40 protein-coding genes, 1 tRNA gene and 1 other annotated feature (2 of these 42 cut by a window edge) are annotated in these 57,671 nt (G+C 52.3%); of the genes, 15 read left to right on the plus strand and 26 right to left on the minus strand.

What is annotated here, in order from left to right; all coding sequences use genetic code 11:
• Positions 1–187, plus strand: partial view of a DUF6518 family protein gene (locus DXB92_RS01070; RefSeq protein ID WP_021680850.1) — the 3' portion only. 407 nt of this gene lie to the left of the window's left edge; only the last 187 of its 594 coding nucleotides appear in the window; its start codon lies off the left edge, out of view; its stop codon occupies positions 185–187.
• 135 nt (positions 188–322) lie between these two features.
• Here DXB92_RS01070 and DXB92_RS01075 read toward each other — a convergent pair whose 3' ends face one another.
• Positions 323–1,651 carry an aspartate kinase gene (locus DXB92_RS01075; RefSeq protein ID WP_117731869.1) on the minus strand — a complete coding sequence of 443 codons (1,329 nt, stop codon included), beginning with the start codon at positions 1,649–1,651 and terminating at the stop codon, positions 323–325.
• Between the two features lie 511 nt (positions 1,652–2,162).
• Here DXB92_RS01075 and DXB92_RS01080 point away from each other — a divergent pair.
• The 6 genes from DXB92_RS01080 to ftsH (DXB92_RS01110) all read left to right on the plus strand — a co-directional run bounded on the left by DXB92_RS01080 (position 2,163) and on the right by ftsH (DXB92_RS01110) (position 13,078).
• Positions 2,163–2,612 carry a PQ-loop repeat-containing protein gene (locus tag DXB92_RS01080; RefSeq protein WP_117731871.1) on the plus strand — a complete coding sequence of 150 codons (450 nt, stop codon included), beginning with the start codon at positions 2,163–2,165 and terminating at the stop codon, positions 2,610–2,612.
• A 527-nt stretch (positions 2,613–3,139) separates the two neighbouring features.
• Positions 3,140–6,556, plus strand: coding sequence for an RICIN domain-containing protein (locus DXB92_RS01090; protein ID WP_181976837.1), 3,417 nt, complete (start codon positions 3,140–3,142; stop codon positions 6,554–6,556).
• 138 nt (positions 6,557–6,694) lie between these two features.
• Positions 6,695–8,530, plus strand: coding sequence for an asparagine synthase (glutamine-hydrolyzing) (gene asnB / locus DXB92_RS01095; RefSeq protein WP_117731875.1), 1,836 nt, complete (start codon positions 6,695–6,697; stop codon positions 8,528–8,530).
• Between the two features lie 209 nt (positions 8,531–8,739).
• Positions 8,740–9,234 (plus strand): S-ribosylhomocysteine lyase, encoded by a 495-nt coding sequence (locus DXB92_RS01100; RefSeq protein ID WP_021681105.1) that lies wholly within the window; start codon positions 8,740–8,742, stop codon positions 9,232–9,234.
• 16 nt (positions 9,235–9,250) lie between these two features.
• Positions 9,251–11,050 (plus strand): hypothetical protein, encoded by a 1,800-nt coding sequence (locus tag DXB92_RS01105; RefSeq protein WP_117731876.1) that lies wholly within the window; start codon positions 9,251–9,253, stop codon positions 11,048–11,050.
• Positions 11,051–11,242: 192 nt separating this feature from the next.
• Positions 11,243–13,078 (plus strand): ATP-dependent zinc metalloprotease FtsH, encoded by a 1,836-nt coding sequence (gene ftsH / locus DXB92_RS01110; protein WP_117731878.1) that lies wholly within the window; start codon positions 11,243–11,245, stop codon positions 13,076–13,078.
• A gap of 78 nt (positions 13,079–13,156) precedes the next feature.
• Here the strand turns inward: ftsH (DXB92_RS01110) and DXB92_RS01115 are convergent, their stop codons facing one another.
• From DXB92_RS01115 to DXB92_RS13300, 8 genes are all read right to left on the minus strand, one after another.
• Entirely contained in the window at positions 13,157–14,581 is a 1,425-nt protein-coding gene (locus DXB92_RS01115) for a dockerin type I repeat-containing protein (protein ID WP_117731880.1), read from the minus strand.
• Between the two features lie 154 nt (positions 14,582–14,735).
• Positions 14,736–16,679, minus strand: coding sequence for an ATP-dependent zinc metalloprotease FtsH (gene ftsH, locus DXB92_RS01120; RefSeq protein ID WP_187118433.1), 1,944 nt, complete (start codon positions 16,677–16,679; stop codon positions 14,736–14,738).
• Between the two features lie 66 nt (positions 16,680–16,745).
• Positions 16,746–18,128, minus strand: coding sequence for a tRNA lysidine(34) synthetase TilS (gene tilS / locus DXB92_RS01125; RefSeq protein ID WP_187118434.1), 1,383 nt, complete (start codon positions 18,126–18,128; stop codon positions 16,746–16,748).
• The gene (gene dnaB / locus DXB92_RS01130) at positions 18,118–19,467 is read right to left on the minus strand and encodes a replicative DNA helicase (protein WP_021681112.1); all 1,350 of its coding nucleotides are present in this window, start codon (positions 19,465–19,467) and stop codon (positions 18,118–18,120) included. Before dnaB ends, tilS begins: the two co-directional genes overlap by 11 nt.
• 244 nt (positions 19,468–19,711) lie before the next feature.
• Entirely contained in the window at positions 19,712–20,158 is a 447-nt protein-coding gene (gene rplI / locus DXB92_RS01140) for a 50S ribosomal protein L9 (RefSeq protein ID WP_021681113.1), read from the minus strand.
• A gap of 220 nt (positions 20,159–20,378) precedes the next feature.
• A complete protein-coding gene (locus DXB92_RS01145; protein ID WP_117731886.1) occupies positions 20,379–22,343 on the minus strand; it encodes a DHH family phosphoesterase in 1,965 nt (654 codons plus the stop codon).
• 67 nt (positions 22,344–22,410) lie between these two features.
• The gene (locus tag DXB92_RS01150; RefSeq protein ID WP_084194326.1) at positions 22,411–24,258 is read right to left on the minus strand and encodes a ribonuclease J; all 1,848 of its coding nucleotides are present in this window, start codon (positions 24,256–24,258) and stop codon (positions 22,411–22,413) included.
• 804 nt (positions 24,259–25,062) lie between these two features.
• A complete protein-coding gene (locus DXB92_RS13300; RefSeq protein ID WP_147329997.1) occupies positions 25,063–25,368 on the minus strand; it encodes a hypothetical protein in 306 nt (101 codons plus the stop codon).
• A gap of 353 nt (positions 25,369–25,721) precedes the next feature.
• On the opposite strand from DXB92_RS13300, the gene DXB92_RS01160 reads away from it, so the two are divergent.
• Together DXB92_RS01160 and DXB92_RS01165 are read left to right on the plus strand one after the other, a co-directional pair.
• Complete coding sequence (locus tag DXB92_RS01160) at positions 25,722–27,008, plus strand: O-acetylhomoserine aminocarboxypropyltransferase/cysteine synthase family protein (RefSeq protein ID WP_117731890.1); 1,287 nt, start codon at positions 25,722–25,724, stop codon at positions 27,006–27,008.
• 231 nt (positions 27,009–27,239) lie between these two features.
• Positions 27,240–27,629: a hypothetical protein gene (locus tag DXB92_RS01165; RefSeq protein WP_117731892.1), complete on the plus strand. Its 390-nt coding sequence runs from the start codon at positions 27,240–27,242 to the stop codon at positions 27,627–27,629.
• A 109-nt stretch (positions 27,630–27,738) separates the two neighbouring features.
• Here DXB92_RS01165 and DXB92_RS01170 read toward each other — a convergent pair whose 3' ends face one another.
• Both DXB92_RS01170 and tyrS read right to left on the minus strand, forming a co-directional pair.
• Entirely contained in the window at positions 27,739–28,680 is a 942-nt protein-coding gene (locus DXB92_RS01170) for a leucine-rich repeat protein (protein ID WP_117731894.1), read from the minus strand.
• A gap of 294 nt (positions 28,681–28,974) precedes the next feature.
• Positions 28,975–30,195, minus strand: coding sequence for a tyrosine--tRNA ligase (gene tyrS, locus DXB92_RS01175; RefSeq protein ID WP_117731896.1), 1,221 nt, complete (start codon positions 30,193–30,195; stop codon positions 28,975–28,977).
• Between the two features lie 54 nt (positions 30,196–30,249).
• Positions 30,250–30,475, minus strand: a binding site (T-box leader).
• 256 nt (positions 30,476–30,731) lie between these two features.
• Here tyrS and DXB92_RS01180 point away from each other — a divergent pair.
• A tRNA-Ala gene (locus DXB92_RS01180) sits at positions 30,732–30,807 on the plus strand.
• Positions 30,808–30,897: 90 nt separating this feature from the next.
• Positions 30,898–31,413, plus strand: a complete 516-nt coding sequence (locus DXB92_RS01185) for a hypothetical protein (protein WP_117731898.1) — start codon at positions 30,898–30,900, stop codon at positions 31,411–31,413.
• Between the two features lie 88 nt (positions 31,414–31,501).
• On the opposite strand, the gene DXB92_RS01190 is transcribed toward DXB92_RS01185, so the two are convergent.
• The 6 genes from DXB92_RS01190 to DXB92_RS01215 all read right to left on the minus strand — a co-directional run bounded on the left by DXB92_RS01190 (position 31,502) and on the right by DXB92_RS01215 (position 41,035).
• Positions 31,502–34,657 carry a YfhO family protein gene (locus DXB92_RS01190; RefSeq protein WP_117731901.1) on the minus strand — a complete coding sequence of 1,052 codons (3,156 nt, stop codon included), beginning with the start codon at positions 34,655–34,657 and terminating at the stop codon, positions 31,502–31,504.
• A 306-nt stretch (positions 34,658–34,963) separates the two neighbouring features.
• Entirely contained in the window at positions 34,964–36,787 is a 1,824-nt protein-coding gene (locus DXB92_RS01195; protein ID WP_242986578.1) for an ABC transporter ATP-binding protein, read from the minus strand.
• The gene (locus DXB92_RS01200; protein ID WP_021683145.1) at positions 36,777–39,107 is read right to left on the minus strand and encodes an ABC transporter ATP-binding protein; all 2,331 of its coding nucleotides are present in this window, start codon (positions 39,105–39,107) and stop codon (positions 36,777–36,779) included. Before DXB92_RS01200 ends, DXB92_RS01195 begins: the two co-directional genes overlap by 11 nt.
• Positions 39,100–39,561 carry a MarR family transcriptional regulator gene (locus tag DXB92_RS01205; RefSeq protein WP_117731903.1) on the minus strand — a complete coding sequence of 154 codons (462 nt, stop codon included), beginning with the start codon at positions 39,559–39,561 and terminating at the stop codon, positions 39,100–39,102. The genes DXB92_RS01200 and DXB92_RS01205 overlap by 8 nt, the downstream gene beginning before the upstream one ends.
• Before the next feature lie 379 nt (positions 39,562–39,940).
• Complete coding sequence (locus DXB92_RS01210; RefSeq protein ID WP_021683142.1) at positions 39,941–40,531, minus strand: putative ABC transporter permease; 591 nt, start codon at positions 40,529–40,531, stop codon at positions 39,941–39,943.
• A gap of 3 nt (positions 40,532–40,534) precedes the next feature.
• Entirely contained in the window at positions 40,535–41,035 is a 501-nt protein-coding gene (locus DXB92_RS01215) for an HD domain-containing protein (protein ID WP_117731905.1), read from the minus strand.
• A gap of 343 nt (positions 41,036–41,378) precedes the next feature.
• On the opposite strand from DXB92_RS01215, the gene DXB92_RS14310 reads away from it, so the two are divergent.
• Positions 41,379–42,572: a glucosaminidase domain-containing protein gene (locus tag DXB92_RS14310; protein ID WP_117731907.1), complete on the plus strand. Its 1,194-nt coding sequence runs from the start codon at positions 41,379–41,381 to the stop codon at positions 42,570–42,572.
• A 70-nt stretch (positions 42,573–42,642) separates the two neighbouring features.
• Here the strand turns inward: DXB92_RS14310 and DXB92_RS01225 are convergent, their stop codons facing one another.
• From DXB92_RS01225 to DXB92_RS01235, 3 genes are all read right to left on the minus strand, one after another.
• Positions 42,643–44,430 carry a leucine-rich repeat protein gene (locus DXB92_RS01225; RefSeq protein WP_181976840.1) on the minus strand — a complete coding sequence of 596 codons (1,788 nt, stop codon included), beginning with the start codon at positions 44,428–44,430 and terminating at the stop codon, positions 42,643–42,645.
• Positions 44,431–44,793: 363 nt separating this feature from the next.
• A complete protein-coding gene (locus DXB92_RS01230; protein ID WP_117731911.1) occupies positions 44,794–46,296 on the minus strand; it encodes a PH domain-containing protein in 1,503 nt (500 codons plus the stop codon).
• On the minus strand, positions 46,293–46,880 hold the full coding sequence (locus DXB92_RS01235) for a hypothetical protein (RefSeq protein ID WP_117731913.1): 588 nt from the start codon (positions 46,878–46,880) through the stop codon (positions 46,293–46,295). Before DXB92_RS01235 ends, DXB92_RS01230 begins: the two co-directional genes overlap by 4 nt.
• A 433-nt stretch (positions 46,881–47,313) precedes the next feature.
• Between DXB92_RS01235 and DXB92_RS01240 the strand changes: the two genes are divergently transcribed.
• Positions 47,314–48,621, plus strand: a complete 1,308-nt coding sequence (locus tag DXB92_RS01240; RefSeq protein ID WP_181976841.1) for an amino acid carrier protein — start codon at positions 47,314–47,316, stop codon at positions 48,619–48,621.
• A gap of 268 nt (positions 48,622–48,889) precedes the next feature.
• On the opposite strand, the gene DXB92_RS01245 is transcribed toward DXB92_RS01240, so the two are convergent.
• From DXB92_RS01245 to DXB92_RS01270, 6 genes are all read right to left on the minus strand, one after another.
• Positions 48,890–50,014, minus strand: coding sequence for a dockerin type I repeat-containing protein (locus DXB92_RS01245; protein ID WP_147329999.1), 1,125 nt, complete (start codon positions 50,012–50,014; stop codon positions 48,890–48,892).
• Positions 50,015–50,288: 274 nt separating this feature from the next.
• Positions 50,289–51,584 (minus strand): phosphopyruvate hydratase, encoded by a 1,296-nt coding sequence (gene eno / locus DXB92_RS01250; RefSeq protein WP_117731917.1) that lies wholly within the window; start codon positions 51,582–51,584, stop codon positions 50,289–50,291.
• A 432-nt stretch (positions 51,585–52,016) separates the two neighbouring features.
• Entirely contained in the window at positions 52,017–52,694 is a 678-nt protein-coding gene (gene tsaA, locus DXB92_RS01255; protein ID WP_117731919.1) for a tRNA (N6-threonylcarbamoyladenosine(37)-N6)-methyltransferase TrmO, read from the minus strand.
• A 41-nt stretch (positions 52,695–52,735) separates the two neighbouring features.
• The gene (locus DXB92_RS01260) at positions 52,736–53,404 is read right to left on the minus strand and encodes an ABC-2 transporter permease (protein ID WP_117731921.1); all 669 of its coding nucleotides are present in this window, start codon (positions 53,402–53,404) and stop codon (positions 52,736–52,738) included.
• Positions 53,401–54,264: an ABC transporter ATP-binding protein gene (locus DXB92_RS01265; RefSeq protein WP_117731923.1), complete on the minus strand. Its 864-nt coding sequence runs from the start codon at positions 54,262–54,264 to the stop codon at positions 53,401–53,403. Before DXB92_RS01265 ends, DXB92_RS01260 begins: the two co-directional genes overlap by 4 nt.
• A 2-nt stretch (positions 54,265–54,266) precedes the next feature.
• The gene (locus tag DXB92_RS01270; RefSeq protein WP_117731925.1) at positions 54,267–54,644 is read right to left on the minus strand and encodes a GntR family transcriptional regulator; all 378 of its coding nucleotides are present in this window, start codon (positions 54,642–54,644) and stop codon (positions 54,267–54,269) included.
• Positions 54,645–54,911: 267 nt separating this feature from the next.
• Between DXB92_RS01270 and DXB92_RS01275 the strand changes: the two genes are divergently transcribed.
• Together DXB92_RS01275 and DXB92_RS01280 are read left to right on the plus strand one after the other, a co-directional pair.
• A complete protein-coding gene (locus DXB92_RS01275; protein WP_117731927.1) occupies positions 54,912–57,308 on the plus strand; it encodes a N,N'-diacetylchitobiose phosphorylase in 2,397 nt (798 codons plus the stop codon).
• Between the two features lie 346 nt (positions 57,309–57,654).
• Positions 57,655–57,671, plus strand: the beginning of a protein-coding gene (locus DXB92_RS01280) for a hypothetical protein (RefSeq protein WP_117731929.1). The gene runs 514 nt beyond the window's last position; only the first 17 of its 531 coding nucleotides appear in the window; its start codon is at positions 57,655–57,657; its stop codon lies beyond the right edge, outside the window.

The raw sequence follows: 57,671 nt of genomic DNA on the forward strand, positions 1-57,671 counted from the left end.
ACGAATCTCTATGCTTTCCCGCACCGGACGTGCTACTGCGGAATTCGTTGTGCCCTTTGTCATTCGCAGTCTGGGCGGCGAACTGCTGATCCTGTTGACGTTTCTGCTGTTGATTTTCGCTATGCGTCCTCATGTGCTGCCCCGCTGGACAGACGAAAACGACCTGTACGACCGCATCTGGGAATGACAGATATTCCCATGAAAAACAAAAAACGTACCTCCGGCACAGTCTGCCGAGGGTACGGTTTTTTTATTGTTAAGGCAATACCGCACAAAGAGCGTCTGGCGACTTTGTGCGGTATTGCCTTAATCTGTTTTGCCTTTACGCAACGGAATTGACGAACATATCATAGATGCAGCGAATCGCCTGCTCGAAATCGGTTTCCTTTACGGCAACGATTACGTTCAGCTCGCTGGAGCCCTGATCGATCATGCGAACGTTGATGTGTGCGTGTGCCAGTGCGGCAAAGATTCTCGCAGCCACACCGCGGGTACGGCACATGCCGCGACCCACTACGGCAATCAGAGCGATGCCGTCTTCGGTTTCGATGCTGTCCGGCTGTACTGCCTTGATGATCTCAGTGCGGATTTCTTCTTCCAGACCGTTCAGGTGAGCCGAATCCACAATAACGGTCATGGAGTCGATGCTGGACGGCATATGTTCCAGCGGAATCTGGTGTTCCGACAGAACATTCAGCACGTCGCGGCAGAAGCCGATCTGGCTGTTCATCAGGTCCTTGTGGATATTGATCGAAGTGAAGTCCTTCTTGCCGGCGATACCGGTAATGGTATACGCAGACAGTTCCTCATCGGTGCTGTCCGGAACGATCATTGTGCCCGGTTCTTCCGGAGCGTTGGTGTTGCGGATATTGATTGGAATGCCTGCGGAACGTACCGGAAAGATCGCTGCTTCATGCAGTACCGATGCACCCATATAGGACAGCTCCCGCAGTTCAGTATAGGTGATCGTGCGAATCACTGCCGGATCGTCCACAATGCGGGGGTCTGCCACCAAGAAACCGGAAACGTCTGTCCAGTTCTCGTACAGCGAAGCCTTTACCGCACCGGCTACGATAGAACCGGTCACGTCGCTGCCGCCGCGGGAGAACGTCTTGACATAGCCGTCTGCTCCGCAGCCATAGAAGCCCGGAACTACAGCATGTTCCAGTGTGCTGAGGCGTTCCCGCAGAACGGATTCAGTCTTTTCATCGTTCAGGCTGCCGTCCGGCTGAAAAAAGATCACCTCTGCGGCATCTACAAAGGGGAAGCCCAGATATGCAGCAATGACTTTCCCGTTCAGGTATTCGCCGCGGCTTGCGGCATAGTCCTTGCCGGCACGCTTCTTGAAGTTTGCTGCGATTTCCTCGAACTCATCGTCCAGAGAAAAGGTCATGCCCAGACCGGTGATAATATCGTTATACCGTTCCCGAATTGCCTGCAGGGCATCGGAGAAATCCAGTCCCTGTTCTGCCAGATCATAGCAGGTGTACAGCATATCGGTCACCTTGATGTCCTTGGAGAACCGCTTGCCGGGGGCAGACGGTACCACATACCGCCGCTGCGGATCTGCCTTGATGATTGCTGCTGCCTTCTGAATCTGCTTTGCGTCCGCCAGACTGCTGCCGCCGAACTTTACTACTTTCGTTGCCATATGTTTCACTCTGAAAGAAAACCCGAAGATCTCCTTTCAACTCCTTATCTGCATTTATTTGCGGTCAATCTCAAAAACCGCCGGATTGCACTGCATTCGCCTTATACTTCGCCTTATACAGTGTCACTATATTAGTATATTGGTTTTTCGACAAAAAATCAATAGGGAAATGCGACAAATTTTCCTTGTTTTATTTTGTGTTTTTGGTAAATACGCTTGTATTTATAGGGCGGACAGATTTTTCTTCCTGTGGTATCGTTCACATAACGGCAATTTCCATAAATACGACGTACACAACTTGTGCAGATTGTATATTTCATTCTATGAAAACTGGGGATAATCCGAATCCATAGGTTTTGCATTATTGATTCAGCCCAAATAAATATTGGACGTACCAATTCCACTTGTGGTATACTAAGTGAGGCGAATGACAATACCATTCGTCCGCACAACGACACGATTCTACAAACATCAAGGGCAATACCGCACAAGAAAAATGGAGGACAACATCATGGGTGGAATTCTGGAAACGGCAATGCTGATCTGCTTCGGCTGTTCATGGCCGATCAATCTGGTGAAAAATTACAAGTGCCGCAGTGCCAAAGGCATGAGCCTGCCCTTTATTCTCCTGCTGATCGTCGGCTATGTGGCAGGCATCTGTGCCAAGTTCATCATCGGTGTCAACGTACACAACGCCTATGTGTTAGTCGTATACCTGCTGAATCTGGCAATGGTGACAGCGAACCTGTTCGTCTATTTCCGGAACCGCGGACTGGACCGCAAGGCAGAACTCTGCGTGGAACTGGACGCGGACGATCCGGCAATGGAACTGGTAGCAGCTTCTGTTGCAGACAAGGTACAGCAGCGTTCTAAGAGCCGCGGTGCTGTCCTCCGCCCCAAGGCTGCCGGCAATGCCGGATTTATCGACTATATCCAGTGGGGCAAGACCTTTGAAGAATGACAATCCTCTCCCCTGAACGGCAGTGCTGCCTACCTCTTTCCGGCAGTGCTGTTCACAAGGCATGGATTCTGCAAAACGTGTGTGCTTATCTTCAGGCATCCTTGCAGAAACATGCTCTACATATAATCCCACAGAACAAGGACTGGGCTGTATTTTTTACAGCATGGTCCTTGTTCTGTTTTCCATGGAATCTGTTGTATTCTTTGTACATAAAATTGTATCATTTGTGCATTGACATCGTTATTTCGAACAGCTATAATAAAGGTATGCTGTAAAGGAAGCACTGAATAAAGCTTGTGCGTAAGATGCGTCGTCAGATTTTTCGGCAGATTGCCTAGAAATTCCGCAGGCATACTTGATGTATGGCAAGGGATTTCTGGGCAATATGACGGAAAATCTGCACGCAGATTGCGTGCAAAGCCGTCAGGCGGGCTTTATGCAGTGTTTCCTAAATCCTTTACAGCAGAGAATGTATAAAAAGACCTGCCGAACAGTCGGCAGGCAAATATCACACGAGGTGAATGTTTATGAAGAAACACAAACTCACAGCATGGCTCGCAGCTGCCGCAGCGGGGCTGTCCATGCTGGGCGGCACACTCCCGCAGGCAGCCGTGACTGCATCTGCCGCCGGCAACTGCCAGATGGAATATCTGGACCGCGGCATTTCCGCCATCAACACCGGTTCCGGCATGCTGGTCAGCTGGCGGTTTCTCGCCAACGATTCGGACAGTGCCGTGTTCCAGCTGTACCGGAACAACACGCTGATCTACACCAGCAACGCCGGAGAATCCACCTGTTATCTGGACGGCAGCGGCAAGAGCACCGACCAGTATCGGGTGGACACTGTGGAAAACGGCAAAGTGGTTTCCACTTCCAACTGTACCATGATCTCCAATCAGAATTACTTTCAGATCAATCTGGATCCGCCCACCGGCAGCGGCTGCACCTACTCCCCCAATGACTGCTCCGTCGGCGATGTGGACGGGGACGGCATGTACGAGATTTTCATGAAATGGGATCCGTCCAACTCCAAGGACAATTCCCAGAAAGGCAAGACGGGAAACGTCTTTATTGACTGCTACCGGCTGGACGGTACACGGCTGTGGCGGATTGACCTAGGCAAGAACATTCGTGCCGGTGCTCACTACACGCAGTTTTTCGTGGCAGACTTCGACTGTGACGGCAAGGCAGAAATGACCTGCAAAACTGCTGACGGCACTGTGGACGGCAAGGGAAAAGTCATCGGCGACGCCTCCAAGGATTACCGCAACTCCAACGGCTATGTGCTCTCCGGTCCGGAGTACTACACCCTGTTCGACGGCAGCACCGGTGCAGCACTGGACACCGTGAACTATGAACCGTCCCGCGGCACAGTTTCCAAGTGGGGCGACAGCTACGGCAACCGTGTCGACCGCTTCTGGGGCACTGTGGCATATCTGGACGGCAGCAAGCCCAGTGTTGTCACCGGACGAGGCTATTACACCCGCATGACAGCCACGGCGTATGACGTGGTCAACAAAAAACTGGTGAAACGCTGGGCGTTTGACACCGGAAACGACAAGAGCATTGCCGGCTACGGCGACGGCAACCACAACAGCATGGCTGCCGATGTGGACGGCGACGGCAAGCAGGAGATCATCACCGGCTCCACCTGTATCGACGACAACGGCAAGGTGCTGTGGTGTCTGAACAAGGGACACGGCGATGCCATGCATCTGGGCGATCTTCTCCCCGACCGCAAGGGGCTGGAACTGTGGATCTGCCACGAAGACAAACCCTACGGCGTTTCGCTGGTAGACGCTTCCAACGGCAAAATCCTCTTCCACAAGGACGGTTCCGGCGACACCGGACGCTGCTGTGCAGACAATGTCTGGACAGGCAACAAGGGAGCAGAATTCTGGGGACTGGGGAACGATGTCTTTGACGGCAGCGGCAACACCCTCAGCTGCCGCAGACCGGCAGTCAACTTTTTGTCCTACTGGGACGGCGATCTGGAACGGGAGATTCTGGACGGCTACACTGACTCCCCTGCCACCATTTCCAAAATGGGAGCAAACGGCAAGCTGACCACCCTGCTCACCACAGACGGCTATTACACCTGCAACACCACCAAGGGAACGCCCTGCCTGTCCGCCGACATCTTCGGCGACTGGCGGGAAGAACTGATCGTCCGCGGAGCAGACAGCAAATCCATTCGCATTTACTGCACGCCCTACGACACGGACTACCGCATCACAACTCTGATGCATGATCCCCAGTATCGGGTACAGGTTTCGGCACAGCAGACTGCCTATAACCAGCCACCCCATGCCAGCTTCTACCTCGGCTCCGACCAGCCCCTGCCGGCACGTCCCAGCGTCACTGTACTGGGACAGACTATGCCAACGCCCACACCTACGCCAAACCCTGAACCGGTAACGCCCACTGCGGCAGTTCTGCCGGAAGGCTCTGTGTTCATGCTGAAAAATGTAAACAGCGGGCTGTATCTGGAAGTTGCCAACGGCAGTGCAGAAGCCGGTGCCAATCTCCAGCAGTGGGGTGCGGACAGTGCCGCCGCCCACAACACATGGCGGGCGATTTCCGCCGGTGACGGTTACTATTATCTGTACAGTCAGGTAGGCGATCAGATCACCTACCTCATGGACATCTCCGGCGGCAAGGCAGACAACGGCACCAACGCTGCCCTTTGGACCAAGAGCAGCCGCGAACAGGCACAACAGTTCCTGTTTGCTCTGAACGAGGACGGCTCCTACACCATTTACACCAAGGCCTCTAATCTGAAAAGCTGTATAGAGGTAGAAAATGCCAGCAAATCCAGCGGAGCAAATGTCCAGCAGTACGAGAGCAACGGCAACGCCTGCCAGCACTGGATTCTGGAAGAAACCGCCGCTGCCGGTGTGAAGCTGGACACCAGTCAGGTATACCAGTTCCAGAACGCCAACAGTGCACTGTATCTGGAAGTCAAAGATGCCAGTGCAGAAGCCGGTGCCAACGTGCAGCAGTGGAGTGCCAACGACAACGACTGCCAGAACTGGACACTGAAAGAATTTGGTGACGGCTACTATTATATCCTGTCCCGACTGGGCGACGGAAAGACCTATTATCTGGACGTTGCCGAGGGCAAGGGCGACGACGGCACCAACATTCAGATCTTCACCAACACCAAAACTTCCGCACAGTTGTTCAAGTTTATCCCCAATCCCGACGGCACCTATTATATTGTGACACGTGCTTCCAAGGATAAGGGAGCCTTAGGCGTTGCTGCCGCCTCCAAGGAACAGGGAGCAAACGTGCTCCAGTGGACCAAAAACGGCAGCATGGATCAGATGTGGAATATTACCGCTATCGGAGCCATTCCCACACCGGTGACCACTACGGAACCGCCGGTGGTGACTACCGAAGCACCCACGGAAACTACTACCGCTGCTCCGGTGCTGACTACCGAAGCACCCATAGAAACCTCTACCGCTGCTCCGGTGCTGACTACCGAAGCACCCATAGAAACCACTACCGCTGCTCCGGTGCTGACTACCGAAGCACCCGCAGAAACCACTACCGCGGCTCCGGTGCTGACTACCGAAGCACCCACAGAAACCACTACCGCTGCTCCGGTGCCGACTACCGAAGCACCCACAGAAACTACTACTGCGGCTCCGGCGACCACAGTCACAACGGCAGCCACAAAGACAACTACCAAGGCAACCACCACGAAAAAGACTTCAGAAGTACCGAGTTCCACGGTTCTGTACGGTGACACCAATCTGGACGGCAGAGTGGACATCACTGATGCAGTACTGCTGAACAAGGCAGTCGCCAATGCAGTCACACTGTCCAGTGCTGCCCGCCAGAACAGCGACTGCATGCAGGACGGCGAACTTACAAGCGATGATGCTGTAGTACTGATGCAGTTCTTAGTCCATATTGTCACTAACCTGCCGCAGTAAATAACAAGTTTCTAAAAAGTTGAAATCAACCCGTTTCCGGATTTTTCCGGAGGCGGGTTGTCTTTTTTGCAAGATTTTCCGCATTCCCGCATAGAGTATAGAGGTACGCAGAAAGTGATCGAAACGGAGGTTTTTTCTATGTGCGGAATTACCGGCATGGTACATCTGGAACAAGACCTGCGGCAGCAGGAACTGCTGCTGCGGAAAATGCAGCGAACACTGCAACGCCGCGGCCCCGACCAAGAGGGCATTTTTCTCTCGCCCCAGTGTGCTATGGCACACACGCGGCTGGCGGTCATTGACGTGGAAAAGGGCAGGCAGCCTATGGAAGTCACTGCCGGCGGAGAAACCTATACCATTGTCTACAATGGCGAGCTGTACAACACCGCCGAACTGCGGACACAGCTGGAACAGGAGGGCACAGTATTTCAGACACACTGCGACACGGAAGTGCTTCTGCAATCCTATGTGCACTGGGGCCCCCGCTGTGTGGAACAGTGCAACGGCATTTTTGCCTTTGCCGTCTGGGAACACGGTGCCCGCCGACTGTTTCTGGCACGGGACCGCATCGGCGTAAAGCCGCTGTTTTACGCGGAGATCCCCAACGGCTTCGTCTTTGGCTCCGAGATCAAGGCACTGCTCCAGCACCCCGATGTGCCCCACGAGATCGACAAGACCGGCATTGCAGAACTGCTGCTTATGGGGCCGGGGCGGACTGCCGGCGGCGGCGTGTTCCGCACCATACGGGAGGTGAAGCCGGCACACTGCGGCTACTACATGCAGGGACAGCTGCATCTCCACCCCTACTGGGAACTGCACGCCGCAGAACATACGGAGAACTTTGCCGACACCGCCGCCCATGTGCGGGAACTGGTGACGGATGCCGTCCGGCGGCAGATGATCTCCGATGTGCCCATTGGAACATTCCTGTCCGGCGGACTGGATTCCAGCCTGCTCTCCTCGCTGGCAAATCAGGTCATGCAGGAACAGGGCAGGGAACTCCACACCTTTTCCGTGGACTATCAGGACAACGACCGCTACTTTCAGAAAAGCCACTTCCAGCCCACCAGCGATCCCACCTATATCCGTGCTATGGAACGCTATCTGGGCTGCCGGCACCACTGGACGGTGCTGGACACACCGGCTCTGGCGGAGGCACTCTATGCCGCCGTAGATGCCCGCGACCTCCCCGGCATGGTAGACGTGGACAGTTCCCTGCTGCTGTTCTGTCGGGAGATCCGGCAGGAAGTCACAGTGGCTCTGTCCGGTGAATGTGCCGACGAATTGTTCGGCGGATACCCGTGGTATCGGGACGCAGACATTCGCCGCATCAATGGGTTCCCGTGGGCACAGAGCACTGCCTACCGGACACAGTTTCTCCTGCCGGAAATTGCGGCGGAGATCGATGCACAGGCATACGTGCAGAGTGCCTATGCCCGCACGGTGGCTGCCGCGGAAAAGCTGCCGGACGATTCCCCGCTGGAATCCCGCATGCGGGAAATGATGAAGCTGAATCTGGATTGGTTCATGCAGACGCTGTTAGACCGGAAAGACCGCATGAGCATGTACAACGCTCTGGAAGTCCGTGTGCCGTTCTGCGATTACCGCATTGCGGAGTATCTCTACAATGTTCCGTGGGAGTACAAGGACTGGAACGGCTACGAAAAGGGACTGCTGCGGACGGCAATGCAGGACGTTCTGCCGCCGGAAGTGCTCTGGCGGAAAAAGAGCCCCTATCCCAAGACCCACAACCCCAGCTATTTGCAGGCGGTTTCAGAAATGCTCCGGCATGTGGTGGCAGATCCGCTTTCGCCGGTGCTGCAAATCGTGCGGAAGGAAATGCTGAAACGACTGCTGGAAAACGAGGAATCCGTGCAGTGGTACGGACAGCTGATGACACGTCCGCAAATTATGGCGTACTTCGTCCAGATGAACTACTGGCTGGAAAAATATCAGGTAAAAGTGGTACTGTAAGACAGCACCCGTCGGCATGCCGGCGGGTGTTTTTTCGTGGCTTTCACTTGACAATCCCCGGCATTGTTTGCTATAATGAAACCAATGCGAAAAAATTTCGCAAGGCAACACCGCACAAAGCTTGTGCGTAAGCTGCATCGTCAGATTGCGTGCAAAGCCATCAGGCGGGCTTTGTGCGGGGTTGCCGTAATTTTTTGGAGGCATGAACAATGAAACAAATCACCAGTTTTACGATCAATCACGACTATTTGAAGCCCGGTATGTACATTTCCCGCGTGGACGGCGATGTCATCACCTATGATCTGCGAATGAAGCTCCCCAACAATCCGGCAGGCGACTATCTGGAGGACAACGCCCTGCACACATTTGAGCACCTGTTCGCCACCTATGTCCGGAACACCCCGCTGTCTGACGGCGTGGTCTATGTGGGACCCATGGGCTGCCGCACCGGCTTCTATTTCCTCACCCGCAATACCGTTTCCGGTGCCGATGCCATTCGGCTGGTGCAGGAAACTTTACAATATGTACTGGACTTCACCGGCGAGATCCCCGGCGGCAAGCGGCAGGAATGCGGCAACTATCTGGCTCACGATCTGGAGGGTGCCAAGGCAATGGCTCGGGAGTATCAGCCCATTCTGACAAACTGGACTCCGCAGCAGCTGAATTATCCCGCAGAGGTGCTTACAGGAACAGCTTCCGTCTGAAAAGAAGGGGCTATCTATGACCATATCAAAATATCTGCAAAAAAACGCAGCAGAACAGGATACCGCATCAAATACAACCCTGTCGCCGAACGAGCCGACAGAATCCAACAGTTCTTCCTTATCTGAGCCAAAACCGTCTGTGGTCACTGCTGAACAAACGCCAGAGAACAAGCCCCAAAAACCTTTGGGGAAACTGCTCTGGGAAAGCTTCTGCATCATACTTCCGCCAGTGCTGCTACTGACTGCGGTAGGCGTGGTGGCATACTATATTCTCTGTCCGTCAAAAGGCGAATTTCATGCAGACTGCACTGATACGCTCTACTGGGCAAAAGCGACTTATGACAGCGGAAAACTGATCAACCCAGACTTTTCCTATGCTTGTCTGCTGCCATTTGGCGGCAGCCTGTTGATGTTGTTGTTCCTGCCGCTTTTCGGTTTTTCCATGACAACCAATATGATGGGAATGCTGGTCTTTTTCTTTCTGTTCACAACATCATTGTGTTGGATGCTTCGGCAAATGCACTGGGATTCCCGATGGAACTGCATCACAGCGGCGGCATTCCTCATGCTTCTCAGTGCCAGCAAAAAACTGCGGGAAATCTTCTGGGGGCATACCATTTATTATAGTTTAGGAATCTTATTCCTGTTCTTCGGACTGGCACTGCTGTTCCGGCTGCAAAATCTGTCGGCAATACGTCAGACGCGAGAGGTCCGCATGCATACGATCCTGACCTTTATCGCACTGTTCCTGTTTTTCATACTTTGCTGCACCGACCAGATCACGGCGATCACGATCTTTGCACTGCCTATTCTGGCTGGTCTGTTTCTGGAACGGGTGCTGGATCGAAAAACACCACTGCTGCACCGAAAGAATACTCGTGTACTGCTGCTGTTGCTTTCTCTGGGAATCGCAATCATTGCCGGCATGAAATTGGGAAATCTCTGGGCAAACGGCGTTGCAGGTGCATATGCAGATAATTATTCCAACTGGACTGCTCAGGAAACTTGGACAGAGCACTTTCAAAAACTGCCCTTGGCATGGATGACACTGCTGGGACTGGAGGACATTCCCGACAAAAAACTAATGTCCGGAGAAAGTATCATGAACCTGATCCGTATCATCACCGCACTGATTCTGGCAGTGCTGCCTGTTGCAGCGACCTGCTGTTACGCCAAGTATCGGGGACAGTCCGGCAGACAGATGCGTATTTTACTCTGGGCACACTGGACAGTCACCGGATTGATTCTCGTGGGCTATCTCTGCGGTGCACTTTCTGCGGCAAACTGGCGGCTCAGTCCGATCGTCTGCACGACTTTCATTGTATCTATGGCATTCCTACGCTGGGCAATTACCAAACAGAAAACTATGCAGCGGGTGGCGGGCGTTCTCTGCGTGCCGCTGGCATGTTTCTGCCTGTTAAGTGCCTGCAATGTCCTGTTGCTGCCCACCAATGCGGAGGAAGTCAACGTACAGTACCAGCTGACCAATATGCTGGAGAAACAAGGACTGACCTATGGATATGCCACCTTCTGGCATGCCAATGCAATCACAGTGATCTCCGGCGAAAAACTAAAAGTACGAAATGTCAGCGTAAATGAGAATGGCGTACAAAAGGCGACCTATCAGACTGATTCTAGGTGGTATGAAGATCAGCCGGAACAGAAAAACTATTTCCTGCTGCTGAACAACGCCGAATATCAGAAACTTGACGAAAGAAAAGATCCGCTGCTGAATCAGGCAGAACGTTCATTTGTCCTGACAGACAGCAACGGCACAACATATCAGGTACTGGTGTTTGCAAAAAATATTTTCTAAGGCAATACTGAATAAAGCTTGTTCCACAGCATTCCCCAATTCTCATGAAATTATCACAAAGTGTGCCCGCATTTTACAAAAAGATGTGGTATGCTATTGTCATCATGAAAAGACAGCCGGAATCTGTTTCCCAAGATTTCGGCAGATTCCCCGCCGTGTCTTTCAGCATACGGCACAGAGAGGAGTATGTATATGGAAGAATCCAAAAAGCCCAAAAAATCATGGATCTCATACTGGCTGATCGCGTTATGTGTGTTCATGTTGCTTCAGGCGTTTGTGTTCCCGAACCTGTTCAAGGGACGCGTCAAGGAAGTCGGCTACGACACATTCATCAGCATGACAGAGAACAAGGAAATCGGCTCTGTCAAGATCGAAAGCAGTCAGATCACATTTACTGACAAGGACGAAAAGCAGGTATACCAGACCGGCACCCTGAACGATCCGGAACTCATCGACCGGCTGTACGCCTCCGGTGCAAAGTTTGAATCGGAGATCGACAGCGGCACCAGTCCTCTGCTGTACATCCTGATCACCTGCGTGCTGCCCATTGCCCTGATGCTGCTGGTGTTCCACTTCTTCAACAAGAAAATGGCACAGCGTATGGGCGGAGGCGACAGCTCCATGATGTTCGGCATGGGCAAGAGCAATGCCAAGGTCTACGTCAAGTCCACCACCGGTATCAAGTTCAAGGACGTTGCCGGCGAGGAAGAAGCCAAGGAACTGCTGGCGGAGATCGTGGACTATCTCCACAAGCCGGAGCGTTACAAGGAGATCGGTGCTTCCATGCCCAAGGGTGCCCTGTTGGTGGGACCTCCCGGAACTGGTAAAACACTGCTGGCGAAAGCCGTTGCCGGCGAAGCCAACGTCCCGTTCTTCTCCATTTCCGGTTCGGAATTCGTGGAAATGTTCGTGGGCATGGGTGCCGCAAAGGTGCGTGACCTGTTCAAGCAGGCAAACGAAAAGGCTCCCTGTATCGTCTTTATCGATGAGATCGATACCATTGGTAAAAAGCGTGACGGCGGACAGTACGGCGGCAACGACGAACGGGAACAGACACTGAACCAGTTGCTGACCGAAATGGACGGCTTCGACGGTTCCAAGGGCGTTGTCATTCTGGCGGCGACCAACCGTCCGGAATCCCTTGATCCTGCCCTGCTCCGTCCGGGACGGTTCGACCGCCGGATTCCGGTGGAACTGCCGGATCTACAGGGACGTATCGACATTCTGAAGGTCCACGCCCAGAAAATCAAGCTGGCAGGAAACGTGGATTTCTCCGCCATTGCCCGCACAGCTGCCGGTGCTTCCGGTGCAGAGTTGGCGAACATCATCAACGAGGCTGCACTCCGTGCTGTTCGTCTGGGACGCTCCTGTGCCACACAGGAAGATCTCATGGAGAGCGTGGAAGTCGTCATTGCCGGCTATCAGAAGAAAAACCGCGTGCTGTCCAATAAGGAAAAGCTAACGGTTTCCTATCACGAAGTGGGACACGCTCTGGTGGCTGCCCTCCAGTCCCAGTCTGCTCCGGTGCAGAAGATCACCATTATCCCCCGCACTTCCGGTGCACTGGGATACACCATGCAGGTGGACGAGGGCGAACATTACCTCATGACCAAAACCGAAATGGAAAACAAGATCGCAACGCTTACCGGCGGACGTGCCGCAGAGAAACTGATCTTCCACGAGATCACCACCGGTGCTTCCAACGATATTGAACAGGCAACCAAGCTGGCACGCTCTATGGTGAGCCGGTTCGGTATGAGCAGCGAGTTTGGCATGGTGGCAATGGAAACCGTCCAGAGCCAGTACCTCGGCGGTGATGCCAGCCTGACCTGCTCCATGGAAACCCAGACCAAGATCGACAAGAAAGTCACAGAGATCATTCAGACACAGTACGACAAGGCAATGCAGCTGTTACAGACAAACCAGCCGAAGCTGCACGAGATCGCGAAGTATCTGTATGAACACGAAACGATCACCGGCGAAGAATTCATGCAGATTCTCAACCGCCCGATGATCGAACAGCAGTAACTGAAAATTTCCGAAAAGCAAACGCCCTGCAACAATTGAACTGTTACAGGGCGTTTTTGTTGCCTTTATTTGTTGCCTTTAAGAAAGGTCTGGCTCCGGCAATGTGCTGATCAGATGTACCAGAAACCGCATCAGAGAAACGGCATCATTGTTGCCTACTTCTCCGTCGCAGTCACAGTCGGCATTTTTCTTTGCTGCATCTGTCAGCGAAACAACACCGGCACAAGTCTTATTCAACAGAACCGCATCGATAATATCTACCCTGCCGTCCAGATTGACATCACCCAGCACGGCCTTTTCCGAAGTTCCTGTATCCGCTGGTACCTCAAATGTGACAGAACCGATCCTATCGCCGTACACAAGCACGATCGTCACAGTACCTGTCCCGACGATCTTCACAAGCCCTGATCCGGGGTTCACTATATCGTTATTGATTCTTACAGTGGCAACATTTTCATTGGTGGAGTACCAGATCACATCATCGGATAACACAGTACTGAACAGTGGGAATTCTTCTCCGACGTGCAACAGGCTTTTGTCAGGCGGTGTAATGAAGATTTTGGAAACTGCTGTCGTGGTTGTGGTGGTCGTTACCTCTGTGAATGACATCGCAGTTGTGATAGTGGCGGCAGTCGTTTTCTCTGTGTTGCTCTGTGTTGTTGTATGCGTAGAAGCAGACGGGGAAGTGCATGTAGTGGTGGTAGTAGTCGTTTCCGCAGTTGTTGTATTTGTAAAATCAGACGGGTAAATGCCGTCACTGCATTTTACCTTGGTTGTACTCAGATAATCCGGACAGAACGATTTCCACTGGGCACAAGTGCCGCTATAGGTAATATCATTTCCGTAAAACCGCCCGTCTGTACAACGCACTGGTGTGTCAGTATATACTTTGCACTGGGAAAGATACTGCTCACAAGTGCCGTCATATTCGATCTCCACAAAATCGCTGGAGCAGCGAATATCCCCAATGGCAGAAAGCGTGTTTGGAACGACTACACATGCACTCCAAAAATTCTCCACCATTCCGCTTGGATCGGAAATTTTACTACAGGACACATGCATTTTTCCGATTTCAGTAACTGGAATATCCTCGATCGTTTCCGGAATTTCTACAAAAACTGTATTGTTTTTCGTATGAGAAGAACCCACAAGAGAAATGCTGTCTGTATGATTTTCAGAAGTGGTCATATGATACATTACCGAGGTTTCAATTTCAACCCCTGTAATCCGAATATGACTGTTGGAAACAGTATCTCCTACAGTGTCATCCCAATAGGTTTCTGTCACAATCACGTAATCAATGGTGGAGTCCCAATACCACCACACAGGATCAGATAGTCGAGAATCTCCTTCCTTATAATGCTTTGTTTCCGAAACAGTTTCCCCACTTGCTGCAAAAACGTGTTCCTGTGGGAGCAAAACAGCTTGCGGCAGCGTTCCGCTTCCTGCCAGACACAGCACACCGGCGACTGCTGCCGCCGCCATTTTTCGCAAAAAGCCCATATACATCCTTCTTTCCAATGATTTTACCGTTGAGCATCAACAGTAGCTGTTACTATTATACCATGTGATTCACAAAAAGTCAATCCCATTCAAAAAAAGCTGTCACACACGGCACTTCGTATGTGACAGCTTTTCCTTTTATGATGACAATTGTTTACATTTCAGTTGGTGCAGAAGAATCTCCATTTTCCGTGGGCTTTTCTTCTGTCGGTTCTGCTTCTGTTGCAGAGGTTTCCGGTTCTGCCGGTGTTTCCTCAAACTGGGAGGAATCCATTTTGCCCTGCATCAATGTTTCGAAGTCGTCCTTCTCGATCTTCTCGTGGATCATCAGATACTTCGCCAGCAGTTCCAGCTGATCCATGTGCATTTGCAGGATCGCTGTTGCCTTGTCGTATGCCTTTTCCACGATGTTCCGTACTTCGTCATCGATCTCACCGGCAACGCGGTCGGAGTAATCGCGGGACGAGCCCAGATCTCTGCCGAGGAAAACCTCGTTCTGGTCATTGCCATAGACGATCGGTCCCAGCTTTTCGCTGAAGCCGTAACGAGTCACCATGCTCCGTGCGGTAGAAGTGGCACGTTCCAGGTCGTTGGAGGCACCGGTGGAGATGTCGTCCAGCACCAGCTGTTCTGCCACACGTCCGCCCAGCAGCGTGATGATGTTTTCTTCCATTTCCTTTTTGGAAACGAAGCTTTTGTCCTGCTCCGGCAGGGACATGGTATAGCCGCCAGCCATACCTCTGGGGATAATGGACACCTGATGCACCTTATCCTGATGATCGCAGTAATAGGTGCAGACTGCATGCCCTGCCTCGTGGAATGCGGTCAGCCGCTTTTCCTTGGGCGTTACCTTATGGGACTTCTTTTCCGGTCCGGCGATCACCTTAATGGTCGCCTCCTGAATTTCGTCCATGGTGATTGCCTTTTTATTTTTCCGTGCAGCAAGCAGGCAGGCTTCATTCACCAGATTTTCCAGATCAGCACCGGTAAATCCCACGGTAGACTTGGCAATGGTAGTCAGGTCTACGTCCGGTCCGATGCTCTTGCTCTTGGTGTGTACTTTCAGGATCTGTTCCCGACCCTTAACGTCCGGATAGCCGACCACGATCTGACGGTCAAACCGTCCCGGACGCAGCAGAGCCGGATCCAGAATATCCCGCCGGTTGGTGGCAGCAATGACAATGACGTTGTCCTTGCCGGTAAAGCCGTCCATTTCCACCAGCAGCTGGTTCAGTGTCTGTTCCCGTTCATCGTGTCCGCCGCCGATGCCGGTGCCGCGGTGGCGGCCGACTGCGTCAATTTCATCGATAAAGATGATAGACGGAGCGTTTTTCTTCGCCTGATCGAACAGGTCACGGACACGGGACGCACCGACACCCACAAACATTTCCACGAAATCCGAACCGGAAATGGAGAAGAACGGGCAGCCGGCTTCTCCTGCAACAGCTCTCGCCAGCAGAGTCTTACCGGTTCCGGGAGGTCCCATGAGCAGTACGCCCTTGGGGATACGGGCACCCAGTTCCGCATACTTCCGCGGATTTTTCAGGAAGTCTACGATTTCTTCCAGTTCATGCTTTTCCTCATCGGCACCTGCCACATCGGCAAAGGTTGCCTTGCGGGTGTTCGCCTGATTCTTGATGTTTGCCTTGCCGAAGGTGGTGTACTTGCCGCCGCCGTTTGCCTGCCGCATCATGAACACGAACAGGAAGATCATCAGCCCCAGCAGCACCAGTGTGGGAATCAGTGTCAGCAGCCACGAAGTATCCCGAATCTTATAATAGTCCACCTGCAGCGGAGCATCGGGGTGTTTCTGGTTATAGCTGGTGCGATAGTCCTTCGTATCATCACGGAATACCGATACATTGGGCACATCATAGGTCAGCTTATCCCCGTCGTCCAGCGTCAGCTTCAGTTCGCCGGAGCCCAGATCCAAGGTGTACGCAGTGACTTCATAATTATCGAAGTACTTCATAATGTCGGAATATTTGGTTTCTTTGCCGCCGGTTTTCAGCCCGTTCAGCAGGAAAACCAGTGCCACGATCAATACCACGACAACGAGCAGATACGCTCCGATCCCACGGCCTTTCTTTGGTGTCAAATTACATTCACTCCATTCTGTTGAAAAGAAAACCGGCAGGCAGCATTGCTGCCAGTTCTCTCTATATCATTGCGAGGGAACTGCTGCATCAAGTTTACACCATTTCCCGAGAATTTCCAGCACCAGCAGCCGTCTGGTTTCTCCGTCCGGACAAACTCTTGCGGCACAGCCCACGCCCTCGGCGAAAATCACCCCGTCTGCATCTGCCAGCACATGAGCCGTGCGACGGCGTTCCGGCGGAAGATTCGCCTGTATCAGTTTTTTCAGAGCAGAGGTAAACCCTCTGCCGGAAAGCTGCATGCGGTCGCCGGACTGTCTGGGACGCAGGAAGATTTCACCTTTTATTTTATCATAATCCAGACACGCATTTGCAAATTTTTTATGAATATTTGCAACATTTTCCGCAGGCGACACTGTTTCCAGTCGGGCATGCAACACAAAACCTGAAAAAAGCCGGTTTTCCCCCATTTGCAGAGGGATCGCTTCCGGCAAAGGCTCCGGCAGCTGCACCGTTTCTATGGTCAGTGTGCCCGACTTTCCCACAGCATAAACAGCACCAGACAAATTCCACCTGCCGCCCTGCCGTGCCAGTGCCGCCAGACGTTCCAGCAGCGGGGCTTCACAGGAGATCCCCGCCTCCTCCAGTAGCATGGCAATACACCGGAACTGCAACGCCTCGTGAAGCGTTTCCAAGCCGGAAAGGGTATTCTTTCCAGTATGGCATTTGGCATAAGCTGCCTGTGCCTGCTGGTGCAGGAAATCGTCCTCCCGCCGCAGGCTCCGCAGGGTATAGGAAACCGTGCGTTCTACAGAAGGGTTCAGCTGTTCCAGTGCCGGAATCACCTGATGCCGGATCCGGTTGCGGGTGTAGGCATCGGTGAGGTTGGTGCTGTCGGTGACATAGGTCTGCCCCAGTGATTCCAGATACTGTTCCACCTGCCGCCGTGTCACCCGCAGCAGCGGACGGAGAAACCGCCCGTTTTTCGGCGGAATTGCCGTCAGTCCATGCAGGCTTGCTCCCCGCACCAGCCGGTGCACTGCCGTTTCCAGATTGTCCGAGGCGGTGTGTGCCGTGGCGATCCAGTCCGCCTGCACCTGTGCAAAAGCAGCATACCGGCATTCCCTTGCCGCCAGTTCCTCGGAGCAGTGCTCCTTTACTGCCCTTGCTGCCGGATTCACATCATAGACCGCCAGCCGCACGCCCAGCCCTGCACAAAGCTGCTGACAGAATGCTCTGTCCCGTTCGCTTTCGGCTCCGCGGAGGTGGTGATTGACATGCACCGCCGTAATTGTAATACCCAGCACCGGACGCAGTTCCAGCAGGCAGCGGAGCAGACACACGCTGTCCGCCCCGCCGGAAAGGGCACAGCAGACAGTCTGTTCTGGTTCCAGACAGTGCAGTTCCCGCAGTTGCTCCAGTACTGCACGGGAAACAGCATCAGCCCTCATCACGCATTTCCGCATTGGAGAAGCGAGTGAACTGACCGTCCCACATCAGCTTAACGGTGCCGGTTTCGCCGTGACGGTTCTTTGCCACGATGCACTCGGAAATGTTCGGCGTGGGGCTGTCCTTATTATAGTAAGCATCCCGATAGAGAAACATTACAATGTCCGCGTCCTGCTCGATAGAACCGGATTCACGGAGGTCAGACAGCATCGGCCGCTTGTCGTTACGTCCTTCCGGACCACGGGACAGCTGGGACAGAACAATAATGGGAATATCCAATTCTTTCGCCATGATTTTCAGCTGACGCGTCAGTTCCGAAACCACCAGTACACGGTTGTCGGTTTTCAGGGTAGAACCCATCAGCTGGAGGTAGTCAATGACCACCAGTCCCAGATTCTTCATACGCCGCAGCTTCGCCTTGATCTGCTGCACGTTGATGCTGGCAGTATCGTCAATGTACATGGGCAGTCCGCTAAGAACGCCGGCACTGGTGGCAAGCCGCACCCAGTCCTCGTTGGTGAGAAAGCCGTTGCGAAGCTTCTGGGAATCTACCAGTGCTTCCGAAGAAAGCATACGGGTGGCAAGCTGCTCCTTGGACATTTCCAGCGAAAAGATCGCCACTTCCTTGCCGCTGTGCCGTGCCACGTTGGTGGCAATGTTCAGGGCGAAAGAAGTTTTACCCATACCGGGGCGGGCAGCGATCAGCAGCAGATCCGACTTGTTCAGACCGGAAGTCACCGTATCCAGATAGGAAAATCCTGTTCTGGCACCTACATATTTTTCTTTGTCCGGCCCTGCAATTTTGCCCACATGGTCATAGGCTTCACAAATAGCATCGCCGATCTTGGTCAGCCCCTGCACATCCTTGCCCTGCCGAATGTCATAAATCCGCTGTTCTGCCGCGTCCATGAGCATCTGGGCACTGCCCTCGCCGGACTGAATGTCCTGCAAAATGCCCCGTGCCGCATATGCCAGACAACGGATATAATATTTTTCCGTGACAATGGCACAGTAGCTCTCGATATTCGAGGTAGACGGCACACTGTTGATTAACGCCGCCAGATAGTTTCTGCCCTCTGCGGCGGTTTCGAACACCTTGCGTTGCACTGCCACATTGAGCACCGTCACCACGTCTGCTCTTTCACCGGAAGTGAACATTTGCAGAATGATCTGGAACAGTTCCTGATGCTGGGGATTGAAAAAGCATTCCGGACGAACGGTTTCCAATACTACCGGCAGTACATTCGGGTCTTGCAGAATGGCACCCAGCACGGTCTGTTCTGCTTCCAGACTAAAGGGCAGTTCTGCGGCTTCGTTGGAAGAATACACTGTATCTGCCATGAAAATCCCTCCTTGGAAAAATAATGCGGGACGAAAACCGTACCCGCATTGCTCTGTTGCTGATGATTCTGGGCAATACCGCACAAAGATTGTGCGACAGATGCGTCGTCAAATTTTTCGTCAGATGAAACAAAAAGCGAAGTGAATACTGGATGTATTCACGAGCATTTTTGTGAAATATGACGGAAAATCTGCACGCAGATTGCGTGCAAAGCCGTCAGGCGGGCTTTGTGCGGTGTTGCCTTTATTCCTCGACAACTTCTACAGTCACCTTGACAGAAATGCCGGTGTACAGGCGAATATCTGCCTCATAGCTGCCGAAATTTTTGATGTCTGATTTCAGACCGATCTTCTTCTTGTCGATTTTGCAGCCGAACTGCTTTTCAATGCACTCCGCGATCTGTGCCGCAGTAACTGCCCCGAACAGTCTGCCGCCGTTGCCAGCCTTTGCTCCGGCGTGAACGGTCTGTCCTTTCAGCTTGTCAGCAATTGCCTGTGCATTCTGCTTTTCCACGTCGATCTTGTGAGCTGCGGAGGACTGCTTTCCGGAAAGTTCCGACAGGTTCTGCGGTGTTGCTTCTACTGCCAGCCCCTTTTTCAGCAGCATGTTGCGGGCATAGCCGTCAGAAACGTTTTTCACTTCGCCCTTTTTTCCAGAGCCTTTTACGTCCTGCATAAAAATTACTTTCATGGTTCTCTCTCCTTTTCTTTACTTTAAGGAAATGCTTATCCGATTATGGAAACACGGAATAAAGCTTGTGCGTAAGATGCGTTGTCAGATTTTTCGGCAGATTGTACAGAAATTCCGCAGGCATACTGTATGTATGGCAAGGGATTTCTGGGCAATATGACGGAAAATCTGCACGCAGATTGCGTGCAAAGCCGTCAGGCGGGCTTTATGCAGTGTTTCCTTAAGTTTCATTTTCCTGTGCTTCCAGAATCAGCAGCAGCTGTTCCTTTGCCTCCTGAATGGTACAGCCCTTCAGCTGCGTTGCCGCCATTGTCTGGTGACCGCCGCCGCCCAGCTGCTCCATGATGACCTGTACATTGACATTACCCATAGAGCGTGCGGAGATTCCCACGCCGGTTTCTTCCAGATACAGCACAAAGGAAGCTTCCACGCCCTGAATGCTCAACAGTTCATCTGCCGCCTGTGCCGCCAGCACACGGGCATTTTTGTCCTGTAGCTTCACGGCAGAAATAGCGTTGTTCCGGTACAATTCCGCATGTGCCACGATCTGGGCACGCATGGAGTACATGGAAATCGTATTGGAGAACAGGGACTTGACCTGTACCGTATCCGCCCCGATCTTCCGCAGATACGCCGCCGCTTCAAAGGTTCGCACACCGGTACGCATGACAAAATTCTTGGTATCCAGCATGATTCCCGCCAGCAGGGCATCGGCATATGCCGAGGAAACCTCGGTATCCAGCCGGAAATACTGTATGATCTCCGTCACCATTTCCGAAGCGGACGACGCATAGGGTTCGTGGTGGAAAATCACCGCATTTTCAATGAAATTCACATTTTTCCGGTGGTGGTCGATGACAATGACATATCGTGCCGCATGGTACAGATCCACGCTTTCCAGAATGTCCTTGTTGTGGGTATCCACGACGATCAGCAGACTGTTGTCCGTCACCTGTGCCAGTGCGTCCACCGGTTCCATAAACTTCGGACCGTCCGGACACTGCTGCATACGGTCGATCAGCTGGGTGGCAAGACAGCTTTGCTGGTTCACCACCACATACGCCGGCTTCTGCATCAGCCGCACGGCTCCCGCCAGACCGCAGGCAGAACCTACGGAATCCAGATCGCCGAAGCGGTGTCCCATAAGGAACACCTGATCGGAATTTTCGATCAGTTCCTGCATGGCAAGGGCAATGGAGCGAATCTTGGTTTTGGACTTCTTCTCGATGCCCTTGGAGGCACCGCCGAAAAAGCAGAACCCGTTTTCCGTTTTCACTGCCGCCTGATCGCCGCCCCGTCCCAGTGCCATATCCAGCGACTGGCGGGCAAACTTCTCGCTCTCCGCCAATGTAGAACCGCCGTCACCCACGCCAATGGAAAAGGTGATGTGCATGCGGTCGTTGACACGAATCTGCCGTGCCTCGTCCAGCACATGGAACCGGTTGTTCATGATCTCGTGCAGATAGCGGGATTCCATTACCGCATAGAACAGATCGTTTTCCACCTTGCGGATAATGCCCTCGGTCCCCTGCATAAAGTTTTCCAGCACCCGTTCCACCTCGGCGGAAACCTGTGCCTTTTCGCTTTCTCTGGCGTATTGCAGCAGATCGTCATAGCTGTCGATCACCAGCAGCATTACGCAGGGACGGGAGTTGGTCTGCTCGTGCTGCAACCGCAGAATATCTGTGATTTCCAGAAACTGCACCGCAATGATTTCCTGCTGGTTCTGGGCACTGGAAACGGCATGCACCCGATAACTCAGCCCGTTGTGCTCCATTAACAGGTCACGGTTTTGATCCAGAGCCGCCAGATTCAGATGAATCACGTCCTGCACAGAACGCCCCAGCACAGAGCGTCCCGACACGAAGCGGTTCTGGAAGATCGCATTGCTCCAGAGGATCTTTCCGTCCCGTTCCGCCAGAATCATCGGCACAGTCATGCTCTGGAGGGCAGCCATGCCGGCACCCTCGATCTCGCCGCGAACAGCGGTATTCTGTATCCGTTCTGCACGCCGCAGCCAGATCCACTGGACACAGAGCAGAATCCCCAACAGCAAGATCACCAGAAATTGTATGGTCAAAAACCGCTGGGGCACTCGCTGGAGCACCATACAAAACAGCGGTACAAGGACGCTGATAAACCACAAGATCCATGTGGCGATCATCACCCCATATTTTCGTTTCATGCTGCATTCTCCTTTGCAGACAGCTGCTTTTCAGCAACAGCTATCTTCAAGAGCCTGTAACAGGCATTTATACCTCCATGATGATCGGCAGGATCATCGGGCTGCGTTTGGTCTTGGCATAGATGAAGTCGGACAGAACATCACGCAGCTTGGTTTTCAGCGTTCCCCATTCCTTGAGGTCCCGTGCGTTGCAGTTGTCCAGCACAGTCGTCATGACATTGCGTGCCTCGTCCATGAGTTCTTCCGACTCCCGCACATAGACAAAACCGCGGGAGATAATGTCCGGTCCTGCCACTACGGCATTGGCTGCCCGTTCGATGCCGATCACTACAATGATCAGACCGTCCTGTGACAGATGCTTTCTGTCCCGCAGCACGATAGAACCGACATCGCCGACACCCAGACCGTCTACCATAACCCGACCGGCAGGCACCTGTGAAACGATACGCATGGAGTTGCCGTCGGTTTCGATGACATCACCGATCTTGGAAATGATGATATGATCGCTGGGCATGCCCATAGACTTTGCAATTTCCGCATGCTTGACCAGATGCTTATATTCACCGTGCACCGGAATGAAGAACTTCGGCTTCGTCAGAGCCTGGATCAGCTTCAGCTCCTCCTGACACGCGTGACCGGAAACATGCACTTCATACATGGATTCGTAGATGACTTCCGCACCGGATTTCATCAGTTCATTGACTACCCGTGTAACATATTTTTCGTTGCCCGGGATCGGCTTCGCGGAGATGATGATAAAGTCATTCGGCGTGATCGTCACCTTTTTATGGCTGTTCATTGCCATACGTGTCAGAGCCGACAGCGGTTCGCCCTGACTGCCGGTAGTCACCAGTACGATCTGGTCGTCCGGATAACGGTTCATTTCATCAATATCGATCATAATGCCCTTGGGCACTTTCAGATAGCCCAGTTCCGTCGCCTTTTCGATGACATGCACCATGCTGCGGCCGAACACCGCTACTTTTCGATTGTAATTCTTTGCCTGATCGATGATCTGCTGTACACGGTGCACATTGGAGGAGAATGTAGCAATAATGATTCGCTTTCCCTCCGCCCGCTTGAACAGCTTTTCAAAGCTGCCGCCAACGGTGCGTTCCGAGCATGTAAAGCCGGTACGCTCTGCATTGGTGGAGTCTGCCATCAGTGCCAGTACGCCGCGGCTGCCCAGTTCGCCGAATCGTGCAAGGTCGATGATCTCATCGTCGATCGGCGAGAAGTCCACCTTAAAGTCACCGGTGTGGACAATGATGCCGGCCGGTGTATGGATCGCCATGCCGACCGCACCGGGGATAGAGTGGTTCACCTTGATGAATTCCACTGCCATGCAGCCCATTCTCACGGTGGTGCGGGGTTCCACTTCGATCAGCTTCGCCTGCTTGAGCAGCCCGTGTTCTTCCAGCTTGCCCTCGATCAGTCCCAGTGTCATGCGGGTGCCATAAATCGGCACATTGATCTTTTTCAGCAGATATGCCAGACCGCCGATATGGTCCTCGTGACCATGAGTAATGACAATGCCGCGAATCTTGTCCTTGTTGCCCTCCACATAGGTGAAATCCGGAATGACAATATCCACACCGGGCATATCCATATCCGGAAATGCCAGACCACAGTCCAGAATGAACATGTCATTGCAGCACTCAAACACGGTCATGTTCTTTCCGATCTCGTTCAGACCACCCAGCGGAATGATACGTACCGGTGTCCGCTTCTGGCGGTTCTGCCGTGTCGGCTGTGCATTGTTGTTGTTTCTGGGGCGTGGATTGTTGTTGTGACGGCGATTGCCGCCGGAGGGACGCTCGCCGGCACCCTGCTGCCGTGGTCTTGCCCCATAGCTTCTCTTGCGGGGCTGGGGATTGTTTCGTACTTCTCTTACCTGTTCTTTTTCGTTTGCCAAATAAATATCCTCACTTTCTCACGTGGGGACAGCACAAATGTTCTCTTTTCCGAAATCACTGTCAGTCTGCCTGCCGAATCGGCACTCGCACAGACTGCCGCCTGTTCAGCAGGCACATTGCCGCCGCATGACGGCAGAATTCTCCTCCGCCTGTTCTGCAAACCGCCTTTTCAGAAAAAACGGGCTGCATGGAAAAAGGACACCCTGGGCAATACCGCACAAAGATTGTGCGACAGATGCGTCGTCAAATTTTTCGTCAGATGAAACAAAAAGCGGAGTGAATACTGGATGTATTCACGAGCATTTTTGTGAAATATGACGGGAAATTTGCAAGCAGATGGCGTGCAAAGTCGCCAGACGCTCTTTGTGCGGTATCGCCCCTGATTCACGTTGGTGCAAGGGCAGCACAGTACAAGGGCAACGCTGCCCCAGGTTTCACACCATGCCTGCCCAAACTGCTTTTTCACAAGTTCGGAGGAACATTTTCCAAAACAAAAAAAGGATTGCTTTCCTGCGATCTCTGCGGAGAACTTCGGATTCTCCGCCGCGTACATTTTCTGGCTGTCCCCGAAAAGCCACCTTTTTCGCCGTGTGGTTTTTCTGGGTTTCTCAAGAGTTGGAAAAACTTTAAATAGATACAGCCTGCCGGCAATTCACGTCCGTCGGACAGGCAGCAGGGCATGTTGTAAAATGGTTCCAGCTTTCCCGCACCTTGGGTGCACTGGTCAAAAACCGCCCCGAGTATTTCATGCAGAATCTCTGTGGTTGCCCAGACATTCTGATTTGTCGGGAATCTGCCGTTGGTCAGATTCCTTCTTCACGCACAACAATACATAATTTCATTATACGATTTTTACAAGAGAATGTCAATGGGATTTTTGGAAAATTTGCATTTTTGCCAATTCTGCAGAAGGCTTTCGACGGAATTTCAGTAAATCCGGCACCTTTCCTATGTGATGTTGCCATAGGGCAATACCGCACAAAGAGCGTCTGGCGACTTTGCACGCCATCTGCTTGCAAATTTCCCTTGAGAGTCTGTTTCGTATCTTCCTGCACGCATCTTGCGTGCATATTTTCCGAGATATTTCGGGAAAATACTCGAAAATCCACAAAGGATTTTCTCCGTTTTTCCCTTCATCTCTCAAAAAATCTGACAACGAAATCTGCATACGTCAGATACGAAACAGACTCTCATATTTCACAAAAATGCTCGTGAATACATCAAGTATTCACTCCGCTTTTTGTTTCATCTGACGAAAAATTTGACGACGCATCTGTCGCACAATCTTTGTGCGGTATTGCCATAGATTTTTTCTATGGGTTTAGATTTGAAAATTCCGTCTATGCAAAACGAATAAAATGTGCTATAATAGTATCATCTTTTTTATTATAAAAATACAACTTGCAGTACATGATTTCGGGCAATCCTGCCCGTGTACTGCCGACACTCTGGAGGAATTTTTATGCAGCCCTGCAATCCGAATGCAAAACTGGAAACCAAATGCCTGCACGCCGGCTATACCCCGAAAAACGGCGGCCCCGGCACAGTACCCATTGTACAAAGCACCACTTATCGTTTCGACTCCACCGAAAAGGTGGCGGAACTGTTTGACATGCCCATGGAACCGATGTACTCCCGTTTCGCCAACCCCACCTGTGATGCAGTAGAACAGAAGATCGCTGCACTGGAGGGCGGCGTCGGGGCAATGCTCACTTCCAGCGGACAGGCAGCTTCCCTGCTGTCGGTGCTGAATCTGTGCAGTGCCGGCGACAGCATTGTTTCCGTTTCCACCATTTACGGCGGCACTGTGAACCTGTTCGGCGTAACGCTGAAGCGGTTCGGCATCGAGTGCATCTGGGTAGACCCGCTGGCAGATGAGGAAACCATTTCGCAGGCGATAAAGCCCAACACCAAGCTGATCTTCGGCGAAACCATTGCCAATCCGGCACTGACAGTATTCGACATTGAAAAGTTCGCCAAGATCGCCCATGCCCACCAGATCCCGCTGATCGTGGACAACACCTTTGCCACGCCGATCCTCTGCCGTCCCATTGAATTCGGAGCAGATATTGTGATCCACTCCACCACCAAGTACATGGACGGCCACGCTCTCCAGTGCGGCGGTGTTATTGTGGACGGCGGCACATTTGACTGGGAAAAAAGCGGCAAATTCCCCGACTTCACAGAGCCGGACGAAAGCTATCACGGTGTAGTCTACACCAGAGAGTTCGGCAAAATGGCATACATCATCAAGGCGAGAATGCAGCTGATGCGGGACTTCGGCTGTTATCCGGCGGCACACTCCGCGTTCCTGCTGAATCTGGGACTGGAAACTCTGCCGGTACGTATGAAGCAGTACTGCGAAAACGCTATGGCAGTGGCAAAAATGCTGAAGCAGTCTGACAAAATCGCCTCTGTCACCTACCCCAACCTGCCGGACGACCCCTATCACGAAATGGCAAAGAAGTATCTGCCCAACGGCACCTGCGGTGTCATTTCGATCTCGATCAAGGGCGGCAGAGAAGCTGCTGTCCGCTTTATGGACGCGTTGCAGCTGGCTTCCATTGAGGTACACGTGGCAGATATTCGCACCTGTGTGCTGCACCCTGCATCAGCCACCCACCGCCAGCTGACCGAAGAACAGCTGAAAGCAGCAGGCATTGACGGCGGACTGATCCGCATTTCTGTAGGTCTGGAAAATATCGAGGATATTCTCGCCGACTTGCAGCAGGCACTGGAGCGTGTATAAAGGTAGTCACCTCTGAAAAATTTGTCGGATAATCTGCAAATATCTGCATGTCGGGGCTTGTATTTTCTTTGAAAATATGGTATACTATAGATGTAGAAATATTACAGCGAAACGAAAGCTGTAATCTGGAAACGTCTGTGTTTTCTGTCGCCGACCCGCAGAAGAACCACAGCGTGTACACTTTCGCACACGCCTGCACAGGACATGGTGTCGGAGAAAAGAGGTATCGATATGAAAGGAACGATTATCGCTGCAATGGTTGCAGCAGCTGCCGCAGCTTCCGCTGCAACTATTTACGCACTGAAAAAGGCACACGACAAGCGACTGGAAGCCGCATGCAATTGTGACGACCTGCCGGAGGGCGGCTGCACGAATGACGACGAGTGCTCCTGCTGTGACGAGCCGGAAAACGAAGAAGATACCGAAAACACTGCCGAAGCAGCAGGCTGCTGCTGTGCAGATGGTGTTTGCTCTATCGATTCCGAGGACGACGAAGCAGACCAGCCGACAACCGTGCACATGCCGGAAGAAGAGCCTGCCGACGATGCAAAGCCGGAACAGGACGATTCCGCAGATGATGCTGAAAAGACGATTCCGATTTCTTCCGGCGACGAGGACTGACGGCATAACATTTTGTGCCGGTTTATGGCTCTCACTTTCATAAATAGAAACAGCACTTTTGCAGCCGCAGACCCGCGGGCAAAAGTGCTGTTTTTTGTGTTTGGAAAAGTTATTTCGCGAGGACTTCTTCCCAAGAAGTGTCATATCCTGCTCCGCGGAGAGCCACGTAGTACATGATATAGAAGCTGTCGGTGGAATCCACTGTGCCATTGCCGTCTACATCGGCGGCAGCGATCTGTTCATCCGTCAGCCCGCCGTCATTGCCTACGGCAACGTTGGCGATGTAGAGCATGGTGTAAAAGATGTCGGTGGAGTCAATGCCGCCGCTGCCGTCTACGTCACCCCTGGGCAATCCGCCGATCAGAGCAAATCTGATGTTGTTTTCGGCTGCGTATTTCTGGGCGTAAGAGCGGGCGTAACCATAAATAGTGAGGTTGTTGCAGCCGGAAAAGGCAGATTTTTCAATGCTTGTCACGCTGTCCGGTATCGTGATCGAGGTCAGCTTTTTACAGTCGGAAAAAGCACTCTCTCCTATGCTGGTCACGCTGTCTGGTATCTCGATTTCAGTCAGGCTGCTACAGCCGGAAAAGGCATTACTTCCAATACTTGTCAAGCTGTTCGGCATCGTGACTTCGGTCAGACTGGTACAGAAAGAAAAAGCGTTCGCTCCAAGAATCGTCACACCGTCCGGCATCGTGATCGTGGTCAGACTGCTGCACTTATAAAAGGCATCTAAGCCAATTCTCGTCACGCTGTCCGGTATCGTGACCGCAGCCAGACTGTTACAGCCAGAAAAAGCACTTCTTCCAACACTCGTCACCGGTTTTCCAGCGATCTTCGCTGGAATCTCTACAGCCGTAACTTCTTTTTCACAACCAGTAATTCGAATTTCGACTGTATCGATCACGTCATAATACAAATCTCCATAAATACCGTCGTAAAAATATGGCACATCTGCACTCGCCGGCAATTCCACGCCAGACAGTCCCACACTGCCCAGACAAAGCAAGCCAGCAGTCAATGCCGCTAACCCTTTTTTCCACAATTTCATTTTTCTTCCTCCATATCATTCTTAGGGTAATACCGCACAAAGATTGTGCGACAGATGCGTCGTCAAATTTTTCGTCAGATGAAACAAAAAGCGGAGTGAATACTGGATGTATTCACGAGCATTTTTGTGAAATATGACGGGAAATTTGCAAGCAGATGGCGTGCAAAGTCGCCAGACGCTCTTTGTGCGGTATTGCCTCAACATTTTATTTGTATTTCTGCGTTGATTTCCCTGCTATAAAAAGAGCGTCCTGCAACCACAGAACGCCCTTGGATTTTCTGTTGGAGATGAGTCTTAGTCCTCCACAACCACCTTGTGGAATACCTTTTTGCCCTTTCGCAGAATGGTTTCTGCTTCCGGATAGATCACGCTCTTGGGGTCGGTGACCTTGGTGTCATTCACAGAAACGCCGCCCTGCTGTACCAGCCGGCGTGCTTCGCCGTTGGACGGGGACAGTCCGCAACGTACCATCAAGGTCAGGATCCCGATGCCGCCGTCGGTGAGTTCCTCTGCTTTCAGAACGGTGGTCGGCATATCCGCATTGTTTCCGCCGCCGCCAAAGACAGCCTTTGCCGCAGTCTGTGCCTTTTCGGCTTCTTCCTTGCCGTGCACCAGTGCAGTCAGTTCATACGCCAGCAGTTCCTTTGCCTGATTCAGCTGCTGTCCCTCCAGTGTGCGTTCCATTTCCTCGATCTGCTCAATGGGAACAAAGGTGAGCAGCTTCAGGCACTTGATAACGTCCTGATCGGAAACGTTCCGCCAGTACTGGTAGAACTCGTACGGTGTCGTCTTTTCCGCATCGAGCCATACCGCACCCTTTTCGGTCTTGCCCATTTTCTTGCCCTCGGAGTTCAGCAGCAGGGTAATGGTCATTGCGTAAGCGTCCTTGCCCAGCTTCCGGCGAATCAGCTCCGTGCCGCCCAGCATGTTTGCCCACTGGTCATCGCCGCCGAACTGCATGTTGCAGCCGTAATCCTGAAACAGCTTGTAGAAGTCGTAGCTCTGCATGATCATGTAGTTGAATTCCAGGAATGTCAGACCGCGTTCCATACGCTGCTTGTAGCACTCGTGAGAGAGCATGCGGTTCACGCTGAAGTGAGCACCCACGTCGCGGAGCACGTCCACATAGTTCAGATCCAGCAGCCAGTCGCCGTTGTTGACAACAATTGCCTTATTTTCCGAAAAATCGATGAACCGGCTCATCTGCTTCTTGAAGCAGTCCACGTTGTGCTGAATGGTTTCCTTGGTCATCATTTTCCGCATGTCGGTTTTGCCGGAGGGGTCGCCGATCATTGCCGTGCCGCCGCCGATCAGAACGATCGGCTTGTTCCCTGCCATCTGGAGCCGCTTCATCAGGCACAGTGCCATGAAGTGTCCCACGTGCAGGCTGTCTGCGGTGGGGTCGAAGCCAATGTAAAAGGTTGCCTTGCCGGCGTTGATCAGTTCCTCGATCTCCTTTTCATCGGTCATCTGGGCGATCAGGCCCCGTCGTTTCAGTTCTTCAAATACTGTCATGTTCTTTCCCTCTTTCCCCGAAGGGTACAAAAAAGCCCTCCGGAAACTATTTTTCCAGAGGACGATGTTTTCACCGTGGTACCACCTCAATTTATCAGAGCGAAAGCCGCCCTGACCTCAAAGACGCTGTAACGGGCGTGCCCGAACTCCCCTACGCACGACGGTTTCAGGAAGCCTGCTCCCAAGTGTATTCTCTGCGGTGACGCTCCCCCGTTCCACCAACCCGAGGGTTCTCTGTGCCGGCACGAATGCAGATACTTCTCTTGCTCTACGCATTTCATAATGTGTTTATCATACCATATTGTCGGGCGGTTGTCAAGGGATTTTTCTGTAAAAAATCCAGAACACCTACTTGACAAATCCAAAGGAATCGTCTATCATAGAAATAGAAAGAGCATACCAGCAGACGGTTTGCTCCCATAAGTACTTATTATGAAAAAATAGCCGCCTTATGTGGAAGTGGGGCGGCTATTTCCATTTATAGCGGTAAAATATGCTTGACACGACACCATTCCGGTGTTATAATAAAGGCATACGGGGCATTAGCACAGTTGGGAGTGCGTCACATTCGCATTGTGAAGGTCAGGGGTTCGATTCTCCTATGCTCCACCAGAAACCCACCAAAATTCCAAGAGAATTACGGTGGGCTTTTCTATACCATTTCTTACATCAAAACTTGCGATGCATAATTAGGGAGAAAAAATGAAATTCAAAACGATAAACACCATAATATGTTCCGCCACAATGTCAGTTATTACAGTGTCAGCTATATTTCTTGCGGAAATTATCGGTATCGCAAACGAGTTATTCCGATTGCCATATTTGTTGGTTGTAGCAGTAATATATGCAGCTATGCTGTTAAGTGAAAGTAAGAAGCAGCTTCTGTTGAAATGGGTTTTGTCACTGCCCTTTTCTTTTTTTTGCTTCGAATATTTTTGGCAAACACACTATTCTATCAGAGCGTTAAACTGGATAATAGAGGGATATGGAACACAATCTGCCGGCGGCAATTTTTCAGGTTTTATAGTTCTTATTCTTTTGCTAGTCCTTTGCTTTGCAGGCATGATATTTGCATATTCTAAGTCATCTGAAAAAATCAAACGATATATAAAAGTGCAGTCATTGACAGGCATATGGATTTTCATGTTAATGATTATCGTAGTCGCATACTTGGAAACCCAATTTCCAGCATATCACGATGTATTATCGTATCATTAAACACCACACAAAAAAACGGCTCTGCCACAGGAATTTCCCTGCGGCAGAGCCGTTTCTTGTTTTCAGCGTATCTTAGGCAAACCAACGATTATGTCTGTTTGCCGTCCGCTTTCTTTTTCTTTTCAATTTCCGCCTTTTTGGCTGCAAATTCCTTGTCGTCCAGAATGCCCTGCTGGTGGAGTGCCTCCAGTTTTTCCAGCAGCTTCTCCGGAGAGTCGTCATTTGCCTTGTCCTTGGTACCGGACTTCAGCTTCACGCGTTTTTTCGCCTGCTGCTGTTCCCGTTCCTTTTCAGCTTCGATCTCTGCCAGCATTGCAGCATACCGCTTGCGGTCACCGAACCAGAACAGCACGATCAGGATAATGCCGCCTGCCAGTGTGCCCATGCCGATCCACCACCCCGGCGGTGTGTAGGTCATGGTCACGGTATGTTCTCCGGCAGACAGCGGCACACCGATCATGGCATCTACGATTGCCACCTGATCGACCTTCTTGCCGTCCACCTTGACGGTCCAGCCCGGCTGATCCGGAATGGAAGTCATCATGATCTGACCTTCTTCTGCGGTAATGGTACCAGTCAGCTTCCGGTCGTTGCTCTTTTTGGTGTCGATCTGCCACTGATTCTGCTTCAGAATGTCAATATCCTCTTGGAATACGTCCGGATGATAGGTGTAGAACAGGAAGTTCTTGACAATGGTGAACTTTTCCTCATTGGCAATGGTCATACGCAGGGTGATCTTCGTGCCCGGCTCAAAGGTACCCAGACGCAGGGCAATGTAGTTATCGCCCTCGAAGTATTCGCCCATAGACTGGAAGCCGCCGTTGTTCTTAGCGTATTCATCGGCATCTTTCCAAGTGAAGTCGCCGCTGTTGGATTCCTTCCAGCCGTTTTCTGCCTCGCTCCATTCGCTGTCGTTCCATGTGGACATCCACAGGTTGACTTTCTTCTGGAACTCGGTCTTGAAGTAGATGTAGATCGGTTCGTTGGACTCTGCCACCAAGTGGAAGTCCACAGTGGGGTCACCGTCGCCGGTCACGTCATACTTGGTCTGTTCGCCGTAGGGGCTTGTGGTGATCGCATCGCTGACGATCGGATTTTCTGCCAGATTCAGCGGTGTGTAATACTCGTGCCAGCTCTGGAACTGTCCGTTTTCGTCAAATGTGGTCTGTCCGCTCATGGTGCTCATGAAGATGTTCTGGCTGTTGAACGGATTGTCGTTGCCCAGATGATCGATCTTCTGCACATCCTCGTCTACCATGTAGCCGATAGACAGAGCATTGGTATTTTCATAAGCAGTAATGGTCTTTGCAGTACCATTTTCGTTGGTATAGTCGTATGCCCAGCGTGCTTCATATGCCGGATTCAGACGGCGGTTCTGATCGCCGCTTTCCCCGCGGTCCAGCACATACTTGATGCCCAGCAGAGAGTCCGCAATTTCGGTGTTGCCGTCATAGCGGGTATAGTAGCTGTGCATGCAGTAACCCAAGGTTTCAATGAAATTGATGGCACGGGTGTTCATAACAGAACTGGAGTGCGAGATACCTTTCAGTCCGAATGCCGCATTATCGTTGACACAGCGGAAGAAGGTCTTTTCCGCACGGTAGAAGCCGTCGTCCTTTTCCTCCAGCATCTGTGTTGCCGCACGTCCGTTCTGCACGTAGTTCTGATAGGAGGCACGGGTGGAGTATGCCACTTCCTTGTCGATGTCCTTCATGGAATCTACAGCGTTGTAGGTTGCTTCGCCGCCTACCATGATCAGCATCATAGTGGTCAGGGCAACGCTTACGCCACGCTTGCCCTGCGTGATCTTTCCGCCCAGCATGAAGTACAGCAGGATCAGGTAAATGCCCATGAGTGCCGCAGAGATCCAGACAGCACCCTTTGCCATCTGGTCAAATTTCAGACCGGCAACAATGGCAATGATGACCGCCATTATCACTGCCGATCCGATCAGATGCTTCTTTTCGATACCGTCGCGGTTTGCGAATGCAGTTGCCGCCATGGTCAGGAACACAAAGGACAGCAGGAATGCATAGCGGAACGGCAGCCAGTTCGGCACCTGTCCGCCGTGCCACATCATGTCTATCGGTGTGATCAGCATGCACATTACCATTACAGCGATCAGCAGAGAGTAACCGATCTTCTTTTTCCGGTTGACCTTTTTGTTCAGGTAGAACAGGGGCAGCAGCACCAAGGTCAGCAGACCGCAGTAGATTTCCGGCTTGCCCTGTACGTTTACAGAGTCATACTGTGCCGGCAACAGCTGCGGGAACATGTCCAGCAGATCACACAGGAACACCAGCAGCGGCGAATCCTGTGCATTTTCCAGCAGTTTCTTGCTCAGCGGGAACGACTGGAACCGGAAGCTGTAGTCCGGATCTGTGAATTCGAACTTACCCAGTTTCAGAGCGTTGTACACCGGCAGCAGCATGAATGCCGCACATGCCAGTGCAATGACGGAAGAATACGCGATCCGTACAAACGCGGTGAAATAGTCATAACCCTTCCGCTTCTTGTCCGAGCCGAAGCACAGATAAAACAGGAAGTACAGGATCACAAAGAAGCAGATCATGTAGCCGATGTAGAAGTTTGCCACACACATCAGTGCCAGCGGAATGATGAAATTCAGCCGGCGGCCGTCGTCGACCAGATATTCAATGCCCAGCATGATCAGCGGCAGGAATACCAGACCGTCCAGCCACATGGGGTCGATCAGCTGGATCACGCCGTATGCCATCATCGCATACATGGTGGAGAAGAGCAGTGACGGGTACGGCTGTACGCCGCGGCGTTTCTGTAAGAAGTAGTTGAATGTTGCACCGGCTGCACCCAGCTTGCACAGCTGCATGATCAGCAGGCTGCTCAGCATGAATTTCTCCGGCAGGAGCATGACGATCAGCGTGAACGGGCTCGCCAGATAATAGCCGATAATGCCCATAAACTCGCCGGAAAGATTTCGCGACCAGTTGTAGAAGATGCTGCCGTCACCCCAGAACGCATCACGGAGTGCCTCGAAATAATACACATACTGTCCGTTCAGGTCCAGACAGAGCACGGATTCTTCGCCAAAGGGGTAGAGTCCGAAAAGGGCGTATGCCAGATAGGTCAGCACAGCCGGAATGGCAAAGGCGATGAGATAGATCCGGTTCCGGACGATCCATCTGCCGATTGCAGAGATGACACTGCCGGCACTGAAACTGCGTTTCGCAGTCTGTGTGGCAGCTTGGATTTTGGTGGTTGCCATGAAAGTCCTCCTTAAATGATAAGATGATCGCCGGATTCCAGCAACAGAATCCGGAAAGTGTGTTCCGCCGTTCCCCTCCTGCGGACAGAACAACAGATACCAACATTATAGCACAATCTTTCCCGTTTGGCAAGCCCTTTTTATGCAAAAAACACGGAAAAGTACGAAAGCCATATCCCAAAATCCATAAAAACCACGAAAACCGCCTGCCCTGCAAAATTTCCCTGCAAATGCAAAAATGCCTCGCACAGCACAACGCTGTACGAGGCATTTTCAAGGGAATGCTATTCTTCGTGCGGTACCGCCTTATGCGGTCTGGGCAAATTGTGAACGATACAAATCGGCATAGAAGCCGTTCTTCTCCAGCAGTTCTTCGTGGGTGCCCTGCTCGATGATGTCCCCGTCCTTCATGACCAGAATCATATCGGCATTGCGAATGGTGGACAGCCGGTGGGCAATGATAAAGCTGGTTCTGCCCTCCATGAGGTGATCCATTGCCTTTTGAATCAGAATTTCTGTACGGGTATCCACAGAGGAGGTCGCCTCGTCCAGAATCATGACCCGATTGTCCGCCAGAATGGCACGGGCAATGGTGAGCAGCTGTTTCTGTCCCTGTGAAACGTTGCTGGCATCTTCGTTCAGTTCCATCTGGTAGCCGTCCGGCAGCTGGCGGATAAAGCTGTCCGCATGAGCAGCCTTTGCGGCGGCAATGACTTCTTCATCTGTCGCGTCCAGTCTGCCGTACCGGATATTCTCCATAATGGTACCCTGAAACAGCCATGTGTCCTGCAACACCATGCCGAAAGATTCCCGCAGCTTGTGGCGGTCGAAGTCCCGCACATCATGGCCGTCCAGCAGGATCGCACCGCCGCTGACATCATAGAACCGCATCAGCAGTTTCACCATTGTGGTTTTTCCGGCACCGGTGGGACCTACAATGGCGATCTTCTGTCCGGACTTTACCTTGGCACTGAAATCGTGGATAACGCACTGCTCCGGCTGGTAACCAAAGGAAACATGCTGAAAATCAACATTGCCCTCCACGTTTGCCAGTTCCAGCGGGTGCTCTGCTGTCTGCACTTCTTCCGCTTCTTCGAGGAATTCAAAGACACGTTCGCTTGCCGCAGCCATAGACTGCACCTGATTGAGTACCTGTGCGATCTGCTGCATGGGCTGGGTGAAGTTCTTCACATACTGGATAAACGCCTGAATGTCACCAATGGTGATCGTGCCGCGAATCGCCAGCAGACCGCCGGACAGTGCCACAGCGGCATAACCCAGATTGCCCACGAACATCATGATCGGCTGCATCAAGCCAGACAGGAACTGAGATTTCCATGCGGAGTGGTACAGGGTATCGTTGGTTTCCTGAAACTGCTGCACCATGTCCTTTTCCTTATTATACGCCTGAATCACTGTATGACCGGCGTAGGTTTCTTCCACTTGTCCGTTGATGTGTCCCAGATATTCCTGCTGCTGCTTGAAGTACTTCTGGGATTTTTTCACCACCAGAGAAATCAGAGTTACGGAAATCGGGAGAATTACCACAGCGATCAGAGTCATCAGCGGCGAGATACGAAGCATCATTACCAGTACGCCGACCATAGTCGCCACGGAAGTGATGATCTGGGTGATACTCTGGTTCAGGCTCTGTCCCAGTGTGTCCACGTCGTTGGTGATGCGGGACAGCACTTCGCCGTAGGTACGGCTTTCAAAATATGCCATTGGCATGCGGTCGATTTTTTCCGAAATGTCTTTCCGCATGCGGTAGCAGACTTTCTGTGTGACACCGGTCATCAGCCAGCCCTGCACAAAGCCGAACAGAGTACTCAGCAGATACAGTCCCAGCACAAACAGCAAAATCTGTCCGATCTTGGTGAAATCGATGCTGCCGGTTCCCTGAATCTTCGCCAGCAGTCCGTTGGAAAGTTCCGTGGTCGCCTTACCCAGAATGTCCGGTCCGATCACGCTGAACACGGTGGAGGCAATTGCACACAAAATTACCACGGCCACTGCGGCATGATATTGCTTCATATATGCAAACAGTTTGCCAATAGAGCCTTTAAAGTCCTTCGCCTTTTCTACCGGCATCTGTCCGCGTCCGCCCATACGCCGTCTTTCATTCGCCATCTGTCATCGCTCCTTCCTCCGGTGTTTCCTCCAAGCCCAGTTCCGACGGGGAAAGCTGGGACTTGGCGATCTGCTGATATACCTCACAGTTCTTCAGCAGTTCCTCATGGGTGCCCTTGCCGACAATTTTGCCTTCTTCCAGAACCAGAATCTGGTCAGCATGGAGAATGGTGCTGATTCGCTGTGCCACGATGATCATGGTGCTGTCCTGTACCTGTTCTCCCAGTGCCTTTCGCAGAGCCGCATCGGTTTTCAGATCCAGTGCGGAGAAGCTGTCGTCAAAGACGAACACTTTCGGGTGCTTGGCAATGGCTCTGGCGATAGTCAGACGCTGTTTCTGTCCGCCGGAAACATTGGTACCGCCCTGTGCAATGGTACTGTCGAACCGGTCGGGCTTCTCTTGGATAAATTCCATTGCCTGTGCAATTTCCGCCGCCTGCTGTACTTCTGCATCGGAAGCGTCCGGATTGCCGAACCGCAGGTTGCTGGCAATGGTACCGGAGAACAGCACGCCCTTTTGCGGAACAAAACCGATCTGCTGCCGCAGTTCTTCCAGCGGCAGGTCACGCAGTTCCACGCCGTCCAGCGTAATGCTGCCTGCTGTGACATCGTACAGACGGGGAATCAGGTTCACCAGTGTGGACTTGCCGCAGCCGGTGCTGCCGATGATCGCCGTGGTCTGGTTGGGCTTTGCCGTGAAGCAAAGGTCTGTCAGAGCGTTCTCCTCCGCATGCGGATAGCGGAAGCAGACATGATCAAAGGTCAGCACGCCCTTGCTGTCCTGCAAATGTTTCGGCTGTGCTGTTTCCTGTACAGAGGTCTTGGTTTGCAGCACTTCGTCAATACGTTTGGCTGCCACAGAACCACGGGGCAGCATGACGGACATCATGGTCAGCATCAGGAACGACATGACGATCATCATCGCATACGTAATGAATGCAGTCATAGAGCCGACCTGCATAGAGCCGCCGTCAATGCGGTGAGAACCGACCCACACGATCAGAATGGTCAGGCTGTACATGATCAGCATCATCACCGGCATCATGAAGGTCATGACACGGTTGACAAACAGGTTGGTCTTGGTGAGGTCGCGGTTCGCCTTGTCGAAGCGTTCTTCCTCGGTCTTTTCCCGTCCGAACGCCCGAATGACGGACAGTCCGGTCAGGATCTCACGGGAAACCAGATTCACCTTATCCACCAGCACCTGCATTTTCTGGAACTTCGGCATAGCGATCGCCATCAGCACGCCGACGATTCCCAGAATTACCAGCACTGCCAGTACAATGACCCAGCCCATGCCGGCTCCGGTGTGTACCACTTTCAGAACGCCGCCAATGCCCAGAATCGGAGCATACAGCAGCATTCGCAGGAAAATCGCCGTAACCATCTGCACCTGCTGAATATCATTGGTGCTTCGGGTAATCAGTGAAGCAGTGGAAAACTGATCCATTTCCGCACTGGAAAACTGCATGACACGGCTGAACACCTTGCCGCGGAGATCACGTCCGACACCGGCACCCACGCGGGAAGCCACATAACAAACACAAATCGCCGCAGCCATCATGGCAAATGCCATCGCCATCATCTTGCTGCCGGTTCGCCAGAGATAGCTGGTCTGGATCTTGTCTATGTCCAGCCCTGCGTCTTTGTCACACTGCACCGCATAGGCAACGCCCATAGACTGTACCAGCGAATCCCCCATAGTGTCCAGCATATCTTCCAGCTGGGAACGCATCTGGGTGACTGTATCTTCATTGAGCTGTCCGCTCTGCTGCATTGCCGCAAACACGGGGCGGACATCGACACAAGTCACTGTGGACGAGTTGCCGTCGCTGTCCTCCTCTGTCCGCTGAAACGGTTGCAGTTCTACGCCCATGGCAGCACCGAGTTCCTCCACGGTCATCTGTTCCATCTGAGCCGCCGCGTTGGGATCAGTCTGCTGCTGTGCCAGCATCTCCCGAAAGCTGTCCTCACTCATCATGGACATCTGATAGTTCAGCAGCACCGGTACCAGCAGGTCGCTGTCCAGTTCGTCCAGATCTTTGCCCGACAGACTTTCCTTTCTCTGTTCTCCGTCATAGGCATTCTGCCACTTCTGTTTTTCGCTTTCCGTCATGAAAAGCTGGGCGTTTTCGAATTCTTCTGCCGTGATCTGTTCCGGCAGAATGTGTTCCACGCCGCTGTTCTGGATTCCGGTGTCAATAATATCCGAAGTGTACTGCGGCAGGGACAGGTCACAAAATGCCTGTACCACCAACAGCACCAAGATCAGCAACACGGAACTCCAGTAGGGTTTCAGATTTTTGAAAAGTTTACCCATTGATCGCTCTCTCTCCTTTCATTTCCTCCAGTTCCTCTGAGGCCGCCGCATAGAGCCGCTGAAGCAGTTCCATCAGCTGGTCGGCTTCTTCCTGTGTAAAGCGTTTCTGAATCCCCCTGTGAAAATCCTCCAACAGCTGATTCGCCCGCTGCACCTCTGCCTCGCCGGCAGCCGTCAGTGTCACATAGGTATTCCGCCGGTCAGTGCGGCATACTTCGCGGCAGATATAACCGTCGTTTTCCAGCCCACGCAGCGTGCGGGAAACTGCCGGCTGGGGCACGTGCATCTTCTGTGTCACCATAGACACCGTGCTGCCCTCCGGATTGGTTTTCCGCTGTCCGGCAATTACAAACATCACCATATACTCCTGTCGGGACAGCGGCAGCAGCGAAAACAGATTCAGACTGCGAAACGCATTTATCACCCCGAAAAATGTTTTTGCATCACACTTCAAGTGTTCCACCTCCTATTTGTATTCAATAACATTGTTATGAAATAACTTTGTTCTATTATAACGCATGCTATTTACTTTGTCAAGGGGATTTTGCAGTTTTCATCTGCCTGACACAAAAAAGTGCATTCCGCCAAAGCACAGCAGAATGCACGAAAAAGTTTTATTCAATTTGTTCAGAACCACAAAAAAATCAGAACAAACTCTTAAGGCAATACCGCACAAAGATTGTGCGACAGATGCGTTGTCAAATTTTTCGTCAGATGAAACAAAAAGCGGAGTGAATACTTGCTATATTCACGAGCATTTTTGTGAAATATGACGGAAAATTTGCAAGCAGATGGCGTGCAAAGTCGCTAGACGCTCTTTGTGCGGTATCGCCTTAACCCAGCCGCTTTTTCAGATCTTCCCAGACGCGGCGGGAGATCTCTGCGGTATGGTCTGCATCACCGTCCGGCAGGGACAGATTCCGCAGCACGCAAACAGAAATGACCAGATCTGCCAGAAACAAAACGACTACACCAGTCACCAGTTTTCCAGAAACATAGCCGGGGATCCGGTGAAACAGCATCATCAGAAACGGATTGATGCGATAGAGGGCAAATGTGCCCAGCAGTCCGAACGGCAGCATGGTTTCCAGACAAATCCGTCCGTGAATGTTGAACTTCATATCGTGATAATCCCACCAGCGTGTGTGGAACACTCGTTCCATGAGGGCACTGACTGCGTATTCCAGCAGACTGCACAGCAGAATGATCGAGAAGAACACGTGCCAATAGCCGTAGTGGCTGCCCTGAAACAGCAGGGTGATGCCCAGCATGCCGGCTCCATAAATCGGACAGCAGGGTCCCAGCAGAAAACCGCGGTTGGTAAGATGCCGTTCCCGCACGCCCATGTACAAGACTTCCATAAACCAGCCCATGGCGGCATAGGCGAAGAAAAGGGCAGCACATTCTGTTAAATTGTATACCATCTGTCAGACCCTCCTTTTCCGGAACAGAGCTACCGCTGCATGAACCATGCCCGCTGCCGTTTCCAGCGTGGAGCAGTACTTGTCCGCAAGGCAGACAATCACCGCTTCTCTGGAACGGGGCACAAACCGCAGCGTCAAGGGCCACATGTGTGTGGTGATGATATGCTGCACCTCTGCATTGACATGAAATCGCATTGCCGCATTTTTGCAGGCAATGTGCGGGTGTGCAAAGCCGTGGAGCACACCCTCGTCCACATGGTTGTGCCAGTCGTACAAGTAGAAATCATGGAGCAGTGCCCCGAGAATCAGATTTTCATAATTTACATGGATATGCAGACCAACGGCAATGGCACAGCTGATCCGCACTACCGAAAGGCAGTGCTGTAATGTGCTGGTCGTTCCGTGCTGAACATACTCGTCCATGGAGCAGACCGCATTGTCCTGCAAATATTCCTGCATTTTTGCCTGTGCCAGTTCCAGTGTTTCTTTTTCCTGTAAAGACATAAATTCCTCCTGCTGCAAAGATCGCAGCAATTTCCTCCGGTGCGTTCTCCCACCGGTATCCCCCTGTTTTCCTCAATCTTATCCTATTACTTCTGTTCTCCTACATTATAGCGGATTTTTGCCGTATTGTCAACAAAGTCTGCGTTATTTTTTTCGACAATTCCGCCAAAGAACAAGCCGGTTTTCGCCGTTCCCCCCGTAATTTTGACAAAATCTCGATTTTTCCGTTGCATGCAGCAGCACTTTATCGTACAAATATGCTAAAAAGCACTTGCAATTCCGCAAAAAGCATGGTAAAATAGATAACGAACGCAAAATCCAATTTTTTTCAAGGAGGTTTATTTTGCAACATTTTCCATTCTGGCTGGCACTTGCCGCGGGGCTGGGGACTGCCTGTCTGCTGGGCGGTGTTTCCGCAGCGGCGGAGGACTTCCCTGCCGTACCGGTGGCAACCGCAACCACCCAAGGCACATGGGAAACCCGCGGGGACGGCAGCCGCTGCTATTACGATGCCGACGGAACACCGGTCACCGGCGAAGTCACCATAGACGGCACCGCCTATCTGTTCGACTACACCGGCACCCAGAAAACCGGCTGGCGGACAGTTGACGGAGAACGCCGGTACTACGATCCGGAAACCGGCGAACTGGTTCTGGGCTGGGTGGAGTCCGGCGGCTACCGCTATTACACCGACAACAGCGGACTGAAAGAAACCGGCGAACAGGAAATCGACGGACACCGCTACAGCTTCTCGGAAACATACGGCATGCAGGACACAGGGATACACGCCTTTTCTGACGGCAGCCTTTCCTATTATAATGTAGAGGGCGAGATACAAACCGGCTGGCAGACGGACGGCAGCAGCAGCTACTACTTCAGCAAGGACACCGAAACCGCCCTGCTGGGGCTGCAAGAGATCGACGGGGCGTTGTATTATTTCGGCGAGGACGGCAAGCTGGTTTGCAGCCGCACCGTGACGCTGGACGGCGTGGTCTACCGTGCCGATGCCAGCGGCAGGCTGACCACCGAACTCACGCCGATCACCGGCACGGCACAGGCGACTGCCGCACAGATGACCGCCTATCTCCGTACAGTGAATCCCAATGTGGCACAGAGCGTACTGGACATGATCCCCTGCTACCTGAGCGAGGGGGCTGCCGAAGGGATCCGCGGGGACATTGCCTTTGCACAGTCCTGTCTGGAAACGGGGAACTTCACCTTTCGTGGCTCGGCGGTGACGCTGGAGCAGAACAATTTCTGCGGCATGGGCGTGACCAGCAATGGGATAAAAGGCAATTCCTTTGCCACGCCGCAGCTGGGAATCCGTGCACAGATCCAGCACTTGAAAGCCTATGCCAGCACGGCAGCCTTGCAGCAGGCCTGCGTGGACGACCGCTTCCGGTATGTGCAGCGGGGCTGTGCCCCCTATGTGGAATGGCTGGGGATTCCGGAGAATCCCCACGGCAGGGGCTGGGCAGGCGGTGCCGGCTACGGGGCAAAGATTCTGCGAATCCTGACGGCGATTCTGCAAATGTAAGAAAATCGAAAACCGGCTCCTGCATGAGAAATGCGGGAGCCGGTTTTTGCTATGTTGTTATAATGCGTTGTTACTTCGCAAGGACTTCTTCCCAAGAGGTGTTGTGTCCTGCCCCGTGGAGAGCCACGTAGTACATGATGTAGAAGCTGTCGGTGGAATCCACTATGCCGTTGCCGTCTACATCAGCGGCGGCGATCTGTTCAGCTGTCAGTCCGCCGTCATTGCCTACGGCGACATTGGCAATGTAGAGCATGGTGTAGAAGATGTCGGTGGAGTCAATGCCGCCGCTGTTGTCCACGTCGCCCTTGGAAAGAGTGGGTGTCGTCGGCGTGGTGGTTGTTGTTGTAGCGGTTGTTTCTGTTGTAGTCGTTGTAATTTTTTCTGTGATAGTTGTGGTTTCGGTTGTGGTGGTTGTCGCCGGTGTTTCTGTTGCTGTCGTTGTAGTTTCTTCTGTGGTAGTTGTTTCTTCGGTGGTGGTTGTGATTTCAGTTGTTGTGGTGGTAGTAGTTGGCTTGTCCAGTGCTACAAAGGGAATATTGTTTTCTGTTGCATATTCCTGTGCGTAAGAATCAACGTAGCCATAGATGGTTAAGTTATCACAATCGGAAAAAGCATACGATTCAATAATCCACACACTGTCCGGTATTGTGATTGCGGTTAGACTACTACAGCCAGAAAAAGTAGCCCTTCCAATACCTGTCACACTGTCCGGTATCGTGATTTCGGTCAGACTGCTACAGCCAACAAAAGCACATTCTCCAATGCTTGTCACGCCGTCCGGTATCGTGATTTCGGTCAGACTGCTACAGTCTTGAAAAGCCCAATCGCCAATGCTCGTCACGCCGTCCGGTATTGCGATTTGGGTCAGACTGCTACAGTCAGAAAAAGCACCACCTCCAATGCTTGTTACACTATCCGGTATTGTGACAGCGGTCAAATTAGTACAGCCACTAAAAACCGTTTCTTCAATGCTCGTCACACTATCTGGTATTGTAATCGCGGTCAAACTGCTGCAACCAGAAAAAGCTCCTCCTTTAATACTCGTCACACTGTTAGGTATCGTGATTTCAGTCAAATTACCACAGTCACAGAAAGCATATGCCCAAATACTCATCATACTGTCCGGTATCATGATTTCAGTCAGACTACTACAGCCATAAAAAGCCTTTTCTCCAATGCTTGTCACGCTGTCCGGCATCATGATTTTTTTCAGGCTGCTACAGCCGGAAAAAGCATCCTCATTAATGCTTGTCACACCATCTGGTATCATAATTTCGGACAAACTGCTACAGCCAGAAAAAACATATGCCTGAATCATAGTCACGTTGTCCGGTATCGTAATTTCAGTCAAACTGCTACAACCAGAAAAAGCACTATTTCCAATACTCATCACGCTGTCCGGCATCATGATCTCAATCAGACTGCTACAACCAGAAAAAGTACTATTTCTAATACGTGTCACGCTGTCCGGTATCGTGATTTCGGTCAAACCACTACAGTTAGAAAAAGCACCAGTTCTAATGCTCGTCACGCTGTCCGGTATCGTGATTTCGGTCAAACCTCTACAGTCAGAAAAAGCATTATCTCCAATGCTCGTTACAGTTTTCCCATCAATCTCCGACGGAATTTCTACAGTCACAGCATCTTCATTACAACCCATTATTTTGATTTCACCATTATCTGCTATAGAATAATACAAATCCCCATAAATTCCATCGTACTCATATGGCACTTTCGCACTCGCCGACAGCACCGCACCCACGCTTTCCAGCACGCTCTGCATGCCAGTCACGCCCACGCTGCCCAGACAAAGCACCCCTGCGGTCGCCGCCGACAAAACTTTTTTCCACAATTTCATCTTCATGCCTCCGTTTCTTTTTCGTTGCAAAATACTTGCAATCACAGTATACCATATCCCACCGAAAAAGTCAAATAAAAATGCAAAAACCGCACAGAAATCAATTCTTATAACAGCCTCCCCTGAAAGGGGAGGGGGACCGCCGTTAGGCGGTGGAGGGGTTCTTTTGTGAAATCCTTTTACGACGTTTTTCGGCATAAGTAGAAACCCCTCAGTCAGTGCTACGCACTGCCAGCTCCCCTTTCAGGGGAGCCTTACTTGCCAAACTTCATAATTTTGCACAATTTAAATCAGTACACTTTTGAAAATTGATTTTTGCAACAAAAAACCGGCTTCCCCCAGAAACCGGTTTTACAAATTGATTCAAGACATATCCTGCATTTCTGTCCGAGCAAGCGTTTCCACAATTTCCCGTGCCTTTGCCTCCGGCAGAGCCGTCAGCTTGAACCGCTGCTGGCGGGGCCCGTTACAGGTGATATACAGATGACAAACGCCGTACATCTTCTGTGCGGGTGTCTGCATCAGGTCCGTGCGGACAATGCGGGCGTGGTTCACCGTAATGGTGTGGAACGTGAACCAGCTGCAAAAATGCATCTGCAAATGCTGGTCGTCCATGGTGACCGATTCCGTGAACATCGCCACAATGCGGATACACAGCAGCCACACCAGCGGAATAATCAGCATCACGGAACAGAACCGAATGATCGCCCCCAGATTCGGCAGCAGCCACAGCAGAATAAACCGTGCCGGCAGAATCGCACAAAGTCCGATCACCGGCGGCCACACAAAGGACCAGAAAAACCGGATATTGGAGCGTGCATGAAGTTTCGGGTGCTCCATGACCGGTACCGTGTGCAGCTTTTCCAGCAGTGCCTGTGAGCCTTTTTTCCGAATCAGCGGAATCAGCACCGGCAGCGTATCCCGCCGGCTGCCGTAGCCGGGGCAGCGAATGTGGAGGGATACCATGCCGAATATCTTCATCAGCAGATTCTGCCGCAGGTCGGGGAAAATAATGGCGTTGTCCCGCAGATGATACCGCCGGCGGGTGAGGATTCCCGTATGCACCGAGATGAACTCCTCCCCGAACCGCATGCGGAATCTGCCGTACCGCAGCAGGTTCCGCCCGAACGAGATCAGCCACAACGCCAGAATCACAATGCCGATCGTAATGGCGATTCGCGGCACGCCGTGGAACGCTGTCGATGCTCTGTCGGTGGCATCTTCCAGAATTTGCTGTGCCTGAAACTGCTTTACCAGATCGGAAGTGATGCGTCCGCCCTGAAAGCAGATGGTGGCAATGTATATCGCACCGGAAAAGCTGCTGGAAAACAACGCCGAGAACAACAGCATTCGCCACGCCGGCGTGTGATACGCCACCGCACCGGTGCTGCCATTTTGCAGCACGGGAATGTGCTGCCGCAGCCGGTGCAGATCCCGCAGATACAAGGTCAGGTGCATATCCGCTTCCGGCACAGCACCGGCTGCGGTACTGATCTGCAAACAGGCTGCCCGCAGAGGGCGAAGGTAAAACGGGTGTTCCTCCACCGTGGAGGCAATACGTTCCAGCGGGATCTCCGTCCCCCGCCGCAGGAGGATCCCGCTTTGGGAACGAATGGAAACTTCGTCGAAATAATATGTGCAGGCATGCCAGCGAAGCGTACCGATGCCCAAAATCAGCAGGGCAACCAGCAGGTCAAACCACGCACCGGCTCCCCAGTCGATAAGTTTCTGAAGTGAGAACGGATAGAACCGCAGGCTTCGCAGCAGCGGGAAAATCAACAGCCACAGGTTCTTGGCACTGTAGCGTAAAATCTTGATCGGGTGTTCCCGATACACTGCCTCACCGGCAGTCCCAAGCCGCATCATGGGCTGCTCCTTTCCGGCGGATCTTCCGCATTGCTTCCAGTTCCTGCAGGCGGCTGCACCGCACTTTCAAACGCATCGAACTGCGGCTCCTGCGGAATGTCTGCGGGATTTCCGACGACAGGCACTTCCAGTGTCCGCTGGCTGTGGCTGTAGACCGTCTTTTGCAGAAACGCCTGTATCTCCGCCGCGTCAGAACTGCTCAAAAACGACAGAATGACCGTGCCGCCATAGGCATGCAGCGGGATAAAATTCATGCCGGTGGCATCGGCAAAGGGTGCCTGAAAAATGCTGCTGAACTGCAACGCCTGTGTCCGCATGACTTGCTCCTGTATGAAAAAAATGCCGCATTTTCGGGTGATATGGGTCGCCGATACACAATAGGTCACAGTGCAGAACCACATGGGCAGCAGCAGTGTGGACAGCAGGATCGCCGCCGCCGCCAGCACTGCCGTCAGTATCCACAGCAGCCAATGGGGCAGCACTGCCAGAAAGTACCATACCAAACCGATCAGCACCGCCGTCACGATCGGTGTTGCAATTTGCAGCGTATATTGTGCATGTTTATCCGCAGTATACTGCTTCATGGATTCCTCCTACAGACATAATCGGGGTTCCTACATTCATATACATTAGGGTGTGTTGACACTAAGCCTGACACGTGTCTTTTGGGGTGATTTTTCCCCGTTCGTCGTTTAAAATCCTTGCCGTGCGAAAGAACGCCTGCGAATTTTTGCCTAGAACGGAGAAAAATCACCTCACAAAATTCGCATATCATTATAGTGTCAACACCCCCTAGTAGAGCGATCTGCTCTGTTTCTATTATACCCCGAGAACACATTTTCGTCAAGAGAATGCGAATAGATTGCACGCAAATCCTTTTTATTCCTCATAGGCAATACCCCTCTGTCACTTCGTGACATCTCCCCTTTCAGGGGCGACTTCTCTATATAAATTATATAAACCGTTTTGTGCAGACAGATCATGATAAACTATGGATATACTATCAGGAGGGAAATTATGCTGGAACGCGTAGCATCATACATCTGGGGGACAGGGCTGCTGGTGCTGCTGCTGGGGACAGGGCTATACCTGAGTTTCCGGCTGCGGTTCTTCCAGTTCTGGGGCTGGAAAACCATTCTGCGGCGGACGTTCGGCAGCCTGCGTACCAAGTCCGGCAAGGGCGGCACTTCCCTTACCCAGTTCCAGACCTTTTCCACTGCTCTTGCCGCCGCGATGGGCACGGGAAACATTCTGGGCGTGGCGGCGGCTCTCTGTCTGGGCGGTGCCGGTGCAATTTTCTGGATGTGGGTATCCGCCCTGCTGGGCATGGCTCTGACTTACAGCGAAAATGTACTGGCTCTGCGGTATGCCCGCACACTCCCCGACGGCACCAAGGCAGGCGGCCCCATGGCGTATCTCCGGTTCGGGCTGCACAGTCCCGTTCTGGCAGTATTTTACAGTCTTTGCTGCATCGGTGCTTCGCTGGGCATGGGCAACATGACACAGAGCAGTGCCATTTCCACCCTTGCCGCGGAGGCGTTCTCCCTGCCGCCGCTGTGGACAGGAATCGGTGTCACGCTTCTGCTGGGAATTATTTTACTCCGCGGCACACGCTCCACCGGCAAGGTCATTCAGTGGCTCATGCCGGTGCTGTCGGCGGTGTATCTGCTGGCGGCACTGGGAGTGATCTTCCGGAACGCCGCCGCACTGCCGGCAGCATTCGGGCAGATTTTCCGCGAAGCATTCGGGCTGCATGCCGTAGGCGGCGGAATCTCCGGTGCTGTTTTGCAGCGTGCTGTGCAGACTGGTCTGCGGCACGGAGTATTTTCCAACGAAGCCGGACTGGGGAGCAGTGCCCTTGTCCACGCCGGCGGCAGTTCCGAAGATGCCCAGCTACAGGGCATGTGGAGCATGGTGGAGGTGGCGTTGGATACGCTGGTGTGCTGCACGCTGACGGCTCTGGCAGTTCTCACCAGCGGAGCCATGACGCAGGCAGACAACGCCGGCGGCATCATTTCCGCCGCATTTTCGGGCGTTTTCGGGCAAGCCGCACCGGAACTGATGGCGGGCATCACCGCACTGTTTGCATTCTGTACGCTGATCGGCTGGTGCTGCTGCGGGGAACAGGCGGTGCGGTATCTGGGCGGCGAAGCGTGGCGGCTGCCCTATCGGGTGTTGTTCTGTCTGGCGGCAGGCGTAGGGGCTGTGGTTTCCCTGCGGTCGGTGTGGGCACTCTCCGACATTGCCAACGGGCTTATGGCAGTGCCGAACCTGCTAGGGCTGCTGCTTCTGGGGAAACAGATCGGGACACAACGAGAAAAATAACCAAAGGCAATACCGCACAAAGAGCGTCTGGCGACTTTGCACGCCATCTGCTTGCAAATTTCCCGTCATATTTCACAAAAATGCTCGTGAATACATCAAGTATTCACGAGCATTTTTGTTTCATCTGACGAAAAATTTGACGACGCATCTGTCGCACAATCTTTGTGCGGTATTGCCCAAAAAAATATTCCCACAGGGAGCACCCCGTGGGAATATTTCTATTTACAGCAATATTTCAAAGTCTGTATCAGCATGCGAAGCCCTGCAATCAGCCCAGAAGTTCCGTCCAGGTGGGCTGCAAGCCGGCACCCTTTTCTGCACAGTAGCGGAGCAGTTCAAAGAGATCGGTAGAATCTACGCTGCCGTTGCCGTCAATGTCAGCCGCAAGCAGTTCCTTGCCGGTCAGCGTGCCCTCGTTTCCGGCACCGACATTTGCCGTGTGCTGCAACAGTTCGAAAACATCAGAACTGTCGAGTTCCTTGCTGCCGTCACAGTCGCCCCGCCCCATCAGCTGTATGGAGCCGTCCGACTCTGCCGCTGTATTGAGGGCAGATTCATATATTACATAGGAAACATCTACTTGATCGATTTTCTCTCCGGCTTCCACCATGAGAGAAACTTTCCGCAGCAATTGATAACGCTGTTGCATGTCAAGAAATTTCTTGGGAATTATAGTACACGTGCCTTTTTTATTTTGTTCGATCTCCACATCAAAGTCCAGATCCAGATCTTCCGGTGTCAGAACAGCCCCCTCTTTCAGAGTAACACAACAAATACCAAAACTGTCTTGACTACCCCACATTGGTGCGATATTGTTTTTCTTTAAAGAAACGCCCCAGACTTCCTGCTGTACCGATACAAAACCGGACAAGGTCTGGAGGAACTGACAAAGTTTTTCCTCGTCCAGACGATACGATGATGTGCTGAATCGCAGCGTATATGCTCCGTTTCCCTCTGCGGTCATAGTCAGCTGGCGTGTTTCCGATTCTTCGGTACTCAATGCCTGATCGGCAGTCGGCTCCTCTGCATTTTCCTTTTTGGTCAGCAGACCGCAAAGCTGTTCTGTCAGTTCCCGCACATCTGCCACGTCCTGCTCCAGCTGAATCCGATATGCATACTCGTTGAGCTGAATCAAATCATCTTGTTCCGCCGTTGCATAAAAAATGTTGTCATACATGCCTACTGGTGTGGGATCTTTCAAGCCATAGTACATGCTTTCGCCCTTTTCCACATATGCTGTCTTGTCATTTTCCAGCATCTGCAGCACCTGTGCCAGCGGCACTTCAGCTTCCCCATTCATATGCATGGGGTATGCTGCTGCCGGCATCGTCATTGCACTTCCCAACAGTGCAGCTGCACAAACAGCAGAAATTATCCTTGTTCTTCTTTTCATAAAAATCGACCTCGCTTTCTAAAACAATAATATGCTATTGAAAATAAAAAGGAAAACCTTTATAAAAATTATATCATTTTTTCGGGGAAGCGTCAAGCCTTTTTATATATTTTGTACGATTTGCACAATAAAAATTGTAACAACTTACAAGAAAAAACGGTACGTCTGTTGCCAGTGCGTACCGTTTTTCCATAAGGTTATGAAAGAGTTCTAAAAGCGGGTGAAATCTCACCCTGAAAGGAAAGCAAATGTTGTGTGGGGAATGACATTAGAATCACTTGACGTGGAATGCTGCCATGCCCGGATATACGGCACTGTCGCCCAGTTCTTCTTCGATGCGGAGCAGCTGGTTGTACTTTGCCACACGCTCCGAACGGCTGGGAGCACCGGTCTTGATCTGGCAGGTATTCAGTGCAACTGCCAGATCAGCAATGGTCGTATCTGCGGTTTCGCCGGAACGGTGAGAAGAAATTGCAGTGTAGCCTGCATTGTGAGCCATCTGGATTGCTTCCAGCGTTTCGGAAACAGAACCGATCTGGTTCAGCTTGATCAGAATGGAGTTGCCGCAGCCCAGTTCGATGCCCTTCTTCAGACGTTCAGTATTGGTAACGAACAGGTCGTCGCCAACCAGCTGTACCTTGCCGCCCAGCTTTGCCGTCAGCTTCTGCCAGCCTTCCCAGTCTTCTTCGTCCAGAGCGTCTTCGATCGAGATGATCGGATACTTCTCTACCAGATCAGCCCAGTGCTGAATCAGTTCGTCGGAAGTAAAATCTCTGCCGGACTTCGGCTGGTGATAGAAGCCCTTGCCCTTTTCGCTTTTCCACTCAGAAGAAGCAGCGTCCATCGCGATCATGAAATCCCTGCCCGGCTCATAGCCTGCTGCCTTTACCGCTTCCAGAATGGTTTCAATGGTTTCGTCATCGCTGGACAGGTTCGGAGCAAAGCCGCCCTCGTCGCCGACAGAAGTTGCCAGTCCCTTGGACTTCAGAATCTTCGCCAGATTGTGGAACACTTCTGCACACCAACGCAGGGCTTCCTTAAAGCTGGGAGCACCTACCGGCATGATCATGAATTCCTGTGTGTCTACCGTATTGGTGGCATGAGCACCGCCGTTCAGAATGTTCATCATCGGAACCGGCAGACGAGTGCCGGATACGCCGCCCAGAAAACGATACAGCGGAATGTCCAGTGCAGTTGCTGCGGCTCTTGCTGTGGCAATGGAAACTGCCAGAATTGCATTGGCACCCAGCTTGGACTTGTCCTTGGTGCCGTCTGCGGCGATCATTGCCTTGTCTACTGCGTACAGATCAGATGCGTCCATACCAGTGATAGTTTCGTTGATAACGGTATTGATGTTTTCTACAGCCTTGGTCACGCCCTTGCCCAGATAGCGAGCCTTGTCGCCGTCACGCAGTTCCAGTGCTTCGAATTCGCCGGTGGAAGCACCGCTGGGGGCAGTACCTCTTGCAACAGTACCGTCAACCAGTGTGACTTCTGCTTCTACAGTCGGATTGCCTCTGGAATCCAGAATCTCTCTGCCGACAACTTTTTCGATCTGCAAATAACTCATAGTAGAATACTCCTTTACGTATCGCGGAAGCACTGTACAAATCCCGCCTTTCGGCTGTGTACACAAGCTTTATACCGTGTTTCCTTCTCCATTACGCATGTTCATTTTGAAGTTAGTTATCTCTAACTAAAGACATTGTACCACAGAACCTTCGCCTTGTCAAGTATCCGACGAAATTTTTCTACGGAAACACTTTCAGGCAACACCACATACGCTTTAGGCAATACCGCACAAAGATTGTGCGACAGATGCGTCGTCAAATTTTTCGTCAGATGAAACAAAAAGCGGAGTGAATACTTGATGTATTCACGAGCATTTTTGTGAAATATGACGGGAAATTTGCAAGCAGATGGCGTGCAAAGTCGCCAGACGCTCTTTGTGCGGTATTGCCTTCATGTGATACTGCCTGAAGTATGTGCAGATGTCGTAAGTTTATACCGTCGCTTCCAGAATTTCGCACACCGTCAGCACTTCGCCGTCCACGGTAAAGCGGACTTCCAGACCGGCGAACGGGAAGCCATACACCCGATCGGCGTCGTGCTGGTAGGACGGACGGGGGTCTTGTGCCAGCACCTCGGTCAGCCCTGCCCGCAGGGATTCCGGCACTTTCTCCAGCCAGACTTCCGGAAAGCGAACTTCCAGACGATGAGCCGCTGCCGGCAGAGCAAAACCGCCCCTGGCTTCGGGGTGGCTGTCAATGTGTGGCAGGTACGGCTTGATGTCGTAAATGGGCGTGCCGTGCATCAGATCGGCACCGGAAACCGTCAGGTAGGGAGCATTCGCCCCGTGCAATGTAATTTCTTCCAGCTGCACCACCGACAGCCCCAGCGGATTGGGACGAAACGGTGAGCGTGTCGCAAAAACGCCCATGCGGACATTGCCGCCCAGACGGGGCGGGCGAACGGTAGGCGACCACTTCTGCCGCACCGCCTGCGAGAATTCCCAGATCAGCCAGATGTGGGAGTAATCCTCCAGCCCCCGAAACGCATCGGGATTCCGGTATTCCGGCTCCATGACAATGCGGGCATGCAGACTGTTGACCAGTCCACTCTGGCGGGGGATACCGAACTTGGTGGGGAAATCGTTTTCAATATGAGCAATAGGTTTCACAATAACAGTCCTTTCTGCGGAGATGCTGCTGCATCACGGAGTTATGCCAGATCTTTCTTCTGGAAGATCCGGCAGCTAAAGACATAGCACAGTCCGGAAACCACCAGCGACAGCACCGGCATGGCAATCGCCGCCGGCAGCAGCATTGCGGAAAATTCCGCAGGCAGAGTGGCAAGATTGTCTGTCATTTCCTGCATGAAAACGCTGCCCGCACCCATGAAAGCACACGCCGGAATCACATAGATCAAAATAGAGATCAGCCGTGCATATTCCGGCGGGAACCGGAACAGCAGCAGTGTGGAAACGCTGCCCATGAGCAGCACGACCCAGAGCACAAGCCATGCGGCAAACAGCATATTGCAGAACGCCTTGACTTCAAACGTCCGCAGTACCAGACTGACAAGAGCTGCCAGCACGAGATACGCCAGTGTACTGCCGCATACAATCAGCAGCTGCAACAGGAATTTCGACCGCACCACGTCTTTTCGCGTGACGGGCATCGTCAGTGCAAAGCGGTTCCAGTTGCAGGAATGGTCATAGGAAAAAGTGCTTGAGGTCTGCGAGTCCATCATCACCAGCCAGAAGCCCATGTAAGACCAGCCGCTCTGGATATTCACGCCGGAAACAGCCGCCATAAAGACGTACAGAATGAGGAAAATTCGTCCGCCTTTCCATATGGTATAGAAATCTTTCAAAAGCAGTCCTTTCATTTGCCCTGCACTCCTTTCACATACAACAACAGGATCTCGTCCATTGTGACCTGATCTATGACAGCCTCCGGATACTTCCGCAAAATTGCCTCCCGATCCGGCACGAGCACATCATAGGAATAGTCCTTTTTCCGCCACGCCAGCACCTCTGGCGATTCCAGCTTCTGGAATAATGCTTCTCCGCAGCGGAGAATGCCGTACTGCCAGAGCAGTTCGTCCTTGGGCTTGGAGAGCAGCAGCTTTCCTGCATGGAGAAATGTCACATAATCCGCCACCTTTTCCAGATCACTGGTGATGTGGGTGGAGATCAGAATGGCATGCTCCTCGTCCTGCACGAATTCCAGAAACAAATCCAGCAGGTCGTCCCGCACCACAGGATCCAGTCCGCTGGTAGGCTCGTCCAGGATCAGCAGCTTCGGGTGGTGGGCAAATGCCAGCACCAGCGAAAGCTTCATGCTCATGCCGCGGGACAGTTCCTTGACCTTCTGCTTGGGCAGCAGGGAGAACTGCTGCAACAGTTCCTGAAAATAGGCTTCGTCCCAGTTGGAATAGATGCTGCGGCAGATCTTCCCCGCCTTTTCCACCGTCAGTTCCGGTGAAAAGCAAAGACTGTCAAACACCACGCCGATCTGCTCCTTCATAGCAACGCTGTCTGTGTTCAGCGGTTCGCCGCAGAACAGCACCTCTCCGCACTCCCGCCGGATCAGCCCCAGAATGCCCCGAATGGTAGTGCTTTTTCCGGCTCCGTTTTCGCCTACTAAGCCCATGATCGTTCCACCGGCAATGGAAAAGCTGATGTGTTCCAGCCGGAAATTCACATAGGAACGCCCCAGATCCCGTACTTCTAAAATATTCTGCATGGCTATTCTTCCTCCCGATAAAAAATGGTCAGTGCCTGCACCAGCGATTCCAGCGAAATGCCGCTGACGCGGGCAATTTCCGCCGCCGCCAGCAGGTGCTCCTCCGCCTTTCGCTGCTGTTCTTCCCGATAGATCTCCGGATTCTGGGCAGCCACAAAGCTGCCCCGCCCGACTGTCGTTTCCAGAAATCCGTCCCGCTGTAGTTCCTCATACGCCCGCTGCACCGTAATCACGCTGACATGCAGGGACTTCGCCAGACTTCGCATAGACGGCAGCGATTCGCCGGCATGCAGCGTGCCGTCCATGATCTGGGCTTTCAGCTGCTCCGTGATCTGGGCGTAAATGGGCTTGCTGCTGTTGCCGCTGATGATAATTTCCACGGGCTCCCCTCCTTTGTGCTAATTGTACTGGTTCAATAAGTACATTATAGCACACAAAAGCTTGTCTGTCAAGCCGGCGGGAAAACTTTTTGGCAATACTGCACAATCTGCAAAGCCCACAGAAGCCATACCACATTTACTGCAATTTTTTTCGCAAATCCCTTGCAAAATCTTCTATGGTATGGTATGATAAATGTACGACCACACTGTCTTTATCGGTGATGGTCATTTGACATTGAAAATACAGATGTAAAGGAGATACTCCCTATGCAGTATGGTTATTTTGACCTGAAAAACAAAGAATACGTGATCGACCGACCGGATACGCCGGCACCCTGGGTAAACTACCTCGGTTCTCCGGAATACGGTGCAATGATCTCCAACAACGCTGCCGGATACAGCTTTGTCAAGTCCGGTGCAAACGGCAGAATCAGCCGCTTCCGCTTCAACTCCATGATGGCACTGCCCGGACGCTACATTTACCTGCGGGATAACGACACCAAGGATTACTGGTCTGCTACATGGCAGCCGGTAGGCAAGCCGCTGGATTCCTACAAGAGCGTCTGCCGCCACGGTACTGCTTACACCGTAATTTCCGCAGACTATGCCGGCATTTCCTCCGAAGTCACTTATTATGTACCCATCGGGGCAACTTATGAGGTATGGCGTGCAGTCATCACCAACAACAGCGACAAGCCGAGAAACCTGTCCACATTCGGTTTCGTAGAGTTCACCAACGACAACAACTACGAACAGGATCAGGTCAACCTCCAGTACACCCTGTTCATCACCCGTACCAGCTTTGAGGGCAACAAGATCCTCCAGCACATCAACGAAAATGACGGCAAGGACGCTACCGGTTCCAACCACAGAGAGCGTTTCTTCGGCATGGTAGGTGCTCCGATCTCCGGCTATAACGGCAATCTGGACAGCTTCATTGGTCCGTACCGCACCTATTCCAACCCGATCGCTGTAGAACAGGGCAAGTGCACCGGTGAGATGAACTACAACAGCAATGCCTGCGGTGCTCTCCAGAGTGACATCACCCTCCAGCCGGGCGAATCCAAGGAACTGATCTTCGTACTGGGTCAGAAAGACAATGCACAGGCAAACGAAATCCTCGCTTCCTATGAAGCTGCCGGCAAGGTCGACAACGAAGTAGAGGCTCTGAAGGAATACTGGCACAGCAAGCTGAACCATTTCCAGGTCAGCACACCGTCTGATGCGTTCAACAACATGATCAACGTCTGGAACGCTTATCAGTGCTTCATCACCTTTATCTGGTCCCGTGCCGCATCGTTTGTATACTGCGGTCTGCGGAACGGCTACGGCTACCGCGATACTGTACAGGACATTCAGGGTATCATTCATCTGGATCCGGAACTCGCCGCAGAAAAGATCCGCTTTATGCTGTCTGCACAGGTAGACAACGGCGGCGGTCTGCCGCTGGTCAAGTTCGACCACAACGCCGGTCATGAAAACACACCGGACGATCCGGAATATGTCAAGGAAACCGGTCACCCGTCCTACCGTGCAGACGATGCTCTGTGGCTGTTCCCCACCATTCGCAAGTATGTGGGCGAATCCGGCAACAAGGCATTCTATGACGAAGTGATCGTCTATGCAAACGGCGGCGAAGATACTGTTTACAACCACCTGAAGCGTGCGATCCGCTTCTCCATGGAACGTCTGGGCGACCACAACATGCCGGCTGGTCTGCACGCAGACTGGAACGACTGCCTGCGTCTGGGCAAAAAGGGCGAGTCCACTTTCGTGGCATTCCAGCTGTACTATGCAATGTCCATGATGCATGAACTGGCAGCAGAACGCAAGGACAGCGAGTATGTTTCCTATCTGGACAAGGCTCAGAAGGCTCTGGGCGAAGCACTGGCTGCATGCTGGGACGAAGACCGCTTTATCCGCGGTATCCGCGAAGACGGCGTAGTAGTTGGTGCCAAGAAGGATCCGGAAGCTTCCATGTGGCTGAACCCCCAGAGCTGGAGCGTCATTTCCGGCTTCGCTTCCAAGGAACAGAGCGACAAGGCAATGCAGTCTGTAGCAGACATTCTGGACACCCCGTATGGTGCAAAGCTGCTGGATCCGCCGTATATCGACCACTATTTCGACGGTGCCCTGATGCACATCTTCAATCCGGACACCAAGGAAAACGGCGGTATCTTCTCCCAGTCGCAGGGCTGGCTGATTCTGGCAGAGAGCCTGCTGGGACACGGTGACGATGCATTCCGCTACTTCGAGGAAAGTTCTCCGGCTTCCATGAACGACAAGGCAGAACAGCGTGTACTGGAACCGTATGTACACGGTCAGTTCACCGAGTCCACCGCTTCCCCGTATGCAGGACGTTCTCACGTACACTGGCTGACTGGTACCGCTTCCACCGTTATGGTTGGCTGTGTCGAGGGTATCTGCGGCATGCGTCCGGACGCTGACGGTCTGCACATCTGCCCGTCGATTCCGGCAGCATGGGACGGCTTCACCATGGAAAAACTGTTCCGCGGCAAGCAGCTGTCTATCACGGTCAAGAACCCGAACCACGTACAAAGCGGCGTGGCTTCCCTGACATTGAACGGCAAGGCACTGGACGGCGACTATGTACCGGCTGCTGCACTGGCTGACAAGAACGAAATCGAAGTTGTTCTGGGCTAAGGAAACACTGAATAAAGCCCGCCTGACGGCTTTGTACGCAATCTGCTTGCAGATTTTCCGTCATATTGCCCAGAAATCCCTTGCCATACGGCAGTATGCCTGCGGAATTTCTATGCAATCTGCCGAAAAATCTGACTACGCATCTTACGCACAAGCTTTATTCAGTGTTTCCCTAATTTCCCGAAAGGCAACTCTATAGCATAAATAAGCAATGCCCTTTCCGCAAAGGAAAGGGCATTTTTTGTTGGAAACCATTATGTTCCGCAAAAAGTACAGTATTGTCTTTACAATTTTGTCGCTTCATGGTATAATAAAGGCAATCTACACGAAAACAAAGGAGCATGCTATGAGATCCGCCAGAAC

Source organism: Ruminococcus sp. OM06-36AC (assembly GCF_003438725.1).
Classification (GTDB): Bacteria; Bacillota; Clostridia; order Oscillospirales; family Ruminococcaceae; genus Ruminococcus_C; species Ruminococcus_C callidus.

What these genes read in the sequence shown, in the direction of transcription:
- DXB92_RS01195 (WP_242986578.1), bottom strand. Translation starts at nt 36,787, where the DNA reads ATGGCGAATGAAAGACGGCGTATGGGCGGACGCGGACAGATGCCGGTA.
- eno (WP_117731917.1), bottom strand. Translation starts at nt 51,584, where the DNA reads ATGAGTTATTTGCAGATCGAAAAAGTTGTCGGCAGAGAGATTCTGGAT.
- DXB92_RS01265 (WP_117731923.1), bottom strand. Translation starts at nt 54,264, where the DNA reads ATGCAGAATATTTTAGAAGTACGGGATCTGGGGCGTTCCTATGTGAAT.
- DXB92_RS01215 (WP_117731905.1), bottom strand. Translation starts at nt 41,035, where the DNA reads ATGTCTTTACAGGAAAAAGAAACACTGGAACTGGCACAGGCAAAAATG.
- DXB92_RS01235 (WP_117731913.1), bottom strand. Translation starts at nt 46,880, where the DNA reads ATGAAGCAGTATACTGCGGATAAACATGCACAATATACGCTGCAAATT.
- DXB92_RS01075 (WP_117731869.1), bottom strand. Translation starts at nt 1,651, where the DNA reads ATGGCAACGAAAGTAGTAAAGTTCGGCGGCAGCAGTCTGGCGGACGCA.
- DXB92_RS01260 (WP_117731921.1), bottom strand. Translation starts at nt 53,404, where the DNA reads ATGAAAGGACTGCTTTTGAAAGATTTCTATACCATATGGAAAGGCGGA.
- DXB92_RS01190 (WP_117731901.1), bottom strand. Translation starts at nt 34,657, where the DNA reads ATGGCAACCACCAAAATCCAAGCTGCCACACAGACTGCGAAACGCAGT.
- DXB92_RS01100 (WP_021681105.1), top strand. Translation starts at nt 8,740, where the DNA reads ATGAAACAAATCACCAGTTTTACGATCAATCACGACTATTTGAAGCCC.
- dnaB (WP_021681112.1), bottom strand. Translation starts at nt 19,467, where the DNA reads ATGGCAGATACAGTGTATTCTTCCAACGAAGCCGCAGAACTGCCCTTT.
- DXB92_RS01230 (WP_117731911.1), bottom strand. Translation starts at nt 46,296, where the DNA reads ATGATGCGGCTTGGGACTGCCGGTGAGGCAGTGTATCGGGAACACCCG.
- DXB92_RS01185 (WP_117731898.1), top strand. Translation starts at nt 30,898, where the DNA reads ATGAAATTCAAAACGATAAACACCATAATATGTTCCGCCACAATGTCA.
- tyrS (WP_117731896.1), bottom strand. Translation starts at nt 30,195, where the DNA reads ATGACAGTATTTGAAGAACTGAAACGACGGGGCCTGATCGCCCAGATG.
- rplI (WP_021681113.1), bottom strand. Translation starts at nt 20,158, where the DNA reads ATGAAAGTAATTTTTATGCAGGACGTAAAAGGCTCTGGAAAAAAGGGC.
- DXB92_RS01165 (WP_117731892.1), top strand. Translation starts at nt 27,240, where the DNA reads ATGAAAGGAACGATTATCGCTGCAATGGTTGCAGCAGCTGCCGCAGCT.
- DXB92_RS01090 (WP_181976837.1), top strand. Translation starts at nt 3,140, where the DNA reads ATGAAGAAACACAAACTCACAGCATGGCTCGCAGCTGCCGCAGCGGGG.
- tilS (WP_187118434.1), bottom strand. Translation starts at nt 18,128, where the DNA reads ATGAGGGCTGATGCTGTTTCCCGTGCAGTACTGGAGCAACTGCGGGAA.
- DXB92_RS01225 (WP_181976840.1), bottom strand. Translation starts at nt 44,430, where the DNA reads ATGAAATTGTGGAAAAAAGTTTTGTCGGCGGCGACCGCAGGGGTGCTT.
- DXB92_RS01170 (WP_117731894.1), bottom strand. Translation starts at nt 28,680, where the DNA reads ATGAAATTGTGGAAAAAAGGGTTAGCGGCATTGACTGCTGGCTTGCTT.
- DXB92_RS01160 (WP_117731890.1), top strand. Translation starts at nt 25,722, where the DNA reads ATGCAGCCCTGCAATCCGAATGCAAAACTGGAAACCAAATGCCTGCAC.
- DXB92_RS01115 (WP_117731880.1), bottom strand. Translation starts at nt 14,581, where the DNA reads ATGGGCTTTTTGCGAAAAATGGCGGCGGCAGCAGTCGCCGGTGTGCTG.
- DXB92_RS01275 (WP_117731927.1), top strand. Translation starts at nt 54,912, where the DNA reads ATGCAGTATGGTTATTTTGACCTGAAAAACAAAGAATACGTGATCGAC.
- DXB92_RS01145 (WP_117731886.1), bottom strand. Translation starts at nt 22,343, where the DNA reads ATGAAACGAAAATATGGGGTGATGATCGCCACATGGATCTTGTGGTTT.
- DXB92_RS01105 (WP_117731876.1), top strand. Translation starts at nt 9,251, where the DNA reads ATGACCATATCAAAATATCTGCAAAAAAACGCAGCAGAACAGGATACC.
- DXB92_RS01245 (WP_147329999.1), bottom strand. Translation starts at nt 50,014, where the DNA reads ATGAAAAGAAGAACAAGGATAATTTCTGCTGTTTGTGCAGCTGCACTG.
- DXB92_RS01080 (WP_117731871.1), top strand. Translation starts at nt 2,163, where the DNA reads ATGGGTGGAATTCTGGAAACGGCAATGCTGATCTGCTTCGGCTGTTCA.
- DXB92_RS01210 (WP_021683142.1), bottom strand. Translation starts at nt 40,531, where the DNA reads ATGGTATACAATTTAACAGAATGTGCTGCCCTTTTCTTCGCCTATGCC.
- ftsH (WP_117731878.1), top strand. Translation starts at nt 11,243, where the DNA reads ATGGAAGAATCCAAAAAGCCCAAAAAATCATGGATCTCATACTGGCTG.
- DXB92_RS01200 (WP_021683145.1), bottom strand. Translation starts at nt 39,107, where the DNA reads ATGGGTAAACTTTTCAAAAATCTGAAACCCTACTGGAGTTCCGTGTTG.
- asnB (WP_117731875.1), top strand. Translation starts at nt 6,695, where the DNA reads ATGTGCGGAATTACCGGCATGGTACATCTGGAACAAGACCTGCGGCAG.
- DXB92_RS01240 (WP_181976841.1), top strand. Translation starts at nt 47,314, where the DNA reads ATGCTGGAACGCGTAGCATCATACATCTGGGGGACAGGGCTGCTGGTG.